Genomic DNA, 57,671 nt, shown 5'->3' with positions numbered 1-57,671 from the left:
GAGAACCAACATATTAATATACTTATAAAGTATAAATAGGGGATAGATTTAGTGTGCTTGGATGTTATTTTTTTTGTTTTCAACATTTTGATTTACAGTTAGGAAGGAGTGAATATAGGCTTGATTAGCTGTTTTTGAGCTAAAAATGAATAGGAAGATAGAGATAGAAATTAAGTTAAGGTTAATTTATAACATTAAATTAACTAATCTACAAAAATATAATGTACCTTTGCGCGCTTAAATAAGGCATCAATTATGGCTAATATTAAAAACATTGCAATTATTGCACACGTAGATCACGGGAAAACGACGTTGGTTGACAAAATTATGTACCACTGTCATTTATTTCGTGATAACGAAAATACAGGAGACTTAATCCTTGATAATAATGATTTAGAACGTGAAAGAGGAATTACTATTACTTCTAAAAACGTTTCAGTTATTTATAAAGACACTAAAATCAATATCATTGATACCCCTGGTCACGCCGATTTTGGTGGTGAAGTAGAGCGTGTATTAAACATGGCCGATGGTGTATTATTATTGGTAGATGCTTTTGAAGGGCCTATGCCACAAACGCGTTTTGTATTGCAAAAAGCTATTGACTTAGGTTTAAAACCTTGTGTTGTTGTAAATAAAGTAGATAAAGAAAACTGTACGCCAGAAGAAGTACATGAAAAAGTATTCGACTTAATGTTCGAATTAGGTGCAGAAGAATGGCAATTAGATTTCCCTACAGTTTACGGTTCTGCAAAGAATAACTGGATGAGTGATGATTGGAGAAATGAAACAGATAACATCGAGCCATTATTAGATATGGTTATCGCACATATTCCTGCTCCAAAAATACCTGTAGGAAATACACAAATGTTAATTACATCTTTAGATTTTTCTTCTTTTACAGGACGAATTGCTATTGGGCGTTTAACAAGAGGAGAACTTAAAGTAGGACAAAACATTTCTTTAGTTAAAAGAGATGGATCTGTAGTTAAAAATAAAATTAAAGAACTACACGTTTTCGAAGGTGTAGGACGTTTAAAAGTTGACGAAGTTCAAACAGGAGATATCTGTGCGATTGTTGGTCTTGAAGGTTTTGAAATTGGTGATACTGTTGCTGATTTTGAAAATCCAGAAGGTTTAAAAACAATTGCTATTGATGAGCCTACTATGAGTATGTTGTTTACAATTAACGATTCGCCTTTCTTTGGTAAAGACGGAAAGTTTGTAACATCTCGTCATATTAAAGATCGTCTAGAAAAAGAATTAGAAAAGAACTTAGCGCTTAAACTAGGTGAAACAGGTAGTGCAGATAAATTCATGGTTTTTGGTCGTGGAGTATTACACTTATCTGTTTTAATTGAAACGATGCGTCGTGAAGGTTATGAATTACAAATTGGACAACCACAAGTAATCATTAGAGAAATTGATGGTGTTAAATGTGAGCCAATGGAAGAATTAACAATCGACCTTCCTGAAACGGTATCTGGTAGAGCTGTAGAGTTTGTATCATTACGTAAAGGAGAATTGTTATCTATGGTAGCAAAAGGAGACCGTATGGTTTGCGAATTCTTGATCCCTTCTCGTGGTATTATTGGTTTACGTAACCAATTATTAACAGCAACAGCAGGTGAGGCTATCATGGCACACCGTTATAAAGAGTACCAACCTGTAAAAGGACCTATCCCAGGTCGTGTTTCTGGATCTTTAGTATCTATGGAAAATGGTAAAGCTATTCCTTATTCTATCGATAAATTACAAGATAGAGGTAAGTTTTTCGTTGAGCCTGGAGAAGATATTTATGAAGGACAAGTTATTGGTGAAAACTCTCGTCAAGACGATATGAATATTAACATTACTAAAGCTAAAAAGCAAAGTAACGTACGTTCGTCTGGTGCAGATGATAAAGCTAAAATTGTACCTGCAATTAAATTCTCTTTAGAAGAAGCTTTAGAATATATCCAAAAAGATGAGTATGTAGAAGTTACACCTCATTTCTTACGTCTTCGTAAAATTCACTTAACAGAAGTTGAGCGTAAGCGTAATAAAATAATGTAATTACTTACTAACTTTTAATAGTTATTGTAAGATAATCAATATATTTAAAGAGGAATCCACACGGATTCCTCTTTTTTATTTTCTACTATTTATATACTTTAAAAGTAAAATTATGGATGTATTAGGAATTTCTATAACAGAATGGGTAGGCTATTTAGCATCTTTTATTTTGCTAATATCCTTTACAATGAAAGATGTTACTAAGTTAAGAATAGTAAACTCTGTTGGCTGTGCTCTCTTTGTTGCTTATGGATTTATGCTTCAGACATCTTGGCCGGTTGTAATTACTAACGGTTCTATTATGTTTATAAATGCCTATTATTTATTCTTAAAGAAGAGGTAAGTACTTCAATCTAGCGATTGTTTTTAAGTCCGAGTATACTAAAAAATAAGCTAAATAAAATAACCTGTATTCCAAGTAAAATAGTAAATACGGCAGGAATAACAATACGTAATGTGTTGGTCGGATTTAAGTTTCCGAAATCTTTACTTTTCCATATAAACAATCCGTAATAACTTAGTCCACATCCTACAATTAGAATTAAAAAACCAAGCACTAAACCGCGTTCTAAATTAATGTATTTAAATAGGGTATTGTAACGGTTGCTTTTGGGTAATAAGTCGTTTTCTACCGCGTAAATTTTTGTTAAACAATAAAAAACTAGAAACTGAAATCCTATTAAAACAAAACTAGAGGTATATAATAATGTATGAACATCTAAAATAATACTTCTAACCTGTATGGGGTTTATTAGAAGTAGAGTAGAGCTTATTATCCCTATAACCATTAAAAAGATTGCTGGATACAAAAATAACCAATTGGGACTGTAAAGCGATAAGAAACGTAAATGTCTCCATCCATCTTGCCATGTATTTAAATGTGGTTTTCTAGTTCTACCATCGGGATATAAAATGGTTGGAACTTCTGTTATCTTTAAGTTTTGAAGTTTAGACTTTACAATCATTTCTGAAGCAAATTCCATTCCCGAAGTTTTTAAATTCATTTTTAAGAATGCTTCTTTAGAAAATCCTCTCAACCCGCAGTGAAAGTCTCCAATTTCAATGTTATAAAATAGCTTTCCAATAAAAGATAATACAGGATTACCTAAATATTTATGAATAAAAGGCATGGCATCTTTTTGTATTCCGCCTTTAAATCGGTTCCCAACAACCAAATCGTAACCAGCACGTAATTGTATTAAAAAAGGCAACAAGGCAGAAAAATCATAACTATCATCTGCATCTGCCATGATAATGTATTTGCCTTTTGCAGATTCAATGCCTCCTTTTAAGGCACTTCCGTATCCTTTTGTTATAATGTGTACAACTGTTGTATTAAGTTCTTCTGCAATCTGTATAGAGCCATCTGTGCTACCGTTATCTGCAATAATAATTTCACCCGTAATAGTGTGCGATTCAAAAAAAGATTGCGCTTTTTTTATACAGGTTGCTAAGGTTTCAGCTTCATTTAAACAAGGCATAACAACCGTTAATTCAATACTCATGGTTTTGATTTGTTTATACTGTTTTTAGCGCTGATTAAAATGAAGACAATAAGAAAAAGAACCCAATCGTTATAAAAAGTAAAACGTTTTAAAGTATGCATTCCTATAGAGATTAAAGCAACATTTAGGAGACTTAATAATGAAACAAATAGAATAAGTTTATATGCTATCTGATTTGTTTTGATACTTTTTATAAGGCTAAAAATTAAGATTATAAATAGTAATAAGGTGTATTTTGAATTGCCAAAAGCATATGTAAAATTTTTAATATAAAGCTTTAGCCAAGGTTTAAAATTATTTAGAATAAGAGGAATACTCATTTTCTTGGTGAGTTGGTCTACTTCAATTAATTTGTCATCATGCGTTTTCAATGAATCTACAAGGTGTAGTCCTGCCGGAAGAATGGTGTGGTTTGCAATATCTGCGTAATATTCTACATATACAGCAAGTTCATCGGTGTTATTAGAATCTGTATCAAATTCATGAACATTTAAATGTTTTTCAGCTAAATCTGAATAGGTCTTTTTGTAAAAATCTTGTTCAATTTTTGACTCGTAAAGGGCATAATCATCCTTATCGGCAACAAAAAAAGCAGGGGTTAATAAATGAATCCCAGTCCAGGGTGTAGATATAAAATGATTGTGTGCAAATTTATGATAAGTTTTATCTGTAACGGTGCTTATTAGCGGAAATAAAATAAGTAGAGCTAATAGCCATTTGTGTTCTAGTTTTTTATTTTCATACCAAAACCATATCTGGATACCAATTGCTATAGGGATTAAAAACAAGAATTGACTTCGTGTTTGTATTAAGACTAAAAGAACAGGAAGTGCAATTATAATTGGTTTTGTTTTTGAGATAAAGATGCTCTTTAAAAACAAACTTATTGTGATTAAATAAAGCGGATAAGCAAGTGCTTCAGATAGGAATACGTTTGCTAGTTTGTGGTTGTATAGATAAGGAGTAATTAAAATAATATTGAGAAGTACCAGCCAAATGGTCTCTAATTTATAGTGCTTTTTTATCGTTGAAATAAAATAAAAAATAGCGCTAATGCCTAATAAATATTGAATGCTTTTAGTAGCTGTGTTAAATAAAGAGCCAAATAGAGAACGGATAATATCTAAAAAAATAGGATAACTGGCCGATCGCGTAATAACCATGTTTAAATATCCTTCAGAATCATTAGATAAGGTAATAGGTCTGTTTAGTACTATAACTAAACCTATAAAAAAAGTCGAAATAATAATGAATAAAAATGATTTTTCAGACAATTTATTGGTCACGCTAGGCTTAAATTTATGTTATATGTAAATATAAGTGAAATGTGTAACGTGTAATAGAAAAACGCATGATTGTTATTGTTTTTGTGATTGTAAAAACAGTTAATATTTTATCTAAGTTATATTTTAATTTTTTTTGTTTAAAATTTCAGATGGCATGCAAATTCTATTTTTTTTAATAGTGAATTGCTTAGAGAAATAAAGCAAAACTTATTGCTAAATATTTATATTCGTAACTAAATAAATATTCACAATTAAAGTTATAATGTTTAGCCTTATTTTAGAACTGCTTTGTTGGTCTAAATAACAGTTAATACAGACTATTACTATTTATGCTATTCAATTCGTTAGATTTTGCAGTCTTCTTGCCCATAGTTTTTATACTCTATTGGTTTGTTTGTAAACGTAATTTGCGTGTTCAGAATGTATTAATAGTTGTGGCGAGTTACCTTTTTTATGCGTGGTGGGATTGGCGTTTTTTATCGCTTATTTTTTTTAGCACTTGTGTAGATTACATGATTGGCTTAGCCTTATCTAAACAACAAGACGATTTTAAAAGGAACGTTTTATTGTGTATTAGTGTTTCTATAAATCTAGGCTTACTAGGTGTTTTTAAATACTATAATTTTTTTCTTGAAAATTTCGTGAATGTTTTTTCTTTATTTGGTAACAATCTACGTTATAATTCACTTAATATTATTCTGCCAGTAGGAATCAGTTTTTATACGTTTCAGACTTTAAGTTATACTATAGATATTTATAGAAAACAGCTAGAACCAACTAAAAATTTTATCAGTTTTATGGCTTTTGTAGGCTTTTTTCCGCAGTTGGTTGCTGGACCAATAGAACGGGCTAAGAAATTACTACCTCAGTTTGAAGCCAAACGTGTTTTTAATTTTAATACAGCTGTAGATGGTTTAAAGCAAATGCTTTGGGGATTGTTTAAAAAGATGGTTATTGCAGATAATTGTGCCTTTTATGTTGATGAGTTTTTTGGTAATCATGAGCTGTATTCTGGTAGCACCTTGTTAATTGGTGCCTTTCTATTTACCATTCAAATCTATTGCGATTTTTCGGGATACTCGGATATTGCAATTGGAGTTTCTAGATTGTTTGGTTTTAATTTATCGAAGAATTTTGCTTTCCCGTATTTTGCTAAAAATATAGGCGAATTTTGGAGCCGTTGGCATATTTCATTAACCACATGGTTTAGAGATTATGTGTATATTCCGTTAGGCGGAAACAAGGGGTCTAAAGTGTTTCAGATTAGAAATACTATTATAATTTTTCTTCTAATAGGCTTCTGGCACGGTGCAGCTTGGAAGTTTATCGTTTATGGTTTTATAAATGCATTATATTTTTTACCTCTAATTATCTGGAGGAAAAAACGATCGGATAAAAAAAGAGAAATACAGAATCATCTTATTCCAAGTAAAACAGAACTAATCGGTATTTTAAAAACATTCAGTTTTTTAGTTTTAGCCCGTGTGTTTTTTAGAGCAGACGATTTACAGACAGCTATAAGTTACCTTAAGGAAATTTTTTCAATAACATTGTTTACCATTCCTCAATTTGCAAATCGAACAGGAGCGATACTTGTTTTTCTATGCATACTTGTTTTTTTGTGTATTGAATGGATTGGGAAAACGAATGAATATGCTATAGAAAAGATAGGAGGCAAATGGAAGCGCCAATACAGATGGGGCTTTTATTACCTACTTGTATTTTGTATTTTTTACTTTTATGCCAAACCACAACAATTCATCTATTTTCAATTTTAAATGAAAAAATTCCTAAATCTATTTTTGTTTTTCTGTCTCCCTGTTTTGGTAGCTGGTTGCGTTATGGAATTTTTATTAAGGTATATTCCTAACGCATATCAAGTTAAATCAGATTATATAAATGTAAATCATCAAAGAATTAAAACACTTTTGGTAGGAAGTTCTCATGTTTTATATGGGATTAACCCCGATTTTTTAACCAAAGAAGCTATTAATTATGGAAATGTGTCTCAGACTATAGATATAGATTACAATATTATACACCAATATATAAATACATTAGACAGTTTAGAAACTGTAGTTTTAAGACTGTCTTATACAACACTTTTCGAGCAATTAAAAGAGGGAGACGAAAGCTGGAGAATTAAAAATTACAAAATATATACCGATGTAAATTTAGAGTCTAAAATGAAACATCATTTTGAGATTTTTAGTGTTAAGCTCAAGTATAACCTAGAACGGATTTATAATTTTTATATATTAAAAGAAACTCCTGAATTTGTAAATACATCGGGCTGGGGCACTCATAATATGGATTATAAACCTGAAGATATAGATGTATTAAGTGCAATTATCGCTAAAAAACACTTCGCAAAGAATGATGCTTTATATGCCGATAATTTTAAAAGTTTAGAGACAATTATACAAGAATGTAATAAAAAAAGTATTAAAGTATTGTTAGTTACTATGCCTGCATATAGTAGTTATGTTGAAAAACTGGATAGTTTACAACTAGAAAAAACAATTAGAGCAGGAACTTTAATGAGTGTTAATCATGATAACTGTTTGTATTTCAATTTTCTGAATGATAAGCGTTTTGGTAGACAGGATTTTATAGATGTAGACCATTTGAATACTCAAGGTGCAGAAAAATTTTCAAAACTAATTGATAGTATACTTACACAATAAAATGTATTTTTAATTAATGAATCAATTTAAAGTAAAGCGTTATCAAACGCAAGATTTTGAGCTTTGGAATGCATTTGTGTCTAAAGCAAAAAACGGAACTTTTTTATTTCATAGAGATTTTATGGAATATCATAAGGACCGTTTCAACGATTATTCTTTATTGGTTTTTAAAAAAGATAAATTAATAGCGCTTTTACCTGCAAACCATAAAGATGGTGTATTGTATTCTCACCAAGGATTAACGTATGGCGGATTATTAGTTGATTCTAAAACGAAGTTTCAAGTTGTTTTCGATATTTTTAAAGAATTACTGGAATATCTGGCTCTAGAAGGTGTTTCTACTTTAAATTTAAAGTTGTTACCTTCAATTTATTCAGCCTTACCAAACGATGAATTGTTGTATTTAATGTTTCTGTTAAATGCTAATTTATATCGTCGCGATGCATTGTCTGTTATTAACTTAAATTCACCTATTAAATTTTCAAAAAGTAGAATTGAAGGGTGTAAACGGGCAAAGAAACACGAGTTAATTATTAAAGAAGTGGATACTTTTGAGGCGTTCTGGAATATTATTTTAATTCCAAATTTATCAAAAAAACATAAGGCTTCTCCTGTTCATAGTTTAGAAGAAATTAGATTTCTTAAATCTAAATTTCCTAAAAATATTCGTCAGTTTAATGTGTATCAAGGTCAACATATTGTAGCAGGAACAACTGTTTTTGAAACCGATAATGTAGTGCATTCTCAGTATATTTCGGGTAACAATTTAAAAAACGAATTAGGCAGTTTAGATGCTTTACATGCATACTTAATAGAAACAGTATTTAAAGATAAATTGTATTTCGATTTTGGCACTTCGAACGAAAATGAAGGCAGACAAATTAATGGAGGTCTTCAGTTTTGGAAAGAAGGATTTGGAGCGCGTACAATTATTCAAGACTTTTATACGTTAGAAACAAAGACTTTTAAAGCTTTAGAAGATGTTTTCATATGATTAAATTTTTAGATTTACATAAAATTAATGAACGATTTCATCCGGAATTTCAATTAAAATTTCAAGAATTTTTAGATTCAGGTTATTATATTTTAGGACAAGGTGTTCAAACTTTTGAGGAAGAGTTTGCTAAATTTTGCGGGACAACATTTGCTATTGGAGTGGGAAATGGGTTAGATGCGATTACACTTATTTTAAAAGGATATGTTGCTTTAGGTAAATTGCAAGAACAAGATGAAGTTTTAGTGCCTGCAAACACTTATATCGCGAGTGTTTTAGCAATTCTTCAGGCTGGTTTAAAACCGGTATTTGTAGAGCCCGATTTAGAAACGTATAATATATCTGTTTCCGATTTAGAACAAAAAATCTCATCCAAGACCAAAGCTATTTTAGCGGTTCATTTATATGGGCAATTGGCAGAAATAGATGCTATTCAAAATTGTGCCAATCAAAATAATTTACTAATCATAGAAGATGCAGCACAAGCACACGGTGCGGTTTATCATGATGGTAGAAAGGCTGGAAATTTAGGTCATGCCGCTGCTTTTAGTTTTTACCCAAGTAAAAATTTAGGAGCATTAGGAGATGGTGGTGCTGTTACAACAAATAATGAAGAGCTTGCTAATACAATTAAAAAACTCCGTAATTATGGGACAACTTCAAAGTATGTAAATGAGTTAGTTGGTTGTAATTCTAGATTAGACGAAATCCAAGCCTTGTTTTTAAGTGTGAAATTAAATCGATTAGAAGCAGATAATGACGTTCGTCGAAAAATTGCAAATCGATACCTTGCAAATATTAAAAATAATAAAATAATATTACCTTTATACACTGGTTTGGCGTCTCATGTATTTCATCTATTTGTAGTTAGAGTAGCCCAAAGGGATCATTTTATGTCCTATACTAAAAAGCATCTAATAGAAACATTAAACCATTATCCAGTCCCTCCACACAAACAAGAAGCTTTAATAGATTTTAATCATTTAAAACTTCCAATAACAGAGCAAATTCACAATACAATTGTAAGTTTGCCCATAAGTCCAGTCATGGAAAGTCATGATGTGGATTATTTAATAAATGTATTAAACGCATATTAATTGAAGAAATTAATAGATTATATAAATAATAATGTTTTAGTTAAAGTTGCATCTTTAAATTCTGCATCTGTAATTATTAAAATCGTGACAGGTTTTTTAACCTCTAAAGCGATCGCTATTTTTATCGGAGCAGAAGGTCTAGCTTTAATAGGAAATTTAAGAAACTTTGTAAGCTCTATGCAATCCTTTGCTGTTTTAGGAATGTATAATGGTATGGTAAAGTATATTGCCGAGTTTAAAAACGATACCGTCGAGCTTAGTAAAACATTATCTACAGCATTTTATCTCGGGTTTATCTCTACCATTGTAGTCTCTTTTCTATGTTATTTTAATGCCGAATTTATAAATACACTTATATTTCCTACCTATAACGATTACGCGTATGTTATTCGTATTATGGCTGTTGCGCTTCCGTTTTATTCTATGAATATGTTTGCGTTTTCTATAATGAATGGCTTTTCTAAGTATAGAATGTTACTTGTTGTTAATATTATAGGTCAGATTTTAGGATCTTCTATTACCTTAATTCTTATTTATCAAAATAAAATAGATGGCGCATTAATTTCTATCGTTATTGCAGAATCTATTATTTTTTTAATCACATTAGTGGGTGTTGTCAATCAACGAAGTTTAATTCCGCTTATTCGCTCAAGTCAGGTTAATTATGCCAATATAAAAAACCTGAGTTCTTATTCTGTAATGGCTTTGTTTACAGCTATTGTATTACCCCTTGTTGCAATTTCTATTCGTACATATATTATTGATAATGTTGGGTTTAAAGACGCTGGATTTTGGGAGGCAATGACCAGAATATCTAAATACTATTTAATGTTTGTGAGTTCGTTAATGTCGCTTTATATTTTGCCGCGTTTTTCTGAAATTGATAACAATAAAGAGTTTAGAGAAGAGGTTTTTGGATTCTATAAAACAATTATTCCAGTATTTGGTTTAGGGTTATTAGTTATCTTTTTACTTCGAAGATTTATCGTTGCTATTGTTTTTACAGATGAGTTTAAACCTGTTGAAGATCTTTTCTTATGGCAACTTTTAGGAGACTTTATAAAAGTGCTTTCTATTGTGATTTCTTATCAATTTTTAGCTAAAAAAATGTTTTGGCATTACATTATTACGGAAGCTTTTTCTGTAATGACATTGTATTTAACAAGTATTTATTTCATCGATTTATACGGTGTTAAAGGGGCTACAATTGCACACTTTGTAACCTATGTAATGTATTACGGTATTATATTGCTTATTTTTAGTTCGTCATTATTTGGTGTGATTCAAGAAGGTGGAATTTTAAATGAAGAACACGATCATGACCAGGACGAAGATATTAAAGAGAACGAAGAAGATTAATCGTTAGTCCATAAGTCTAAATATAACCTAGCTGTGTTTACATAATAATGCTCAGATTCAATAAAGTGGCGTGCGTTTTTAGATATGGTTTCAATATTTTCAGGATTTAAAATAAGCCATTCTAAAGCCTTAACTAAATAATCTACATCTGGTAATGCATTAATAGCAACTGTGTTTTCTTTTAAATGATAGTAATCTAACCACTCTTGTTCTGCTCCTGTAAATACAACTTTACCTTTTGCCATAGCTTCTAAAGCATTAAAGCCTTGGTCGTAAGCATAAACTTGGTCTAATACAATATGTGCTTTATTAAATGCTTCAATATATACTTTATAAGGTAAATCTTTAACCGTTATAATTTCAACCTTATCGTTAAATTTTGTTTTTATAATCTGTAAGGCTTTGCTAAAGAAATCGTTTCCTTTTTTATAGTATTTTGTAGAGTTTACGCCGTGAAATATTACAACTTTATCTTTAACTTTTAAAGGAGAAAATTTTAAAATATCGGTATTAATTGGGTTAGGAACTATACCTAAATATTTAGAGTTGTTTTTTAAAGGTAAATGATAATCTAAATCTGAAGCAATTACACCTTTTATATTGCAGTATATGTAGTGATGTAATTTTTTATACTTTTCAGTGGTAAATTTTAAAGCGTAATAGAACGTTTTTTTAGCTTCTTTTTTTTCAAAATAAGGTGTTAGAATAGAGTATTTAAAACCTTCATTGTAAGCAAAATTTATACTTATATAATCAGTTCCACAGGATAGTAGAAATACATTTTTATTGTTGTTAAAAATGTATTCTAATAATTGTTTTTCAATTTTAGGAACAGTGTTTAAGGAGTTTTCATTTATAAGCTGAACAATATCGTAACCTTTAAGCTTATGCTTTACGGCGTAAAACTGTTTCTTTATATCGTGAGAAATCAAATCAAATTTAAAAAACTTGTAAAGCACACGCTTTATAAATTTAGAAAACCCTGTTTGGTAGTTTTTAGATAGTTTTATATCTACTGGATAATCTTTAAAATAGTCTCCAAATCCAATAATAGTAACATCATGGCCTAGTTTCTCCAAACCTTCTTTTAAAGAATTATGAAGTCGGCTATATTCTCCTATTAATAAGATTTTCATTTAGTATATTTGATTGATTTAAAATTAGACTCATTGCAAAGAAACAATAAAAAGGTATGTATTGTAGCATCTTCTTTAGGAAAAGGGGGGGCAGAGCGATCGGCTGCGCAATTATCTATTATGTTACATCATTTAAATTACGATGTACATATTGTAATTGTGTTAAATAATATTGATTTTGAATATAAAGGCACACTCTTAAATTTAGGCGCTTTAAAGAGTAAGAACGATTCTGTTTTAGGACGGTTGCAGCGTTTACAACATTTTAAGGCGTATTTAAAAACACATAATTTTGATGTTGTAATTGATGGGAGGTCACGAGTACAAGCCTATAGAGAATTCCTGGTTTCTAAATGGATTTATGCTGGAATTTCTGTAGTTTATGTGCTACATTGTTATAAAATTTCTAAAGCGTTTACACCCTATAAATGGTTGAATACGTATTTGTATAAAAACAAAAATATGGTTGCGGTTTCTGAATCTGCTGCAAATTATTTTAGACAAGCATTAGATTTAAATCACATAGAGTGTATTTATAATGGATTTGATTTTGAGGAGCTAAATTTGAAGGCTGAAGCAATAAGTATAGCCGATTTAGAAGTTGAAAATTATATTATTTTCTTTGGACGAATTCATGATGAATCTAAAAATTTAAAATTATTATTAGAAGCTTATAAACAATCTATTTTGATAGAACAAAACGTAAAACTGTTGCTTGTTGGAGATGGTCCAGATTTAAAGGGTATTCAAGATTATGTGCAAAAATTAAACTTGAAAGATGATGTGGTGTTTAAAGAATTTACAATAAATCCGTATCCTTATGTAAAGCATGCGCGTTTTGCAATGTTAACTAGCAGACATGAAGGTTTTCCTATGGTTATTCCAGAAGCATTGGGGGTAGGAACACCTGTAATTTCTGTAGATTGTAAGTCCGGACCAAGCGAAGTTATTACTTCGGGATATAATGGGATGTTAGTTGAAAACTTTAATGTTAATGCCATATCTCAAGCAATGAATAGTTTAATAGTAAATGAAACTTTATATCAAACATGTAAATCGAATGCTAAAGAAAGTGTGCAACGATTTTCAGTTAAAAACATAACAAACGATTGGAAACAACTACTACACAAAATATAACGTCAAGAGTAAACGATTTACAGCGTATTGAAATTCCGAAAATTAAAGACATTCGAGGGAATTTAGCAGTGATTGAAAAGGATTGTATTCCGTTTGAAATTAAACGTGTATACTTCTTGTATGATGTGCCTAGTGATGCGTCTCGAGGTGGCCATGCGCATAAAACGTTATATCAGTTTTTAATTCCTGTAAGTGGTAGTTTTGAAGTTCGCGTAAAAGATGGTGAAGGAGAGCGTGTAATTACTATGAATAAGCCAGATATAGGATTGTTAATTGTACCTGGGATTTGGCGTGAAATAGAAAATTTTTCTTCAGGATCTGTGTGTTTAGTTTTGGCTTCAGCAGAATTTAATGAAAATGATTATATAAGAGATTACGAAGATTACTTATCTTTTAAAGGTAGATAATACACTTTACGTCCTTTTAGAGCTTTTATTTTTAATAGTGTTTTTAGTAGCCAACATGGACAGTGTAATAATATTTTTTGATCTGTACGTAAGTTTTTTAAATCTATAGCGCTTTTGTAGAATTTGTATGCGGCTTTATTGTTGTTTAATTTGCTTAAAATGGCTATGGAGTATCTGTTTCTATCTACAAATGCTTTTAAATCAGTGTTTAGAGATTCTTTAGTTTTGTACTTATCGTATTTTGGTTTTGTATTTGGATTAAAAGAGGTATTAGATAAACTATCATTAATGTACCTATAGTGTACTAATACACGGTTTAAAAACACCACCTGATAATGCATGCCTATCCGAATCCAAAAATCTGTATCCTGACCCGATTTAATAGAAGTGTCGTACCAACCGGTAGTTTTAATAATTTCTTTTTTGAAGATTGTACTTGAACTGGTTAATAAGGTATAACTGTTTAAACTACTTTTAAAGTAATCTCTAATTTTTATTGATTCGGAGTCTTTAAAATTGTAAGAAACTGGAACTATTTTTTTAGTATATGCGTAGGCAATGGCACAAGCAAATACGTGTGCACTTGGATGTTTTTCTATGATTGCGACCATTTCCTGTAAATAATTTGGTAGCCAAATATCATCACCGTCAAGTAATGCAATGTAATCCGTCTTAGCTTCTTTAATCCCTCGGTTTCTAGCGGCAGAAGCTCCTAAATTTGGTTGACTAAAAACATGTAATCTTGGATCTGTAATTTGATTTAAAACACTCAAACTCTTGTCTGTCGATCCGTCATTTACTGCTATAATTTCAAATTGTTTGTAGGATTGATTAATCACAGATTCGAGAGTGGCTTTTAAATGACGCTCTTTATTATATACAGAAATGATAATAGATAGTTTAATCATTTTTTTTGTTTAAAGCGCATATATAACCAAACCGATAAAAATCAAAAATCCATAATTTGGGTTTATTGGCAAGTAAATTTTTGAGTAAAAGAGGTTTCAATATTTTAAACATAAATATTGTTAAGTTAAGTAGTTTTACCTTTTTTATTCTAGAATAAAATAACAGAAATTTATGTTCTTTAGTAGAAATTTTTTTTGCTTTATATAAGGTAGACAAATTAAACATAGCTTGCTCTGTTTTCTTTATAAAAGTAGTCGCATCGTCATCTGGAAAGTGAATAACAGGGTTTTCAATCTTAATAATATCAATGTTACTTTTTTTTAGATTATTAAATAAAAGAGTGTCTTCGCAGCCGTAAGTTTTAATACTTTCGTCAAAAGGATGTTTTTCAAAAACAGTTTTTTTAATTAAAAAATTTGAAGAACAAAGGGATTTAGATTCTCTATGTTTTGTGTAAATCCATCGTAACAAGTACGGTTTGTCTGGAGTTGAATCGGTAAATGTCATACCTCCATTAACAACGTCGTTAGACAAATTTATATACTGTTGTATAAAATTTTTTTTTTTGGGAAATGTGCCAGAATCTATAAAAATAAGTGAATCAAACTTCGCATTTTTAGCAAGTAAATTTCTTATAGCGCTTCTGCCTATATTTTCAAGTAAGGGCTTGAATGTGCAGTTTTTAAGTTTATTTATGCTGTTATTAGTGGTGTTTAGATTAGAATTAGAGCCATCGTCATATACTAAAATTTCAAAATTAATATCACATTCAATGCATTGTTTTTCTAACTCTTGAACTAAAGGAACGCTATTGTAATTATATGTTGGAATTAATATGGATAGCATTATTCACTTTTACGTTGAACAACTTCGAATAGTTGATTATTTTCGCACTTTAACGTTTTGCTAGGGTATTTTAAAAGTAGTGCGTAATCGTGAGTGGCCATTAAAATGGTATTTCCATTTTTATTAATATCTAGTAGTACTTTCATAACTTCTATACTGGTTTGCGGATCTAGATTTCCAGTAGGCTCATCTGCAAGTATAAGTTCTGGGTCATTAAGTAATGCGCGAGCAATAGCAATACGTTGCTGTTCGCCTCCAGAAAGTTCGTGAGGGAATTTAAAGCCTTTCGTTTTCATGCCTACTTTTTCTAAAACTTCATCAATACGTCCTTGCATAGCCGATTTATCTTTCCAACCAGTAGCTTTTAATACAAAACGTAAATTTTCATTTATATTTCTATCAACTAAAAGTTTGAAATCTTGAAAAACGATACCTAATTTTCGTCTTAAAAACGGAATTTCCTTTTCCTTTAAAGCTCTTAAGTTAAAATCAACAATACTGCCTTCACCTTGTGTAAGCGATAAGTCGCCATAAAGGGTTTTCATAAAACTACTTTTTCCTGTACCAGTCTTTCCTATTAAATACACAAAATCTCCTTTGAAAACTTCAACATTTACATTAGAAAGTACAAGGCTGTCGCCTTGAAATATAGAAACATCTTTTAATTCGAGAACAGTTTGCGACATAATAACAGATCGTTTTTTTAGTGTTGTAAATGTATCATTTTATAATAACTTATAAAATAGAGATAGATTGCTTTTTATTAAAAAATATTTTTCAAATTTGTAGCTTTAATGAATAATATTTTCGTAATTTTTCGTTAAAGGATACAGATTAAATTATCTTTGATTTAAATAAAACTTAAGGTTAATGACTAGAAGTAAAATTGTATTATTTTTATTAGCAATTGTTGTGAGCGGTCATATGCTGGCACAGCAAACAGCAATTTATACAAACGATCAGGCAGATTATTTAAAAGCACTGTCTTTATATAATAGTAAACAGTATTTAGCGGCTCAGAATATATTTACAAGTATACAAAAGAAAACCAATGAAGAGGTCATGAAATCGGAATGTGCATATTACATTGCGAGTGCTGCTATTCGATTAAATCAAATTAAAGCAGACGATTTGGTTGAAGAATTTGTGTCTGAATATCCTACTAGTCCGAAACGAAATTCTGCCTATATAGATGTTGCAGATTTCTATTTTAAAGGCGGAAAGTATGCGCGTGCTAAAAAATGGTACGACCGTGTAGACGAGCGTGCACTAACAGTACTTGAAAAAGATAGATATAATTTTAATAAAGGTTACACTGCTTTTGTAACTAAAAATTATAATAACGCAAGAAAGTATTTAGCAAAAGTAGAAAACTCCAGTACTTACGGTGCGCAAGCCAAATATTATATTGGTTATATGGCATACGATAGCGACGATGTTAAGGAAGCAAACCAGTATTTTGATCAGGTAAAAGACCAAGAGAAATACAGAGAAAAAATGTCTTATTATAAGGCCGATTTAAATTTTAAATTAGGAAATTTTCAGCAAGCTATAGCCTTAGCTAAAGAACAAATACCGTATAGTAGCAGAGAAGAAGAATCTGAATTAAATAAAATAGTTGGAGAAAGCTATTTCAACTTAGGAAATTACAGTGAAGCGATACCGTATTTAACATTATATGAAGGTAAAAGAGGAAAGTGGAGTAACACCGATTATTATCTATTAGGATATGCCTACTATAAACAAGCTGACTATGAAAGTGCCATTTCCGAGTTTAGTAAAATAATTAGTGGAGCAAATAGTGTTGCACAAAATGCATATTATCATTTAGGCGAAAGTTATATTCGTTTGGGTAAAAAAACAGAAGCTTTAAATGCTTTTAGAAATGCTTCACAAATGGATTTTGTTCCAAAAATTAAAGAAGACGCAACTTATAATTATGCTAAAATTAGTTACGAAACAGGAAATCCATACGAGTCTGTTCCCTCTGTTTTATCAGGATATTTAACTGCTTATCCAGAAACGGCTCATCGTGCAGAAATAGAAGGTTTGTTAGTCGATTCTTATATTACATCTAAAAATTACACAGAAGCTTTAAAAATATTAGAAAGTAAAAAAGATGTGGCAAGTAAAGAAGCTTACCAAAAAGTAGCTTTTTATAGAGGATTAGAGTTGTTAAGAGACGAAAAATATAAAGAAGCATCAGACTTTTTCGATCTTGCTTTAAAAGAGCAAGTAAATCCAGAATACACTGCTCGTGCTAATTTTTGGAAAGGAGAAAGTAATTATAATTTAAATAATTATAACGATGCTATTTTAGATTTTAAAACATTCTTACAGTTTTCTGTAACTACTAACGAGGAAAGTAAAGAAGTCGATTATAATTTAGGCTACGCCTATTTTAAAGAAAAAGCATATACTCAAGCTACAGAACATTTTAGAACTTTTACTCAAAATTATAACGAAGATCAGGTGAAATTAAATGATGCCTATTTACGTTTAGGAGATAGTTATTTTGTTTCTAGTAATTATGATAGTGCAATTAAGGCGTATGATTCGGCTATTAAATTAGATCAAATAGAATCGGACTATGCTGCGTTTCAAAAAGCGATTAGTTATGGTTATGTTGGGAATTCTAAAACAAAAATTTCAGAATTAGAGCATTTTCTAGATGCTTATCCTAAATCTAAATTGCGAGACGATGCGATGTATGAATTAGGAAATTCATACACAAAATTAAATCAGAACGATAAAGCAGTAAGTATGTATAATAGGTTGAGTACAGAATATAGAATGAGCTCGTTAACACCTAAGGCTATGCTTCGTGAAGGATTAATTTTCTACAATGATAATAAAAATGAAGGTGCGTTAGCCCGTTTTGAAACCGTTGCTACAAATTATCCAGGCACACCAGAAGCGATTCAAGCAGTAGCTACATCGCGTTTAATTTATATAGATCTGGGTAAAGTAGATACCTATGCGACTTGGGTAAAAACCTTAGATTATGTAAGTGTTACAGATGCCGATTTAGATAACTCTACGTATGAAGCTGCCGAGAAAAAATATTTAGATAACAATACAGATGAGGCAATAAAACAATTTAACGGATATTTAAATCAGTTTAAAAAAGGCTTACATGCCAGAGAAGCACACTTTTATTTAGCACAATTGTATTATAAAAAAGGATTGAAAGCAAATGCAGCACCACATTATAAGTATGTTGCAGATGCACCAAGAAGTGAGTTTACTGAGGAAGCATTAATGCATTTATCTCAAAGTTATCTTGATGGAAAGAGTTGGATAGATGCTATTCCTGTGTTAGAGCGTTTAGAGGCAGAAGCCGCTTTCCCTCAGAATGTAATTTTTGCACAATCTAATTTAATGAAAGCAAATTATCAGTTAAGTAAATATAAAAGTGCAGTGAGTTATGCTAATAAAGTTTTAGAAAATAAAACCATTGATAATAAAATTAAGAGCGATGCTCATATTATTATAGCAAGATCTGCATTTAACTCTAACGATCTAGAGATTGCAAAAGAAGCCTACGAAGAAGTAAGTAAAGTAGCAACAGGAGAAACTGCAGCAGAAGCTTTATTTTATAACGCCTATTTTAAACATCAAGACGGAGATTATGAAGGTTCTAATGTTGCTGTTCAGCGTTTAGCAAAAGATTATTCAAGCTATAAATATTTTAGTGCAAAAGGCTTAATTGTAATGGCCATGAATTATAAAGAATTAGGAGATGCCTTTCAAGCAACTTATATCCTTGAAAGTGTAATTGAAAATTTCAAAACGTATAACGATGTTTATTCCGAAGCGAATAAGCAGCTTACAGAAATTAAGAAAGAACAGGCTAAAACCAATTCTTCAGTACAAACCCAAAATTAAACTTGTAATAAATCTACTTATATCATGTATAAGACATTTCAATATATATTAACATCTTTTATACTTCTCTTTAGTGTTACTTTTATGTATTCGCAGGAAAAAGACACTATTAAAACAGATGTTATTAATGTGGTTAAACCATACACCCCAACTATTTCAGATGCATTTAAAATAAAAACAACTCCTACTTTAGACGATAATGCTACAACAACAAAAAAGACTGTAGATTATGATATTCTTTCGGTTCCTGTGGCTTCAACTTTTATTCCTACAAAAGGTAAAGCAGCTATGGTAGAACGTGAAAAACCAGAATTATTTTATGAAAACTATTTTACACTAGGTTATGGATCTTACGGAGATTTAATCTCAGAATTATATGTCACTAAAGAATTTAATCGTATAGGATCTTTTGGAGCTAGAATAACGCAAGAGATGTCTAATGGAGGTATAGAAGATAAGGTTCTAGATAATTCATTTACAAATACAAACGTTGAATTAGAATACATTAAACGACAAAGAGATATTACGTGGAGTATTAAAGGAGGTTTAGAACGTCAGAAATACAATTGGTATGGTGTAGAAAATCGTTATGAAAATGCCACAAACGATAATATATCAGTAAGTCATAATTTTTATGATTTATATGCCATTGGAGATGTCGCTTTTGATTATACCTATGTTAAATCAGGTAGTTTAACATTAAGACGTTTTTACGATGAATTTGAATCAGGAGAAAGTCTTTTAAAATTTAAAGGGAAAGTAGATTTGCCTATAATGGATGAAGAAATTACAACCGATGTAAGACTGGAATATTTAAAAGGTCATGCTGGGGAAGCATATGTTTTTCCTAATGCCGCAGCAGAATATGGAAACTTATTATTTGGAGTGTCACCATCTTATCAATTACGTCGCGACAACTTAACTTTAAATATAGGGGCTTCTGCATATTATATGCTTGGAATGAATGATACAGAGAGCAACCTATATGTGTTTCCAAATATTACAGGATCTTTTAGAATTGTAGACGATGTTGTTATTGCTTATGGTGGTTTAACAGGAGATGTTATTCAGAATACATATCGTGATTTTACTCAGTCTAATCAGTTCTTATCACCTACCATTAATGTAAAACCTACAGATAATAGTTTTAATGCCTATGCCGGTATGTTAGGAAAATTTACAAACGATATTGGTTATAATGTTAAATTAGGATATACTTCTGAAAATGATAAGGCTTTATTTAGAAAAAATACATTTGCCGCAAGCGGAACAACTATGACTAGTGCTGTTTCTTCTTTTAAATACGGAAATTCATTTATGGTAGTTTATGATAATATTAAAACCATTCAAGCATTGGTTGAAGTAAATGTCGAGATGAATAGAAACTTAAAAATGGGACTACGTGCAGAGTATATGAATTACAACACACAGTTTGAAGAAGAAGCCTGGAATTTACCAAATATAAAAGCATCTGTTTTCGGAGATTATATGTCTGATGATAGTTGGTTTGCGGGGGCGAAAATTTTCTACGTAGGCGAACGTAAAGATTTAAATGTACTAACAGGAGATAATGTTGTAACTCCAGATGCCGTTATTAGCTTAGATGGTTATGTAGATATTAATTTTAATGCAGGTTATAATTTTAGTAATAGATTTACAGTGTTTTTAAACCTGAATAATGTTGCAGGAGATAGTTACGAGCGTTGGAGTAATTATAATGTTCAGGGCTTTCAGGTGTTAGGAGGAGCAACTTATAAATTCGACTTTTAAAAAGAAAATAAAATACGTTTAACAAAAAGCATCCTTTTGGATGCTTTTTTTGTTTTTACATTATAAAGACTTTATCACTCTAATTTAAAAGTCAGGTTTGTGGTTTTTTAGTATATTTAATTCGTTAAAAAACTAACCCTAATTAAATGCTATCCCTATGAAATTAATGCTATCTTTTTGTATTAGCTTATTGTGTTCTATCTCTGTTTTTTCACAAACAAACACCTATTCAGAAGCCGCAGCACAATGCCTTAAAAGCAATGGAACCTATGCGTATTACGAAACTATTTACGAATCTTGTTTCAAACAAATGCAAGATCAATATGCTAAATTAGATATCCCTGAAGAAACTTGGGCTGAATTAAAAACAGTGAAGCCAGAAGCTATGCAAGCTGTAAATAGCAGATTAGTTTCTGCGTATTCAGATTTCTTCACGCTTGAAGATATTCAAAGTATGAATGCATTATACAACTCTCATGCTGGGCAAACGATGATTAATAATCCGAATGCCTTGACTAAAAAGGATAAAAAACAAATCGATACGTTTTATAAAACAACAACAGGAAAGAAGATAGTTAATTCTCAATCCGGTATGAAAGAAAAAATGCAAGTCATTTCAGATTTCTGGTGTGGCGATATGTATAAATCTGTGAACGAAAAATTAGAAGCTAAAGGTTTTTCTGTTCGCTAACGGTTAGCTTTGCTAGATAGTCAAAATGGTCGCCTTCTTGTATGTTTTCACAATTTAAACCTACAGTAAGGCAGGCTGTTTTTAAGGTTTCAAAATCTAAATACAACCAAGTTAAAGGTTCTTCTTTTTTTCCTTTATAACTTAAATAGTAATGAAGCTCGCCATAGTAATTGGCATTGGTGTCAATCCAGAATCCACCGTCTTCATCTTCATACATATATTGAATGTCTGAAGAATCTATTAAAATTTGTCCGTTGGGTTTTAAAAGTGATTTTAAATGCGATAAATATTTCGTTACATAACTTAATTTCTGAAAAATTCCTGTACCATTCATTAATAGTAAAACAGTATCAAATTGTTCGGTTTCATCTAAAATAGAAGCAACCTTTACGTGATTTAAACCACGACTTTTACACACCGAAATAGCGCCTTCAGAAATATCAATAGATTTAAGAGTAAATCCTTTCTCTTGAAGATATAAACTATGTCCTCCAGCACCACAACCAACATCTAAAACATGACCTTTAGCTAGCTTTAAAGCCTTTTGTTCTAGTTTAGGCATGTCTTTATATTCTCGAAATAAATAAGGAATAGGGAGAGTGTCTTCGTCCGAAATATTGGTTGAGGTTATTATATCTTCGGTGTAATTACCGTTTTGGTAATCTAAAAGTGCTTGTCCTAAAAGGTCTTTCATAATAAATGGCGTCGATTTTATTCGTGGTCTAAAAAATGATTTATTTTAATTAAATTGTATTTTTGTTAAATGCAAGATATTTTAAAAAATCTGCCTAAAGAGGCCAAAGATAAGCATAACGAGAATACTAACTTTTTTAAAAAATTAAAAAAGAAACCGCCAAAGCAATTAGACTATATTATGCAAGAATTGCATGATACCGAATTTAAACGTACAGATTGTTTAGAATGTGCAAATTGTTGTAAAACGACAGGGCCGTTGTTTACAGATAAAGATGTGGAGCGTATTTCTAAGCATTTTAAGATGAAACCACAGCGTTTTATTGAGCAGTTTTTACGTATAGACGAAGATAACGATTATGTATTACAAAGTGTGCCATGTACATTTTTAGGTACCGATAATTATTGTTCTATTTATGAGGTTAGACCAAAAGCTTGTCGAGAATTTCCGCATACCGATAGAAAAAAGTTTCAACAAATTTCTAATCTTACTTTAAAAAATGTTGCTATTTGTCCTGCCGCTTTTAATATAGTAGAAGAAATGAAAAAACGTATTAAATAGCCTATGAACAGATTTTTATTCTTTATTTTATTAAGTTTTTCGTTTAGCATTAGTTCTGCTCAAGAATGGATGACAAATTTGGAAGTAGCAGAACGCTTGGCTTTAACTCAAAATAAATTATTAGTCGTAGTTTGGGAAGATGCATATAATAATGGCATTGCTGCATCTATAAACAATGGAAACCAACATGATGTATATCTAGAGAATATCTTTTCTGAACCCATTATAGATAGTTTAATGTGGGAGCATTTTGTTCCTGTAGTACTTAGTGAGGATAATTATTCTAGACTTTATGATAAAATAGATAAAAGATCTGTTAATTATATTAATACGTTTAATGATGACGGCCTAAAGATTATGGATGCAAATGGTAATATCTTAAATGTATCCAATAACAATTATCTTTTAAATCTGTCTGTTTTTATCTATAAGTATAGTATAGATACGTCTTTTTTGAAATCTGAAATACAAAATTATAAAGCGCATAAAGATTTTTATTCATCATTTTATTTATCAGCTAAATATATGGATTTTGCGTTTTTTGCAAGCTCTATTATACGACCAGAATTAGTCGGTTTAGCTTCGATATATTTAGATGAAGCTATTGAGTATTTAAAAAAAGAAAGTTTAGAAAATAAATCTGCGCTAAACCAAAGGGTAAAATTGTTAGACATCCAAAAGTTAATTCTTCTAAAAGAACCTAAAAAAGCCCTTAGAAAACTGAATAAAATTAAAGCTTCAGAAATAGAGAACGCAAATATTAATTTACGTTCGTTTCTGTACTTAGCATCTTATACTATGTTGCAAGACACAGAAAATATAGCTATTTGGGAGCCTAAAGTATTATTATGGGATAAGAAAAAGATGATGAGTTTAATATCTTCTAACTACAATAAAGATATATAAACTACTTTCTTTTAGTATGAGCTTATAATATGTTAGTATTTTAATTATATCCATATTAATTCTGGAAATATTAATAGTAGTATTTTATAGCATTTAAATTATTTATACAATACGTAATGTTTACGCATTTTCTTGTAGGTGTCTAATCCAGTTTTCCAAGATTGTTTAATTTCAGTGACGCTTAAATTACCTTCAATTTGTTTCTGAAGTTTTTTAGAACCTGCTAGTTTTGTGAAAAATGAATTGAAAAATTCTGTTTTATTTTCAGTTGCTTGATAGGCTTTTATTATATAAGCTAAATTAATCTGTTGGAGTTGTTTTTCTTCAGTTAAATCTACTCCATAACAAACTTTACCTTCGTGCTTCGGGTGTTTGGCTCCAGAATTTGGTTTAGGTGTATAACTAAAAGTCTGATTTTTTAAAAATGGAGATCCATATACTTGAAATTGTGTGTCCGTTCCACGACCAGCATTAACATTTGTCCCTTCAAAAAAACATAAACTCGGATATAAGTTTATAGATTGATCGTTTGGTAAATTAGGAGATGGTTTTATAGGTAAATGATATAAAGCATCGTGAGTGTAACCTTTCATTTCAATTACAGTTAAGTTACATTGTACACTATCTTTTAACCATTTTTGTCCGTTTATCATTTGTGCATATTCACCAATGGTCATTCCATGAACAATTGGCACAGGATGCATTCCAACAAAACTTTTGTATTCCATTTCTAAAATAGGGCCATCAATATAACGACCGTTTGGATTTGGACGATCTAAAATTAAAACAGGAATATTTTGTTCTGCTGCTGCCTCCATAATATAATGTAAGGTTGAAATATAAGTGTAAAAACGAGCACCAACATCTTGAATATCGAATATTAATAGGTCTATATTTTTAAGCTGTTCTGCTGTAGGTTTTTTGTTAGAACCATAAAGCGAAACTATAGGCAATTTTGTTTTGGCATCAATACCATCTTTAACAACTTCGCCAGCATCTGCAGTGCCACGAAAACCATGTTCTGGAGAAAAGACTTTGGTTACATTAACATCTAATTGTAAAAGTGAATCTACCAAATGCGTATGCGAGTTATCAGCTTTAAAAATAACGGAAGTCTGATTCGCTACAATACCAATCTTTTTCCCTTCTAAAAGCGGAAGGTAAGCCTCGGTTCTATTAGCTCCAATAATAATTGTACTGTCATTTTTAATGACTAAATTTTCTTGATTTAGATTTCCGGTAGAAGGGATTGCACGACAACCAAAAGAAATCATGATGAAAACCGATAATAAAACTGTATTTTTGAGGACATTTAAATGCATACCAATAATTTGAATTACGAATATTTTTTAGCTAAGCGCATAATAGGCAGTAAAGCGTATAAAAGTAGTGTTTCGGCACCAATAATAAAAATTGGAATCGCAGCAATTGCAATTGGTATTGTGGTGATGATGATTGCTATTGCAACTGGAATTGGTTTACAGCAAAAAATCAGGGACAAGGTTGTTGCTTTTAACGGCCATATTATAATTTCTAACTTCGATAGTAACAATTCTCAAGAGAGTGTTGTTCCTATTTCTACCCAACAAGATTTTTATCCAGAGTTTAATAGTATAGATGGTATTAATCACATTCAAGCCGTAGCGACAAAATTTGGTGTGATTAGAACAGCAACAGACTTTGAAGGAGTTATTTTAAAAGGTGTTGGTAAAGATTTTACTTGGAAATATTTTAAAGACTTTTTAATAGCAGGCAGACTCCCTGATTATACAAAAGACAGAAATGAGGACGTATTAATGTCGCAGTTTATTGCAAATAAAATGGGGTTTAAATTAGGCGATAAATTCAATACCTATTTTATTAAAGACGATACCAATAAACCACCAAGTATTATTACATATACCATTGTAGGAATTTATAATTCGGGCTTTCAAGAATTTGATGCGTCTTATATTATTGGAGATATTAGACATGTTCAACGTTTAAATAAATGGGACAATACCCAAATTGGAAATTTTGAAGTGTTTATAGATGATTTTGATCGTGTTCAGGAAATTGGTACGGAAGTCTATAAAAACACGCCTCCAACCTTAAATACGCAAACTATAGTAGATAAATTCTATTCTATTTTCGAGTGGATTAAGATTTTCGATAATAATATTTATGCCATTATTGGGATCATGATTTTGGTTGCAGGTATTAATATGATTACGGCTTTACTGGTTCTTATTTTAGAGCGCACACAAATGATTGGTGTTTTAAAAGCTTTAGGAAGTAATAATTGGAGTATTAGAAAACTATTTTTGTTTAATGCGTCTTACTTAATTATTTTAGGTTTATTCTGGGGTAATATCATTGGTTTAGGATTATTGTTTGCACAGAAATATTTAAAACTTTTCCCTTTAGATCCAAGTATTTATTATGTAACAGAAGCACCTGTTTACATCAACCTTAATTATATTATTGCACTTAATGTAGGGACATTTGTATTGTGTTTAGTAATGCTTTTAGTGCCATCTTATATTATCACTAAAATTTCTCCTGTAAAAGCGATGCGTTTCGAGTAGGTTTTACTGTATCGTTATCTAGTTTGTTTTTTGTTTTCAAATAGAATCATTTCAGATTTTCGACTAAAAAATCTTTAACTTCTTATGTGTTTAATTGACATGTAGAGGTTTTTACGGTTTTTCCGTAATGCAAAATTGTAAATATCTTTATTTTAAGAAAAACTTACATTTCTTTAACAAAATAGAATTAACTATTTAATTAGATTTAAGAAGTTGTAAGTGAATACTTCATTCTTAACAATTAGAATATTACTGTTTATTAAAAGCCAATTATTATGAAATATCTGTTTTTAGTGCTAACCATCTTATGGTGTTCAAATAGTATATCCCAAAATGGACTAGTAATTTACGGGCACAAACAAAGTATGGGGATGGGGGCACCTATAGGGATAGATTATAATGCGGCGTTACAATTTAATACAGAGTGTTCGCTTTATATATTCGCGCAAGACGTTTTGGAAGGTGGATCAATAAATAAAGCAGAAATTATCCGTAAGAATGAAAAAAAAACTTTTGTAAAAAGAAAGTTTAGTCTACCAGAAGGATTTCAATATTATATAGATCGTAAAACCCAAACCTTAATGTCTAGAGATTTGGGTTTAGTCTATGTTAAAGAGCCAATCCCAGAAATGCAATGGAAAATTTCTGCAGATACTAAATCTATAGGTAAGTATACATGCACAAAAGCTACAATTGTGTTTAGAGGCCGGAAGTATACGGCATGGTTTACAACCGAAATACCTTTACCTTATGGGCCATGGAAATTACAAGGATTGCCAGGTCTAATTTTGGAAGCTTACGACACAGATAAAGAAGTCTACTTTTATTTTAAGTCTATTAAATATCCGCTGGATACCAAAACAAGCATACAAGCCCCAGACCCGACCACAGAACAAAAGTCTTGGATTTCTTTTGCCGACTATAAACAAGGATTAATAGAAGCACATAACAGAGCAATTGAGAATGGTAGGATGTTTATGGAAGACTTCGATGCAGAAGAAAGTACAGAGAAAAAATCTATGGCAAGTTCTTATATAGAAGTGTTTAATGAAAATTAAAGCCAAATCCTAAATGGGTAAATTTTTGGTATTATTTTTTCTTATAATTTGGGGTAGCCATGTTACAGCACAGATCATAAAAATAGAAGGTGTTTTACGGTCTGAAACAAATGTAGCAATCCCCAATGCAACAGTAATTATATATAAAAATGAAAAAATTGTTGCTTTTGTGTATTCTAATGAAATCGGAGCATACCAAATCCAATTTCAGTTTAAAAACTCAGAGTCGGATACATTAAAACTAGTTGCAAACGGTTTAGGATTCGAGCAACAAGAAAAAACAATTGGATTAGGGAAGGATACCGAATTTACAGTCGATTTTATTTTAAAAGAGAAATTAGAAGACCTTAACGAAGTGGTTTTAGAATCTTGGCAGAAAATTGCTGTAAAAACAGATACCGTTACTTATAAAGTTTCAGCGTTTCAAGATGGTTCGGAACAAGTTCTTGAAGACTTACTTAAAAACATTCCAGGAATTGAAGTTGCATCAGATGGAAATATAAAAGTGAATGGAAAACACATAGATAAATTATTAATTGAAGGCGATGATTTGTTTGATGATAAATATAAGTTACTTACTAAAAACTTAGATGCCAATGTTATTAATGAATTAGAGATACTTAATAATTTTGAAGATAATCCGGTTCTGAAAAAATTTCAAGATTCTGAAAAAGTCGCACTCAACCTAAAGATAAAAGCGGAGAAGAAAAACGTATGGTTTGGAAATGTAGATGTTGGACTTGGTGTAGAAAATCATTTTAATAGTAGTGCAAATGTAGGATTACTTAAAAAAAGAGTTAAATTTTTTAATTTAACTAATGGTAATACTATAGGTACTACAGCAAACTCTCAAGTTAAATCTAGCAAAACTATTAATGCATCTAGTGCCAACATAAACAAAAAAACAGAAAAGCGTAATACTAAAATTGTCAACGTAGATAATCTGTCCGATACTAACTTCTCTAATAATGAAGATGTATTTAATACCTCGTTTTTAAATTCACTTAGTTTTGTCACCAGTTTATCAGATTATACAAAATTAAGGAGTCATACATATTTTACTTTTGATGAAATAGAGAAACAAAATTTAAATCTTACCGAATATTTCATTTCACCAGAATCTATTACATTTTCAGAACAAAATAATATTAAGATTAAAGATATATCTTTTGCGACAGAATTAGAATTGAAGCATTTCTCTAAAAATGAAACTTATTATACGTACGATTTCACTTTTGAAAATAACCCAACACAAACTAGAAATCATGTATTGTTTAATACAGAACAGATTTCTCAAGTTCAGGATGATGAAAAGTATAATCTGTTTAATCATTTAAATGTCACTAAAAAATTATCTGACCAAATATTATGGTTAACCTATGGGTATTTGGGCATCAATAAAACAAATCAATCATTAAGTGTTTTTCCAAATGTTTTAAGTGATGTTTTTAATAATGATGATAATACTCAAATCAATCAAAAAAGCGAAACACCTTTAACATACTATGGTTTAATTTCTGAATTAACGGCAAAGCATAATGCGTCTGAATACGGCGTTGAGTTCTCTGCAACTGTAGATAAAGACGATGTTGAAAGCGCATTTAGGTTTGATAATGCGCCTATAATAGATAGTTTAAGTAATAATACAAGATATAGAAATACAAAATTTGAAGCCACTTTAAAATATAATTACACCATTTCTAAGCTGTTAAAGTTGAGTAGCTCATTACGGTTTTCTCAAAATTATTTAGAGCTGAATACTGCTAAACAACAATTCTTTTTTGTGAACCCTAAAATTAGGTTACACACTAAAAAAACAAAAATCGGGAATTTTGGAGTGAGTTATAATTATAAAAGTGATTTGCCAAATTCCAGATATTTAACCGAAGATTATATATTAAAAAACTACAGAACATTTACTAAAGGTACAGCGGAAATTCAGCAAATAAACAACCATAGTTTTGGGTTTTATTACACGTTTAATAATTATAAAAAACAGTTTTTAATTAATTCAATGGTTATGCATAGTTTTTCTGATAGGGGATATGGTTTAAACAGTCAGGTTACAGAACAAAGTAATTTTAGTACCTATACAGTTATAGATGGTGGACGATTTACAAATTATAATTTAAGCATAACAAAATATCTTTCGCCGCTTTCTAGTACTTTAAAAATAAGTACAAATCACAATTGGACAAATAATCCAATTATTATTAATACTATAACAAGCCCAACTATTAATTATTCTGCGAACTATAGGTTACAAGGGACAACCTATTTTAATTTACCAATCAATTTTAAATTCGGATTCCAATATAATTATGCTAAAGGTGAATTCGATTCACAAATAACTACAAATCATTATTACGAAAGCAATGTAGATGCTACCTTAAGATTTTCAGATGTATGGTTATGTAAATTCGAGAATACCTATTATTCAATTAACCATAACACCTATTGGTTCTCTAATTTCAATGTGAGTTATACGCCAGAAAATAGTCGGTGGTCATATCGTTTGTCTGCTAATAATCTATTAAATGTTAAGGCGTTTCAGAATGTTTATGTTTCAGAATTTCAAAGAAATGAAACGCGTATTAACACCTTACCTTTGTATGTACTTCTAAATGTAAAGTATCGGTTTTAATAGAATTGGTGTTTTATGGAATTAACTATTCTCAATATCACTAATATGGTGTTCTAATGCTTTTACAGAAATTTGTATTTCCATTATTAGTAATCCTAAGGACACAATTAATAGAATTAAAGCTATTCCAAAAACCCAAATGGCTATAAATTGCTGATTAATGTAAATTAAAAACATAGTCAGAACGCAAAGTAGCAAACTAGAAATTCCTGCAATTTGCATAGATCGCGTAAGGTAAAGTCGTTTTTTTATATTCTTAATCTGTCTTATATAACGGTCGTCAGGGGTTTGCAAATATTTAGCATGTAAATCTCTTACAACAGCTGCATAAGCTAAAAACCGATTGGTATAAGCTAACATAATTAATGATATTGCTGAGAATAATAGGGCAGGAGTTGTTAGCGTAAGTTCGTTCATGGTATCGTGTTTTTTGCAAATTTAACAACTTCAATCGTCTTAATATAATTAGTATGAGAAATTTGGTGATTTTGAAATGTAATTCTATCTTTAGCTATGCAAGAAGATTTTTTACATTATTTATGGAAATATAAAAAGTTTGATACGAGTAAGTTACGAACTGTTCTTGACGAGACTATACAATTGCTTCATGTTGGCCAGCACAATTTTAATTCTGGCCCAGACTTTTTTAATGCGCAACTAAAAATAGATAATCAGTTGTGGGCGGGAAATGTAGAGATTCATATAAAGTCTTCAGATTGGTATGTGCATCATCACGAGATAGATCCTGCGTACGATAATGTTATTCTTCATGTGGTTTGGGAGCATGATGTAGATATTTTCAGAAAAGACAATTCTGCAATTCCAACTTTGGAGCTAAAGTATAGTGTTTCAAAATCGACTTTAAAGGGCTATTATCAATTGTTTTCAAAAACACAAAAATGGATTAATTGTGAACAGGATTTTGCAACTGTAGATGACTTCGTACTTCAAAATTGGTTAGAACGTTTGTTTTTTGAACGCTTAGAGCGTAAATCAAGTCAGATTGAAACGCTTTTAAGAACCTCAAAAAACGATTGGGAAGCTGTGCTTTTTAAATTATTAGCCAAGAATTTTGGTTTAAAAGTGAATGGCGAAGCTTTTTTTAGTTTAGCGAACTCTATTAATTTTGGAATTATTAGAAAAATTCAGAATAAAGAGCAGGTACTAGAAGCTTTATTGTTCGGGCAAAGTGGTTTGTTGGAAGCAGATGTTGAAGACGAATATTATAAAGTGCTTCAAAAAGAGTATCAATTTTTAAAGCAAAAATTTAGTTTAACACAAGATCACGTGTCACCACTTCAGTTTTTTAGATTGCGTCCACCCAATTTTCCAACGATTAGATTGTCTCAATTCGCTCAAGTTTATGTTAAAAATCAAAATTTTTTTTCAAAAATTATAGAAGCAAATACGAAGCAAGAATTCTACGATATGTTTTCTGTTTATACATCAAAATACTGGGAAACACATTATACTTTTCAGAAGTCATCAAAACACTCTAAAAAGTCAACTTCTAAAAATTTTATAGATCTGTTAATTATAAATACAATTATACCTATCAAATTTAGTTATTCTAAAATTTTAGGTAAAATTAATACTGAAGATTTAATTCGGTTAATTAACGAGGTAGATCCTGAGAAGAATGCAATTGTTGAAAAGTTTGAAAGTATGAAGACATTTTCAAAATCTGCATTACAAACACAAGGTCTAATTCAGTTAAAAAATGAATACTGTAATTATAAAAAATGCTTGCATTGCGCTGTAGGTAATACCATTTTAAACCGATTTTAGCTATATTGCAACATGAAATTTTTTTATAAGATTTTACTTTACTTCCAAAAACGCGGTTTTTACGTTTGTCAACGTATCGCAGATCGTATTGGGCTAAGAGCAAAAGTGGTAAGAACATCTTTTATTTACCTTACTTTCGTGACCGTTGGTTTTGGCTTTGCATTGTATTTATTTTTAGCTTTTTGGATTCGTATTAAAGATATGTTGTACACTAAACGTACATCTGTATTTGATTTGTAATTAATTATTAATTAAATTTTATTTTTTTTATAAACTTGTAACACTTAACGGGGCTCCCTCCTCAAATATTAACTAACATTAAAAACGATTATGAAGAAGTATCTTCTTTCTATTTTTACACTTATTCTACCTATTTTAACATTTGCGCAACAAACAACATCAGAAAAGATTGATATAATCTTTAAAGATTATACAGGATGGTTTGTTGAAGCTATTTTTTACGAAATTCCTTTTACAGATACTTTTCAGTTACCTTGGGTATTAATAGTATTAATTGGCGGAGCCGTTTATTTTACCATTTATTTTAAATTTATAAACTTTACAGGATTTAGAATTGCATTAGATGTGGTTCAAGATAAATACCACGATATTGAAAAGCATGGTGCCGAAAATTTATATGGAGAGTCTAGTTCAGATGAAGATGAAGATATAATAGAAACTATAAATGATGATGCTGCAGGAGCAGATGGAGAAGTGTCTCACTTTCAAGCTTTAACCGCAGCCTTGTCTGCAACAGTAGGTTTAGGTAACATTGCAGGTGTTGCTGTAGCTTTATCTATTGGTGGTCCTGGAGCTACATTCTGGATGATTGTTGCAGGATTTTTAGGAATGGCTTCTAAATTTGCTGAATGTACATTAGGTGTTAAATACCGTGATGTTGGTGAAGATGGAACCGTTTACGGAGGTCCAATGTATTACTTGAAAAAAGGTCTTAAAGAAAAAGGATTTGGAGGTTTAGGAAAAGTGTTAGCTGTCATTTTTGCCATTTTTGTTATTGGTGGATCTTTTGGAGGTGGTAATATGTTTCAAGCCAATCAAGCTGCTGCGCAGTTTGTGAAATTAGCAGGAATTGAAGGTTCTAACGGAGGTTTATATTTCGGATTAGTTATGGCAGCTATTGTTGCAGTTGTTATTATTGGAGGTATTAAGCGTATCGCTTCTGTAACAGAAAAAATTGTACCGTTTATGGCTGGTATTTATGTGTTGGCCTCTTTAATTATTTTAGGAGCAAATTATACTCATATTGGTGATGCTTTTGCGTTAATATTTGAAGGTGCTTTTTCTGGTTTAGGTATTGCTGGAGGTTTAGTCGGAGTTATGATTCAGGGTGTACGCCGTGGAGCATTCTCTAACGAAGCTGGTGTAGGTTCTGCTGCAATTGCGCATTCAGCAGTAAGAACAATTTATCCTGCAAGTGAAGGTATTGTTGCTTTATTAGAGCCTTTTGTAGATACAGTTGTAATTTGTACAATGACTGCGTTAGTTATTATTATTACAAATTTTGATGGTCAGTTTATGGAATATGGCGTACCAATTTCAGAAGGTGTAGAGTTAACAGCTACAGCTTTCGATAGCGTAATTCCTCACTTCTCAATAGTACTTACAATTGCGGTAATTTTATTCGCATTCTCTACCATGATTTCTTGGTCGTATTATGGTATGCAAGGTTGGGTTTACCTTTTTGGAAAAGGAAAAATTACAGATTTAGTTTATAAAGTGTTATTTTTATTCTTTGTAGTAGTAGGAGCTTCAATTAGTTTAGGTGCGGTTATCGATTTCTCTGATGCCATGATCTTTGCAATGGTTGTACCAAACATTATTGGTGTAGTGTTACTTACACCTGTTGTTAAACGAGAATTAAACAGATATATGACTGCAATTTCTAAAAAGGACGACGCCATAGAAGATGGTGCTACCGATTTTACAGAACATATGTAACATAAAAATAAATGAACATATTTAAATCCCATATCGCGTTTACAAAACAACAGCGATATGGGATTTTTTTATTGCTTTTAACTATAGTAATTCTTCAATGTGTGTACTTGTTTTGGAATACATCTTCTGAAGTCTCAGTGTTTTCAGAGCATGAATTAGAAGTCTTTCAAAAAGAGGTAGATTCTCTTAAAGCATTAGAAATAGAAAAAGCGAAACCAAAACTATTCCCGTTCAATCCAAATTATATAACCGATTTTAAAGGCTATAGTTTAGGGATGACGAATGAAGAGATAGATAAGCTTCATGTATATAGAAATCAGAATAAATGGGTAAATTCTGCGTCAGATTTTCAGAAAGTGACAGGTGTTTCAGATTCTTTACTTCAAGAATTATCACCATTTTTTAAGTTTCCTGAATGGGTAAATAAGAAGTCTAATGTAACAAAAGAATTTCAGAAAAAAACAACAAGATCACTTACATTTAAAGAAAAATTAGATTTAAATACAGCTACAGCCTCTCAACTAGAATCTGTTTATGGTATTGGTGAAAAACTGTCTCTGCGTATTATTAAATTTAGAAATTCTTTTGAAGGTGGTTTTATAGCCGATGTTCAATTAGAAGATGTTTATGGTTTGACTCCAGATGTTATAGAAAATATTAAAACTAAGTTTACTGTAAAGACGCCAAGAGCGGTTACAAAGTTTGATTTAAATACAGTAAATACAAACGATTTAGTAAAAATACAACATATTGATTATCCATTAGCTAAGGAGATTTTAGATTATAGAACACTACACGAGAGCTTCAACGATTTAGATGAATTGTTGAAAGTAAAGGGTTTTCCGACTGAGAAATTAGATATAATTAAACTATATTTGGCGATCAATTAATCCTGTGTTTTAGGATTAAAACATAACTTATTATATGTATACAATGTACTTCACCGAGGAGCATGAACTGTTTAGAAAAAGTCTTCAAGATTTTTTAAAAAAAGAAGTAGTTCCTCATATTGATAAATGGGAAGAAACAGGAACCATAGAACGCTTTATTTGGAAAAAATTTGGTGATATGGGATACTTCGGAATTAATTATCCTGAAGCTTATGGTGGTTTAAATTTAGATCTTTTTTATACCGTAATTTTTTTAGAAGAATTACAAAAAATAGACTCTTGTGGTTTTGCAGCTGCGATGTGGGCACATGCTTATTTAGCAATGACACACCTTGAAAAAGAAGGAGACGAAACAATAAAACAAAACTATTTGGCTCCGAGTATTGCTGGAGATAAAATAGGTTGTTTATGTATTAGTGAGCCTTTTGCAGGTAGTGATGTTGCAGGTATGCGAACTACTGCTGTAAAAAAAGGAGATACTTATGTGCTTAACGGTTCGAAAACATTTATCACGAATGGTGTATACAGCGATTATTTAGTGGTTTCTGCTAAAACCAGTCAAGAGGAAGCGCATAAATCTATTAGTATTTTTGTTGTCGATAGAGATACACCAGGAATTTCTGCAACTAAGTTAAATAAATTAGGTTGGAGAGCTTCAGATACGGCAGAGATTGCATTTGATAATGTGGTTGTTCCTGCATCTCAGTTAATGGGAGAAGAAGGAAAAGGATTTCCATACATTATGCAGCATTTCGCATTAGAACGTTTAATTATGGGGGTTAATGCACACGCAAGAGCAGAGTATGCTTTAGAATATGCACAAAAATACATGAGTGAACGTATGGCGTTCGGAAAAACGATAGATAAATTCCAAGCCTTACGTCATAGTTTTGCAGATTTATATTCAGATATGACTATTTGTAAAACGTTTAACTATGCCGTTACATATCAATTAAACAAAGGGGAGTATGTGGTAAAAGAAGCTACTATTTCTAAGTTAAAATCGACTAAAATGGCCGATGAAGTTATTTACCAATGTCTGCAGTTTTTAGGAGGTTATGGTTATATTGAAGATTATCCATTAGCACGTTTATTAAGAGATAGCCGTTTAGGGCCAATAGGTGGAGGAACTTCAGAAATTTTGAAAGAAATTATTTCAAAAATGGTTTTAGATAAAAAAGATTATAAACCTGCCACGTAATAGGTGAGGGCTTTTTTAATGTTGTGTATCCGATTTACATCTGTCAACAACATAAAAAATATTATATTAATGGTTAAATTATAAAGTATTGAATATGAACTTCATCAACAAAACATATAGTTTAACCATTTTAGTTTGTTTGTTTTTTGTCTCAATGTACTCGCAAACAGAACTTAAAAATAAGATAGTCGATTTCTCGACTATGATTCCAATAGAAAGTGCTAGTATTTACATTCAGAATACTACTACAGGGACAATTAGTAATGCAGATGGAAAGTTTGTCTTACTTGTTTCAGATACCATGGAAAATGATACTTTGGTTATATCTTCTATTGGCTATAAAAGTTTTAAAGCACTTGTTAAAGATTTCGATAATACTGAAGAGGTTTTCTTAGAAGAAGATATTGCTTCATTAGATGAGGTTTTACTTGTAGGCGAACCGCGTCCTAAAACAGGAAACGAGATTGTTCTTAAAATGATTAGTAAACTTCCAGATAATCTTCCAGAATTACCCTATTTAGAAAAGGGATTTTTACGACATAAAGAGCGTAATAAGAAAGAATTTAAATGGTTAATAGAAAGTGCGATTACACTTTACGATTCTAGTGCGCAGTCTCCAGCCTATAAAAATTTAAAAGTTAATGTAGACGAGATGCGTAAAAGCTACGACTTACGAGATGTAGATAGTTTATTAGCATACACAGCATATTTAAAGCAAAACGGGAATAAAAATCTTCGTGCTAAAAACTTAAAACGGGATACTATAAAAACCGCGTCTTTGGTTAAAGCGATTAAGTGGAATGATATTAGAACTAACGGACTTCAGAATTTATTTATAGGAAAGTTAAATCTGCTTAGAAATACAAAATCACCAAGATCTTTATTTGGCGAACATATTTTAGACTACCACCAGTTCGAGTTGGATACTGTTTTAGTAGATAATGAAAGAAAAATTTATAAAATTAAAATCTCTGAAGGGAAAGAATATATCAATCTTGAAACTAAAGGCATTTTCGATGCTGGCTATATTGCCAATGGGTGGCTTTATGTGTATTGGGACACTTATGCAGTAAAGAAAATAGAATATGAATTAATAGCAGCTTCCGAAGCTCAAAAAAATAGAAGTAAAATACTTTTTGATACCCAAATTAATCATAAGTTAGTTGTTACTTATATGGAATACGATGGGAAGATGTATACAAACTATATTTCTTACGAAACGCCAAAATTAGTTAATGTAGGTTCTAATACATCTAAAAATGACGATAAAGAGGCAGAGCAACGAGCTAAAGACGAACGTTATTATAAAACGATACAGGAAATTTTATTTACAGAAATAGTACTAGACTCAGAAGTTGTTCAGTCTATATTGCATAGTGATTGGGATTCTAATATATTTTCAATTAAACCTTATAATAAAGGGTTTTGGGATAATTATAATACGCTTTTAGAAAGTGAAGAAGATGAAAAGCTAATTCAGGATCTTACCAAAAGATCGTCTCTGTTTAAGGATTAAAAGACTTTAAGATTTTTTTTTATTTTTTTAATAGGATAAATTAAATTAATTTTTACTTTTGCAGCCCAAATGCTAAAAGAGAGGAGGTTAAGGACTATGTTAATAATACCAATTAAAGAAGGAGAAAATATAGATAGAGCGCTAAAACGTTACAAACGAAAGTTTGATAAGACCGGTACAAGACGTCAATTACAATCACGTAAGCAGTTTTTAAAACCTTCTGTGACTAATAGAGCACTTGTTCAAAAAGCACAATACGTACAAGGATTAAGAGATCAAGAACAAATCTAATCAGTACATTTAGTAATACATAAAAATCCTGCAATAGCAGGATTTTTTTTGCATTTTATTTAACTAAATCTCATTTTAAACTTGCTATATTAGCAGTAATACAGACGCTAACTTATGATTTTTTCTTCCTTTTTAGACTATTTACTGCTTGAGAAAAATTATTCTGAGTTAACTGTAAATGCCTATAAAAAAGATTTACAAGATTTTCTAGATTTTATTACTTCAGAATATGAGCAAGAAGTAATTCATGATGTTAACTATCCGCAAATAAGACATTGGGTAGTGAGTCTTGTAGAAGGTGGTTTATCTAATAGAAGTGTGAATAGAAAGATGTCGGCCTTAAATTCCTATTACAAATTTTTAATGAAGATTGGAGATATCGATCTTAATCCACTAGCCAAACACAGGGCCTTAAAAGTTAAGAAAAATATTCAGATTCCGTTTTCAGAAAAAGAAATAAAATCTGTGTTAGACGATTTTCCTCACGAAGAAGATTTTGAAGGTTTAAGAAACCGGTTAATTATAGAATTATTCTATTCTACTGGAATTAGACGTATAGAGCTTGTGCAATTACAACTTGAAGATTTTAACCTTTCTAGCAAAACTTTTAAGGTGCTTGGTAAGCGTAATAAGGAACGTTTAGTTCCCTTATTGCCATCTGTAATAGAAGTTGTTTTATTGTATTTAAAAGCGCGTAAAACGTTAATAAATATTAGTGATACAAGTTATGTGTTTTTAACAAAAAAAGGCGTTAAAATTTATGAAACACTTGTTTACAGAATAATAAATAACTATTTTAGTTTAGCATCTTCAAAAGTGAAAAAGAGCCCGCATATATTAAGGCATTCATTTGCAACTCATTTACTCAATCAAGGTGCAGATTTGAATGCCGTTAAAGAACTTCTAGGGCATTCTAGTCTCGCGTCAACGCAAGTTTACACGCATAATAGTATAGCAGAATTAAAGAAAGTGTATTTAAATACACATCCAAGGAATAAGAACTAGTACGAAAAGACCTATTGTTTAATATTAAAAGTAATAAATATGAAAGTAAACATTCAATCAGTTAATTTTAACGCAGACCAAAAATTGATAGACTTTGTTCAAAAGCGTATGGATAAATTAGATCAATTTTATGATAAGGTAATAAGTTCCGATGTTTATTTAAAAGTAGAGAACACTAGCGATAAAGAAAATAAGATCTTTGAAGCAAGAGTAAGTGTGCCGGGAGATAGCTTTGTTGTAAAAAAACAATGTAAGTCTTTTGAAGAAGGGGCAGATTCGGCGGCTTCATCCTTAGAAAGACAGCTAAAAAAGCGTAAAGAGAAATTAAAATCATATTTATGATAAAATTAATTGCAAAAATGTTTTGAATAAAAGAATAAATATATACATTTGCAGTCCGTTAGAAATAGCGGGCTTTTTTTGTGATTAAAAAAAGTATAAAAAGCCGATGTAGCTCAGCTGGCTAGAGCAGCTGATTTGTAATCAGCAGGTCGTGGGTTCGAGTCCCTCCATCGGCTCAAGTTCTTTTAAAGAGTGAAAAATTTATAATTGGGGAGATACTCAAGCGGCCAACGAGGGCAGACTGTAAATCTGCTGACTACGTCTTCGCAGGTTCGAATCCTGCTCTCCCCACATTATTTTTATAATAGTAAAATATTATAAGGGTGATTATGATTATAAATACAGGAATTAAAATAATGCGAGAGTAGCTCAGTTGGTAGAGCGTCAGCCTTCCAAGCTGAATGTCGCCGGTTCGAACCCGGTCTCTCGCTCAATTTTAAGCCGGTGTAGCTCAGGGGTAGAGCGTTTCCTTGGTAAGGAAGAGGTCACGGGTTCAATTCCCGTCATTGGCTCTATAAAGGCATAAAGTAGAATACACTAATATTATTATATAACTAAGATTAAATTTTAAAACATGGCAAAGGCAACTTTTGATCGTTCCAAACCACACTTAAATATAGGTACAATTGGACACGTAGATCACGGTAAAACAACTTTAACTGCTGCTATTACTACTGTACTAGCTGCTGCAGGACTTTCAGAAGTAAAGAACTTCGATCAGATTGATAACGCTCCAGAAGAAAAAGAAAGAGGTATTACAATTAATACATCTCACGTTGAGTATTCTACAGCTAATCGTCATTACGCTCACGTTGACTGTCCAGGTCACGCGGATTACGTAAAGAATATGGTTACTGGTGCTGCACAAATGGACGGTGCTATATTAGTAGTTGCTGCTACTGATGGACCAATGCCACAAACTAGAGAGCATATCTTATTAGGAAAACAAGTTGGTATTCCAAGTATTGTTGTTTTCATGAACAAGGTAGATTTAGTTGATGATGAAGAATTATTAGAATTAGTTGAGATGGAAGTAAGAGATTTACTTTCTTTCTATGACTATGATGGTGATAACGGACCTGTAATTGCTGGATCTGCTTTAGGTGGATTAAACGGTGATCCTAAATGGTCTGAGAAGATTATGGAATTAATGGATGCTTGTGATACTTGGATTAAAGAACCTACAAGAGAAGTTGATAAGCCTTTCTTAATGCCTATCGAAGATGTATTCTCTATTACAGGTCGTGGTACAGTAGCAACTGGACGTATCGAAACTGGAGTAGCAAATACTGGAGATGCTGTAGATATTATTGGTATGGGAGCTGAGAAATTAACTTCTACTATTACTGGTATTGAAATGTTCCGTCAAATCTTAGATAGAGGTGAGGCAGGAGATAATGCAGGTATCTTGTTAAGAGGTATTGCTAAAGAAGATATTAAAAGAGGTATGGTAATCTGTAAGCCAGGTTCTGTAACACCACACGCTAAATTCAAAGCAGAAGTTTACGTTTTGAAAAAAGAAGAAGGTGGACGTCATACTCCATTCCATAACAATTACCGTCCTCAGTTCTACGTACGTACAACTGATGTAACAGGAACTATTAACTTACCTGAAGGTGTTGAAATGGTAATGCCAGGAGATAACTTAACAATTACTGTTGACTTACACCAAGCAATCGCAATGAATGTTGGTTTACGTTTCGCTATCCGTGAAGGAGGTAGAACAGTAGGTGCTGGACAAGTAACTGAAATTTTAGACTAATTAAGTTTAATAAAATATAAGTTAAGGTGTTTCTTATTGAAATACCTTGACTTTTATACGGGCGTAGCTCAGTTGGTAGAGCACTGGTCTCCAAAACCAGGTGTCGGGAGTTCGAGTCTCTCCGCCCGTGCTAATAAAGTTTTGAAATATAATGGCTGGATTTGTAAATTACATAAAAGAATCGTTCGGAGAGTTAAAGCATGATGTGTCTTGGCCTACTATGGCAGAAGCTCAAAGCTTAACTATTTTGGTAGCTGTATTTTCTACAGTGTTCTCTATAGCTATATGGGGAGTAGATACAGTATTCAGCAAAGTTATCTCGTATTACTTTCATTTAATCAACTAAAAAAATATTTTTATGTCTGAAGTAAGTGCTAAAAAGTGGTATGTTGTTAGAGCTGTAAGTGGTCAAGAAAATAAAATTAAAGCATATATCGAGAATGAAATTACTCGTCTAGGCTTACAAGATTATGTAGACCAAGTATTAGTACCTACAGAAAAAGTAATTCAAATTCGTAATGGTAAGAAAATAAGCAAAGAAAAAGTTTATTTTCCAGGTTACATTATGGTTCAAGCTAATTTAACAGGAGAAGTACCTCATATTATAAGATCTGTTACTAACGTAATTGGTTTTTTAGGAGAAACTAAAGGAGGTGATCCTGTGCCATTAAGACAATCTGAAGTTAACAGAATGTTAGGTAAAGTAGATGAGTTAACTGTAGACACGGAAACTACTGTAGCAATTCCTTACAATATTGGTGAAACAGTAAAAGTTATAGACGGACCTTTCAATGGATTTGATGGTACGATTGAAAAGATAAACGAAGAAAAGCGTAAACTTGAAGTAATGGTAAAGATTTTTGGAAGAAAAACACCATTAGAATTAAGTTATATGCAAGTTGAAAAAGTATAATATTGTTACAAGTATACCCGATGTGTTATACCGCTTCCAACAGTAGAAGCATATCAAAATTAAATTATTAAAAATGGCAAAAGAATTAGGTAAAGTAGTTAAGTTACAAGTTCGGGGAGGTGCAGCGAATCCGTCGCCACCGGTTGGACCCGCTTTAGGAGCTGCAGGTGTAAATATCATGGAGTTCTGTAAGCAATTCAATGCTAGAACCCAAGATAAACAAGGTAAGGTATTACCGGTTGTGATCTCTGTTTACAAAGACAAATCATTTGATTTTGTAATCAAGACACCTCCAGCTGCAGTTCAATTATTGGAAGCAGCTAAGTTGAAAAAGGGGTCTGGTGAGCCAAACCGTAAAAAAGTAGCTAAAGTTTCTTGGGATCAAATTAAAACCATTGCTGAAGATAAAATGCAAGATTTAAATGCATTTACAATCGAATCTGCAATGAAAATGATCGCAGGTACCGCAAGGTCTATGGGAATTACCGTAACCGGAAACGCGCCAAATTAATCTAGAAAAAGACATTTAAAATGGCAAGATTAGGAAAAAAGCAAAAAGAAGCTTTAGCAAAAATAGAAAAAGGAAAACTTTATTCTGTTACTGAAGCATCAGCATTAGTAAAAGACATAACAAATGCAAAATTTGATGCGTCTGTAGATATCGCTGTTCGTTTAGGAGTAGATCCTAGAAAAGCAAACCAAATGGTTAGAGGTGTAGTATCTCTTCCTCATGGTACAGGTAAAGATGTAAAAGTTTTAGCATTAGTAACTCCAGACAAAGAGGCAGAAGCTAAAGAAGCTGGAGCAGATTACGTAGGTTTAGATGAATTTCTTGATAAAATCAAGAGTGGATGGACAGACGTAGATGTAATTATCACTATGCCAAGTGTAATGGGTAAATTAGGACCATTAGGACGTATATTAGGACCTAGAGGATTAATGCCTAACCCAAAAACTGGTACAGTAACTATGGATGTTGCAAAAGCAGTAACTGAAGTGAAAGCTGGTAAAATTGACTTTAAAGTTGATAAAACAGGTATCGTTCATGCAGCTATTGGAAAAGCATCTTTTAGTGCAGATCAAATTGCAGGAAACGCAAACGAATTATTACAAACATTAATGAAATTAAAGCCAACTGCGGCAAAAGGAACTTACGTAAAAAGCATTTTCATGTCTTCTACAATGAGCCCTAGTATAGCTGTTGAGCCTAAAATTGGTTAATTAGTTAAAAACTTTTATTATGACAAGAGAAGAAAAATCACAAGTAATTGAAGAACTAACTGCACAATTAGCCGATAACGCAAATATCTATTTAGCAGATATTTCAGGTTTAAACGCAGTAACTACGTCAGACTTACGTCGTGCTTGTTTTAAAGCTAACATTAAATTAGCTATAGTAAAAAATACATTACTTGAAAAAGCAATGGAAGCTTCAGATAGAGAATTTGGAGAATTACCAACTGTTTTAAAAGGTAACACTTCTGTAATGTATTCTGAAACTGGAAACGCTCCAGCTAAAGTTATTAAAGCTTTCAGAAAAAAATCTGAAAAACCTTTATTAAAAGGTGCTTTTATTGAAGAAGCTGTTTATATCGGAGACGACCAATTAGATGCCTTAGTAGATATCAAATCTCGTGAAGAGTTAATTGGAGATATCATTGGATTATTACAATCGCCTGCTAAGAACGTTATTTCTGCACTTCAATCAAGTGGAGGAAAACTTTCAGGTATCTTAAAAACATTATCTCAAAAAGAGGGATAATCTTAAATAGTACGCATTATTACACAAATATATTACATTAAAAATTTATTAAAACGATAGAAAATGGCAGATTTAAAAGATTTCGCAGAACAATTAGTTAACTTAACTGTAAAAGAAGTAAATGAGTTAGCTACTATATTAAAAGATGAATATGGTATTGAGCCTGCTGCTGCTGCTGTAGCTGTAGCTGCTGGACCAGCTGCTGGTGAAGCTGCTGAAGAAAAAACTGAATTTGATGTTATCCTTAAAGCCGCTGGAGGTTCTAAATTAGCTGTTGTAAAGTTAGTTAAAGAATTAACTGGATTAGGTTTAAAAGAAGCTAAAGGTTTAGTTGATGATGCACCAAGCCCAATTAAAGAAGCTGTCTCTAAAGATGAAGCTGAAGCTTTAAAAGCACAATTAGAGGAAGCAGGAGCTGAGGTTGAGCTTAAGTAAGCTTACTTACTAAAGAACATAAAGGTTTAGGTCTGGAGTCGTACTTCAAGACCTAAACCATTTTGCGTATATATAACTTACATGCGCACACACTATTATTTTTAATCAAAATTTCGTCCATTGATGTTAGTAACACAAGCTGAAAGATTAAATTTCTCGTCTATTGTTAATAGAACAGAATATCCAGATTTCTTGGATATTCAGATAAAATCCTTCCAGGATTTTTTCCAACTAGAGACCAAATCTGAAGAAAGAGGTAATGAAGGTTTATATAACACCTTCATGGAGAATTTCCCAATAACAGACACTCGTAATCAATTTGTTTTAGAATTTTTAGATTACTTTGTTGATCCACCAAGATATTCTTTAGAAGAATGTATTGAGAGAGGGCTTACATATAGCGTTCCTCTTAAAGCAAGGTTAAAGCTTTATTGTACAGATCCTGAACATGAGGATTTCGAAACTATTGTTCAAGATGTGTATTTAGGTACTATACCTTATATGACACCTAGTGGTACATTCTGTATTAACGGTGCAGAGCGTGTTGTTGTTTCTCAATTACACCGTTCTCCTGGAGTATTCTTTGGTCAATCATTCCATGCTAATGGGACTAAGTTGTATTCAGCTAGAGTTATTCCGTTTAAAGGTTCTTGGATTGAATTTGCTACAGACATTAATAGTGTTATGTATGCTTATATCGACCGTAAGAAAAAATTACCTGTAACTACTTTATTTAGAGCTATTGGTTTTGAACGTGATAAAGATATTCTTGAGATTTTTGACCTTGCAGAAGAAATTAAAGTTTCTAAATCTGGTTTAAAAAAATACCAAGGGCGTAAATTAGCTGCACGTGTACTAAACACTTGGCACGAAGATTTTGTTGATGAAGATACAGGAGAAGTAGTTTCTATTGAACGTAATGAAATTGTATTAGATCGTGATACTATTTTAGATAAAGATAATATTGAAGAAATTCTTGAAGCTAATGTAAAGACTGTCCTTTTACATAAAGAAAGTGCTGAACAAGGAGATTACGCTATTATTCATAACACGCTTCAAAAAGATCCAACAAACTCTGAAAAAGAAGCTGTTGAGCATATTTACCGTCAATTACGTAATGCCGAGCCGCCAGATGAGGAGACAGCAAGAGGTATTATTGACAAATTATTCTTTTCAGATCAACGTTACTCTTTAGGAGAAGTTGGACGTTACAGAATGAACAAAAAATTACAGTTGGATATCGGTATGGATAAGCAAGTGCTTACCAAAGAAGATATCATAACTATTATAAAATATTTAATCGAGCTTATTAACTCTAAAGCAGAGATTGATGATATTGACCACTTATCTAACCGTCGTGTTCGTACAGTAGGTGAACAATTATCTTCTCAGTTTGGTGTTGGTTTAGCACGTATGGCACGTACTATTCGTGAGCGTATGAATGTACGTGATAACGAAGTATTTACTCCAATAGATTTAATTAATGCGAAGACCTTATCTTCAGTAATTAATTCTTTCTTTGGTACAAACCAATTATCTCAATTTATGGATCAAACGAATCCTCTTGCAGAGATTACGCACAAGCGTCGTCTTTCAGCATTAGGACCAGGTGGTTTATCAAGAGAAAGAGCAGGTTTCGAAGTACGTGATGTTCACTATACACATTATGGTCGTTTATGTCCGATTGAAACTCCTGAAGGACCAAACATTGGTTTAATTTCTTCACTTTCTGTATTTGCAAAAGTGAATTCAATGGGATTCATCGAAACACCTTACAGACCAGTTACAAATGGTGTTGTAGATATTATTAATCCTCCAGTTTATTTAAGTGCTGAAGAGGAAGAAGAAAAATTAATTGCACAGGCAACTGTAAAAATTGATGAAAATGCTAAAATTATTCATGAGAAGGTAATTGCCAGAATGGAAGGTGATTTCCCTGTAATTGAACCAACAGCACTTCATTATACAGATGTTGCACCAAACCAAATTTCGTCAATATCGGCTTCATTAATTCCGTTCTTAGAACATGATGATGCCAACCGTGCATTGATGGGATCTAACATGATGCGTCAAGCCGTACCATTATTAAGAGTAGATGCACCAATTGTAGGAACAGGATTAGAACGCCAAGTAGCTAAAGATTCTCGAGTACTAATTAATGCAGAAGGTTCTGGTGTTGTCGAATATGTAGATGCTAACGAAATAACTATCCGTTACGATAGAACAGAAGATGAAGCTTCTGTTAGTTTTGATGCAGAAACAAAAACATATCCTTTAGTTAAGTTTAGAAAAACCAACCAAGGAACATCAATAAACCTTAAACCTATCGTTCGTAAAGGAGATACAGTTCAAAAAGGTCAAGTTCTTTGTCAAGGTTATGCAACTGAAAATGGTGAATTAGCTTTAGGTAGAAACATGAAAGTAGCCTTCATGCCTTGGAAAGGGTATAACTTTGAGGATGCAATTGTGATTTCAGAAAAAGTGGTTCGTGAAGATATCTTTACATCTATACATATTGACGAGTATTCTTTAGAAGTGCGTGATACTAAATTAGGAAACGAAGAGTTAACTAATGATATCCCTAACGTATCTGAAGAGGCTACTAAAGATTTAGATGAAAATGGTATGATACGCGTTGGAGCTGAAGTTAAGCCTGGTGATATCCTTATCGGAAAAATTACACCAAAAGGTGAGTCTGATCCAACTCCAGAAGAAAAATTATTACGTGCTATTTTTGGTGATAAAGCAGGAGATGTTAAAGATGCATCATTAAAAGCTTCTCCATCATTAAACGGTGTTGTAATTGAGAAAAAATTATTCGCTCGTGCGGTTAAAGATAAACGTAAGAGAGCTAAAGATAAAGAAGATATTACGCAACTAGAAGCGATTTATTATGCGAAGTTCGAAGAACTTAAAGCCATATTAATCGATAAATTATTTGCTTTAGTAGGTGGTAGAACAGCTCAAGGTATCTTTAATGATTTAGGTGAAGAAGTATTACCAAAAGGTAAGAAATACACACTTAAAATGTTAAACTCTGTTGAAGATTATACACACTTAACATCTGGTGTGTGGACTACAGATGATCATACTAATAAATTAGTAGCTGACTTAATTCACAATTACAAAATTAAAGAAAACGACTTACAAGGTTCATTAAGACGTGAGAAGTTTACTATTTCTGTAGGAGATGAATTACCGGCAGGTATTATTAAATTGGCAAAAGTTTACATCGCTAAAAAACGTAAACTAAAAGTAGGAGATAAAATGGCAGGACGTCACGGTAACAAAGGTATTGTTGCTCGTATCGTTCGTCAAGAAGACATGCCTTTCTTAGAAGACGGAACACCTGTAGATATCGTATTGAATCCACTTGGGGTACCATCTCGTATGAACATTGGTCAAATTTATGAAACTGTTCTTGGTTGGGCAGGTCAAAAATTAGGTCAGAAGTATGCAACACCAATTTTTGATGGTGCAACTATTGATCAAATTACTGAATTGACAAATAAAGCTGGAGTTCCTGAATTTGGACATACGTATTTATACGATGGTGGAACAGGTCAACGATTTGACCAAAAAGCAACCGTAGGAGTTATTTATATGATTAAGTTAGGTCATATGATTGACGACAAAATGCATGCACGTTCTATAGGACCTTACTCTTTAATTACACAACAACCATTAGGTGGTAAAGCACAATTTGGTGGTCAGCGTTTTGGAGAGATGGAAGTATGGGCACTTGAAGCATACGGTGCATCTGCAACCCTAAGAGAAATATTGACAGTGAAATCTGATGATGTTATTGGTAGAGCTAAAACTTACGAAGCAATCGTAAAAGGAGAGCAAATGCCAGAACCTGGATTACCAGAATCTTTCAACGTACTTATGCACGAATTGAAAGGTTTAGGACTAGACATTAGATTAGAGGAATAATATATTGTCCATCAGGTTATTTTAACCTGATGGACTAAGTTTACAAATAATTCGATATCACCATATATTATGGCAAGAAAACAAGATAAGAATACAGTAAAGAGGTTTAATAAAATCTCAATTGGGTTAGCATCTCCTGAGTCTATTTTAGCTGAGTCTAAAGGGGAAGTGTTAAAGCCAGAAACTATCAATTATCGAACTCATAAACCAGAGAGAGATGGTTTATTCTGTGAGCGTATTTTTGGTCCTGTAAAGGATTACGAATGTGCCTGTGGAAAATATAAGCGTATCCGCTACAAAGGTATTGTATGTGACCGTTGTGGTGTTGAAGTAACAGAGAAAAAAGTACGTCGTGATAGAGTAGGACACATTAATCTTGTTGTTCCTGTTGCTCACATTTGGTATTTCCGTTCTTTACCTAACAAAATAGGATATTTATTAGGATTACCTTCTAAGAAATTAGATATGATTATTTACTATGAACGCTACGTAGTAATTCAACCTGGTAATGCTAAAAATGAAGAAGGAGAACCATTACAAAAAATGGATTTCTTAACTGAAGAAGAATATCTAAATGTTTTAGAATCACTTCCTCAGGATAATCAATATTTAGAAGATACAGACCCTAATAAATTTCTAGCGAAAATGGGGGCTGAATGTTTAATTGATCTTTTAGCTCGTATAGATTTAGATGCATTATCTTATCAATTACGTCACAAAGCCAATACAGAAACGTCTAAACAACGTAAAACTGAAGCATTAAAACGTTTACAAGTTGTTGAAGCATTACGTGAATCTAACTTAAACAGAGAGAATCGTCCTGAATGGATGATTATGAAAGTTATACCTGTAATTCCACCAGAATTACGCCCGTTAGTGCCTTTAGATGGTGGTCGTTTTGCAACTTCAGATTTAAATGATTTATATCGTCGTGTAATTATTCGTAACAACCGTTTAAAACGTCTTGTTGAGATTAAAGCACCAGAAGTTATTTTGCGTAACGAAAAACGTATGTTACAGGAATCTGTAGATTCGTTATTCGATAACACTAGAAAAGCTTCAGCGGTAAAAACAGATTCTAACAGACCTTTAAAATCATTATCAGATTCACTTAAAGGTAAGCAAGGGCGTTTCCGTCAAAACTTACTTGGTAAGCGTGTTGATTATTCTGCACGTTCTGTAATTGTTGTTGGACCTGAAATGAGATTGTTTGAATGTGGATTGCCAAAAGGAATGGCAGCAGAACTTTACAAACCTTTTATTATAAGAAAATTAATAGAAAGAGGTATTGTAAAAACTGTAAAATCTGCAAAGAAAATTATAGATAAAAAAGAACCAGTGGTTTGGGATATCTTGGAAAACGTTCTTAAAGGACATCCAATATTACTAAACCGTGCACCTACATTACACAGACTTGGTATACAAGCATTTCAACCAAAATTAATCGAAGGTAAAGCGATTCAGTTACACCCATTAGTGTGTACAGCTTTTAACGCCGATTTTGATGGTGACCAGATGGCAGTACATTTACCATTAGGACCAGAAGCTATTCTTGAAGCGCAAATGTTAATGTTAGCGTCTCATAACATATTAAACCCAGCTAACGGTTCTCCTGTAACAGTACCTTCTCAGGATATGGTACTTGGTCTTTATTATATGACTAAGCCACGTAAATCGACTCCAGAAGTTAAAGTTAAAGGTGAAGGTTTGACCTTTTATTCTCCAGAAGAAGTAGAAATTGCTTTTAATGAGAAAAGTGTAGACTTAAATGCTAGTATTAAAGTAAGAACTTACGATTTTAACGAAGCAGGAGAAATTGTATTACAAATTATTGAAACGACTGTAGGACGTGTTTTATTTAACAATAAAGTACCTCATGCAGCTGGATATATCAACCAAGTGTTAACTAAAAAATCGTTAAGAGATATTATTGGTAATATCTTAAGATTAACTTCTGTTCCAGAAACAGCAGATTTCCTTGACGAAATTAAAACATTAGGTTACAAATTTGCATTCCAAGGTGGATTATCATTTAGTTTAGGTGATATTATTATCCCACCAGAAAAACAAGGTATGATCGATAAAGCTAATACTTTAGTCGATGGTATTATGGGTAACTATAACATGGGACTTATAACAAACAACGAACGCTATAACCAAGTTATTGATATCTGGACTTCAACAAATGCTGAATTGACTGAATTGTCAATGAAACGTATTCGTGAAGACCAACAAGGGTTTAACTCGGTATATATGATGCTTGATTCTGGAGCTCGTGGATCTAAAGAACAGATTCGTCAGCTTACAGGTATGCGTGGATTAATGGCGAAACCTAAAAAATCGAATGCAGGTGGAGGAGAAATTATTGAAAACCCGATTCTTTCTAACTTTAAGGAAGGTCTTTCAATTTTAGAATACTTTATCTCTACTCACGGTGCTCGTAAAGGTCTTGCCGATACGGCTCTTAAAACTGCCGATGCGGGTTACTTAACTCGTCGTTTGGTAGATGTATCTCAGGATGTTATTGTTAACAGCGAAGATTGTGGTACATTAAGAGGTGTAGAAGTTACTGCTTTAAAGAAAAATGATGAAATCGTAGAATCATTAGGAGAACGCGTTATTGGACGTGTATCTTTACATGATGTTTTCGATCCATTAACAGATGAATTATTAGTTTCTGAAGGTCAGTTAATTGATGATGATATCGCTGATAAAATTAATGAATCGCCTTTAGATGCTGTAGAAGTACGTTCTGCGTTAACTTGTGAAGCTAAAAAAGGTATTTGTGCTAAATGTTACGGTCGTAACCTATCTACCAATAAAATGGTACAATTAGGTGAAGCTGTTGGTGTTGTTGCGGCTCAATCTATTGGAGAACCAGGAACACAGTTAACATTACGTACTTTCCACGTTGGTGGTATTGCAGGTAACATTTCTGAAGACAATAAACTTATTGTTAAGTTTGATGGAATTGCTGAAATTGAAGAACTTAAAACAGTTAAAGGTGTAGATGGTGAAGGAAATGCAGTTGATATTGTAATTTCTCGTACATCTGAACTTAAACTTATCGATAAGAAAACTGGAATAACTTTAAGTACAAACAATATCCCTTACGGTTCTACTGTGTATATAGACAATGGAGCTGAACTTAAAAAAGGAGATGTGGTATGTCAATGGGATCCATATAACGGTGTAATTATTTCTGAATTTGCTGGTAAAGTACGTTACGAAAACATCGAACAAGGTATCACTTACCAAGTAGAAATTGATGAGCAAACAGGGTTCCAAGAGAAAGTAATTTCTGAATCTAGAAACAAAAAATTAATTCCAACCCTTCATGTAGATGATGCTAAAGGAAACCCTATCCGTTCTTACAACTTACCAGTTGGAGCACACTTAATGATAGATGATGGTGAAAAGATTGGAGTTGGTAAAATTTTAGTGAAAATTCCTCGTAAATCTGCTAAAGCAGGGGATATTACAGGAGGTTTACCTCGTGTAACCGAATTATTCGAAGCACGTAACCCTTCTAACCCAGCAGTTGTTAGTGCTATTGATGGAGTTGTTACTTTTGGTAAAATTAAGCGTGGTAACCGTGAAATTATTGTAGAATCTAAATTAGGAGATATTAAGAAATACCTAGTTAAATTATCTAATCAAATCTTAGTACAAGAAAATGATTTCGTAAAAGCAGGTATGCCTCTTTCTGATGGTTCTATTACACCAAACGATATATTAAATATTAAAGGCCCTTCAGCTGTACAACAGTACTTAGTGAACGAAGTTCAAGAAGTATACCGTTTACAAGGGGTGAAAATTAACGATAAGCACTTCGAAGTTGTTGTAAGACAAATGATGCGTAAAGTTAGAATTATTGATTCTGGTGATACTATTTTCTTAGAAGATCAATTAGCTCATAAAGCTGACTTTATTGAAGAAAATGATAAAATTTTCGGATTGAAGATTGTTGAAAGTGCAGGTGAATCTACTAATCTTAAAGAGGGGCAATTAATATCGCCTTTCACATTAAGAGATGAAAATTCATTCTTACGTCGTGAAGATAAAGAACTTGTTACTGCTAGAGATGCACAGCCTGCAACGGCTACGCCAATCTTACAAGGTATTACAAGAGCGTCACTTCAAACAAAATCGTTTATCTCTGCGGCATCGTTCCAAGAAACTACAAAAGTTCTTAACGAAGCAGCCGTAGCTGGTAAAATTGACTACTTAGAAGGTCTTAAAGAAAATGTAATTGTAGGACACAAAATTCCAGCTGGTACTGGTATGCGTAAATACGATCATATTATCGTAGGATCTAAAGAAGAGTTTGACGAAATGATGCAAGCTAAAAAACAAGAAGTTAATTTTAATTAATACAAATCGTCCCGTGTAAGCGGGACTATTTTACCCCAACGCAGGTTGGGTTTTCTTAAAAATTTTAAAATCCTGCCCAATATAATTGAGCAGGATTTTTTTATACTAAAAATAATAGAGATATGGCAGACGAAAAAGATCCTCTTAAGCCAGGACAAATAAATATAGAATTAGACGAAAAAATTGCAGAAGGTATTTATTCTAACTTAGCAATTATTAATCATTCAGTTTCAGAATTTGTAGTAGATTTTGTTAGCATTATGCCTGGGACTCCTAAGAGCAAAGTAAAGTCTAGAATTATATTAACTCCACAACATGCTAAACGTTTATTAAAAGCCTTAGCAGATAATGTAAACAGGTTTGAAAACGCACATGGTGAAATTAAAGATTACGAGCAACCACCAATTCCATTAAATTTTGGACCAACTGGTGAAGCCTAGTAGATGATTTAAAAGATTCACATAGAAAATAGGGTAGGTTGCTCGAAATAGTTTTTCTAAGCAACCATCAATTCCATTAAACTTTGGACCTACTGGTGAAGCTTTAAAAAAAAAATATTATATAAAAAAAGCCCTTTGATATTATCAAAGGGCTTTTTTATAATAAAGATTCTATTTAATCAAATTCCGAAGTTAAATGGAATTTAATGTTTGGATATTTTTGTTCTGTCATCTGTAAAGAGAATTGAGAGTCTGCTAAGAATACCAATTGATTTCTTTTGTCTTTAGCTAAGAAACGTTGTTTTACACGTAAGAATTCTTTAAACTCATCACTTTTTTTGTCTACAGGTTCTACCCAACATGCTTTAAAAACATTTAAGTTTTCATACGTACATTTAGCACCATATTCGTGTTCTAAACGGTACTGAATAACTTCGTATTGTAATGCTCCAACTGTACCAATTACTTTTCTTCCGTTAAGTTCAAGTGTAAATAATTGGGCAACACCTTCATCCATTAATTGGTCAATTCCTTTATTTAGTTGCTTCGATTTTAAAGGATCGGCGTTATTTATATATCTAAAGTGTTCAGGAGAAAAACTCGGAACACCTTTGTAGTTAATAATTTCACCTTCAGTAAATGTGTCTCCAATTTTAAAACTTCCAGTGTCTTGTAAACCTACAATGTCTCCAGGATATGAAATATCTACAATCTCTTTCTTTTCAGCAAAGAAGGCATTAGGACTAGAAAATTTTACTTTTTTATTACTTCTTACATGTAAGTAAGGTGCGTTACGCTTAAATTCTCCAGAAACAATTTTAACAAACGCTAGACGGTTTCTATGGTTTGGATCCATGTTGGCATGAATTTTAAACACAAACCCACTAAATTTATTCTCATCGGGTTGTACCAGACGCTCTTCACTTTGTTTAGCTCTTGGTTTAGGAGCAATGTCTACGAAACAATCTAACAATTCGCGAACACCAAAATTATTTAAGGCCGAACCAAAAAACACAGGTTGTAAGTGTCCGTCTAAATATTGTGTTTTATCAAATTGCGGATAAATACCATCTACCAATTCAATTTCTTCTCTTAGTGTAGCAGCCGCTTTTTCTCCAACTATTTTATCTAATTCTGGAGAGGCTAAATCTGAAATTTCTATAGTTTCTTCAATATCTTTTCTGCTATCTCCACTAAAAAGATTTACATTTTTTTCCCAAATGTTGTAAATTCCTTTAAAGTCGTAACCCATTCCTATAGGAAAACTTAAGGGTACAACTTTTAAACCTAGTTTTTGTTCAACCTCATCTAATAAATCGAAAGCATCTTTACCTTCACGGTCCATTTTGTTTATAAAAACAATCATAGGAATGTTCCGCATACGACAAACTTCAACTAATTTCTCTGTTTGTTCTTCAACCCCTTTTGCAACATCAATTACCACAATTACACTATCTACTGCAGTAAGTGTTCTAAAAGTATCTTCAGCAAAATCCTTGTGTCCAGGTGTATCAAGAATATTAATTTTTATACCATTATATTCAAAAGCTAAAACAGAGGTAGCTACAGAAATCCCACGCTGGCGTTCAATTTCCATAAAGTCACTCGTAGCTCCTTTTTTAATTTTATTACTTTTTACGGCCCCAGCTTCTTGAATAGCTCCACCAAAAAGAAGTAATTTTTCTGTTAATGTTGTTTTTCCGGCATCGGGATGCGATATAATTCCGAAGGTACGACGTCTGTTTATTTCACTTTTAAAACTCATAATAATTCTTGAAAATAGGTCGCAAAGATACTATTATTAGTAAGAAATGTAATAAATGATGCAGTGCCTTTTTAATTTTATCTTCACATTAACGTATTTTATAATTTTACTTGGTACTTTTACATTATGACAGAAGAACACGTAATATTAGTTAACGAAAAAGACGAACAAATAGGGCTTATGCCTAAATTAGAAGCACATGAAAAGGGTGTATTACACAGAGCCTTTTCTGTTTTTATTTTTAATGACGATAATGAATTAATGTTGCAACAACGTGCATTAGATAAATATCATACTCCAGGATTGTGGACCAACACATGTTGTAGTCATCAGCGTGAAGGAGAATCTAATGTTGAAGCAGGAAGAAGACGTTTGCAAGAAGAAATGGGATTTGTTACCGCGATAGAAGAATCTACTTCTTTTGTTTATAAATCACCTTTTGAAAACGGATTAACAGAACATGAATACGATCATATTTTAATTGGATACTTTAGTGGGAAACCAAATATAAACCCAGATGAAGTTGCCGATTGGAAATGGATGTCTTTAGATGCTGTAAAAGCAGATATTAAATTACATCCAGAATTATATACTTCATGGTTTAAAATTATTTTTGATAAGTTTTATGATTATATAAATATCTCGTAATAAATGATAGCAAAAGTTAGTAGACAAGGGTATTTTAATGCAGCCCACAGGTTATTTAGAAAGGATTGGACAGATGAAAAAAATCAATTGATTTTTGGCAGATGTAACAATGCAAATTACCACGGACATAACTACGATGTTATTGTAAGTGTCTCTGGCGAAATTGATAAAGAAACAGGTTTTGTAATTGATTTAAAGATATTAAAACAACTAATAAAAGATGAAATTGAAGAGGCTTTTGATCATAAAAATCTTAACTTAGATGTGCCAGAATTTAAAGATTTAAATCCCACTGCAGAGAATATAGCAGTTGTTATTTACAATAAGCTAAAGCCTAAATTAGAGTCTCATCTACAGTTGGAAATTACACTTTACGAAACACCTAGGAACTTTGTAAGTTACTCAGGTAAATAAATATATTATGAAAAATTTAGTTTACCCAATTAAATTCTCACCGATTTTAAAAGAAAAAATTTGGGGCGGTGAAAAATTAAAATCTTTATTAAATAAGAAAAGTAATTCAACAGATGTTGGAGAGAGTTGGGAAATTAGTGATGTAGAAGGTGAGCCTTCAATAGTTGCTAATGGTGCATTAAAAGGAAAAACTTTAAAAAACCTTTTAGAAACTTATAAGGAAGACCTTATGGGGGTCCAGAACTATAGAATTTTTAAAAATAAATTTCCTTTATTAATTAAATTTATTGATGCTAAAGAAGATTTATCTATTCAACTGCACCCAAATGATGAGTTGGCCGCAAAACGTCATAATTCTTTTGGTAAAACAGAAATGTGGTATGTGATGCAAGCCGATGAAAATTCTAATTTAATTATAGGCTTTAAAGACAAAATAACGCCTGGTAATTATTTAGAGCATTTAGAAAATAAAACATTACCTGAAATTTTAAATACCGAGCGTGTTAAAGCAGGAGATACTTTCTTTATAGAAGTTGGTCGTGTTCATGCCATTGGTGCAGGTGTAATGCTTGCAGAAATACAGCAAACAAGCGATATTACTTATCGTGTTTACGATTGGGAACGTGTAGATGCAGCAGGTAATGAAAGAGAGTTACATACAGAACTAGCTTTAGACGCTATAGATTTTGAAATGGAAGATAACTTTAAAGTGTCTTACGAGAAAACTCCAAACGAGTCTAATGAGATGGTCAGTTGTCCTTATTTTACAACTCAATTTTTAGAGATTACAGAAACCTTATCGAAAACTAATATTCACGACTCGTTTCTAATATATATGTGTGTTGAAGGGGAAGCAGAAATTACCGTAAATGGTATTTCAGAAACGTTACAGACGGGAGAAACCGTTTTACTTCCAGCAGCTACAGAAGATTATCAAATCACTTCAAAACAAGCTAAGCTTTTAGAAGTTTATGTATAAAATAAAAAAATCCCGGGTGTAACACTCGGGAATTTTATTTAACAAGCAGTTTTTGTCTCTTTCAAGTAATCCTTGTCCAAGGTAAAACCAAATAGCGCACTACAAATCGTTTCATGATGATTATTGCTTTCTGGTTTAGGTTTAGTCACAATGACGTTAATTAAATAATTAGTATTAGTTTTTTTTATCAATTGCGCTTGAATAGTTAGTTCATCATTTAGAAATGCATTTTTATGCATTTTAAATTTAAAATCTTCAAGATCGGGGATGTCTTGTAAATAAAATTCTTTAATCGGGTAAGTTGCAACTGTTTTTACTTTGCTATAAAGATTATGCGGCAATAAAAATCCGTTTGCGTTACTTACATTTTTTGTTACAGTAAAAGGTACGTTGGTATTTATATGTGTGTTCATAATTATTTGTATTTAAGGATATATTAATGTGGGACTCAAGTAATAGTTGTGATACGTATGAAGCATGACGTTAATACGATTAGAACAAATAATAAACTTCTGGGAATTCTCTTTAATTGCTTTTAAGTTTTTCATGATTTTAAAATTTATATTAGTAATTGTTTAAAAATAAAAAAGGTGCCTTTAAAAAAGCACCTTTATTGTTTATCGTTATATTATATTATAGTTAACTCAATTCAAGATGCACGGGTTGCTTAGGTTTAAGCATGAAAATGACAATCGACTTCCACTGTTGTGAAATACGATTACACGCTTCGTTAATATGCATTTTGGTTATATTCATGTTATAAAAATAGGGATTATATTTTTATCCAACAATAATTAAAATGTATTTATAACAAATTATATTTAGGATTAATGTAATTTTGTGCTCAAATAAATACAATTTTATATTATGGCAAATGTTAGAGATCTTAAAAAGGACATTAATTTCGTTTTAGGAGATATTATTGAAGCTGTTTATGTTTGGCAATATACCAACACAGACAAAGATACTAAGCAAAGTGAAGCAATTATAGATGAAGCAATCGTTACTTTTGATGAATTAATTACAAAAGTTAATGATAAGCAAGCTGAAAACA

Annotated in this window: 51 protein-coding genes and 5 tRNA genes (1 of these 56 cut by a window edge); 45 read left to right on the top strand and 11 right to left on the bottom strand. The window is 31.8% G+C overall.

Annotated features, from left to right (window positions below):
• Positions 1 to 255: 255 nt before the first annotated feature.
• Entirely contained in the window at positions 256 to 2,055 is a 1,800-nt protein-coding gene (gene typA / locus Q1B05_RS09930) for a translational GTPase TypA (protein WP_299780187.1), read from the top strand.
• Between the two features lie 112 nt (positions 2,056 to 2,167).
• Entirely contained in the window at positions 2,168 to 2,398 is a 231-nt protein-coding gene (locus Q1B05_RS09925) for a uroporphyrinogen decarboxylase (protein WP_299780185.1), read from the top strand.
• Positions 2,399 to 2,408: 10 nt separating this feature from the next.
• Here Q1B05_RS09925 and Q1B05_RS09920 read toward each other — a convergent pair whose 3' ends face one another.
• Together Q1B05_RS09920 and Q1B05_RS09915 are read right to left on the bottom strand one after the other, a co-directional pair.
• On the bottom strand, positions 2,409 to 3,560 hold the full coding sequence (locus Q1B05_RS09920; protein WP_299780182.1) for a glycosyltransferase family 2 protein: 1,152 nt from the start codon (positions 3,558 to 3,560) through the stop codon (positions 2,409 to 2,411).
• Complete coding sequence (locus Q1B05_RS09915) at positions 3,557 to 4,846, bottom strand: hypothetical protein (protein ID WP_299780180.1); 1,290 nt, start codon at positions 4,844 to 4,846, stop codon at positions 3,557 to 3,559. Before Q1B05_RS09915 ends, Q1B05_RS09920 begins: the two co-directional genes overlap by 4 nt.
• A gap of 329 nt (positions 4,847 to 5,175) precedes the next feature.
• Here Q1B05_RS09915 and Q1B05_RS09910 point away from each other — a divergent pair, with 329 nt between their 5' ends.
• The 5 genes from Q1B05_RS09910 (at position 5,176) to Q1B05_RS09890 (ending at position 10,983) form a co-directional block, all read left to right on the top strand.
• Positions 5,176 to 6,624: an MBOAT family O-acyltransferase gene (locus Q1B05_RS09910; protein ID WP_299780178.1), complete on the top strand. Its 1,449-nt coding sequence runs from the start codon at positions 5,176 to 5,178 to the stop codon at positions 6,622 to 6,624.
• 63 nt (positions 6,625 to 6,687) lie between these two features.
• Entirely contained in the window at positions 6,688 to 7,533 is an 846-nt protein-coding gene (locus tag Q1B05_RS09905) for a hypothetical protein (RefSeq protein ID WP_299780176.1), read from the top strand.
• Between the two features lie 16 nt (positions 7,534 to 7,549).
• Entirely contained in the window at positions 7,550 to 8,527 is a 978-nt protein-coding gene (locus Q1B05_RS09900; protein WP_299780174.1) for a GNAT family N-acetyltransferase, read from the top strand.
• Positions 8,524 to 9,624: a DegT/DnrJ/EryC1/StrS aminotransferase family protein gene (locus tag Q1B05_RS09895; protein WP_299780172.1), complete on the top strand. Its 1,101-nt coding sequence runs from the start codon at positions 8,524 to 8,526 to the stop codon at positions 9,622 to 9,624. Before Q1B05_RS09900 ends, Q1B05_RS09895 begins: the two co-directional genes overlap by 4 nt.
• Entirely contained in the window at positions 9,625 to 10,983 is a 1,359-nt protein-coding gene (locus Q1B05_RS09890; protein ID WP_299780170.1) for an O-antigen translocase, read from the top strand.
• On the opposite strand, the gene Q1B05_RS09885 is transcribed toward Q1B05_RS09890, so the two are convergent.
• A complete protein-coding gene (locus Q1B05_RS09885) occupies positions 10,980 to 12,119 on the bottom strand; it encodes a glycosyltransferase (protein ID WP_299780168.1) in 1,140 nt (379 codons plus the stop codon). The two genes, Q1B05_RS09890 and Q1B05_RS09885, sit on opposite strands and share 4 nt — an antisense overlap.
• Before the next feature lie 33 nt (positions 12,120 to 12,152).
• Here Q1B05_RS09885 and Q1B05_RS09880 point away from each other — a divergent pair, with 33 nt between their 5' ends.
• Together Q1B05_RS09880 and Q1B05_RS09875 are read left to right on the top strand one after the other, a co-directional pair.
• Complete coding sequence (locus tag Q1B05_RS09880; RefSeq protein WP_299780166.1) at positions 12,153 to 13,256, top strand: glycosyltransferase; 1,104 nt, start codon at positions 12,153 to 12,155, stop codon at positions 13,254 to 13,256.
• A complete protein-coding gene (locus Q1B05_RS09875; RefSeq protein ID WP_299780164.1) occupies positions 13,229 to 13,663 on the top strand; it encodes an FdtA/QdtA family cupin domain-containing protein in 435 nt (144 codons plus the stop codon). Before Q1B05_RS09880 ends, Q1B05_RS09875 begins: the two co-directional genes overlap by 28 nt.
• Here the strand turns inward: Q1B05_RS09875 and Q1B05_RS09870 are convergent.
• Genes Q1B05_RS09870 through Q1B05_RS09860 form a run of 3 tightly spaced genes read right to left on the bottom strand, consistent with a single transcriptional unit; the run spans position 13,639 to position 16,104 of the window.
• The gene (locus tag Q1B05_RS09870; protein ID WP_299780162.1) at positions 13,639 to 14,571 is read right to left on the bottom strand and encodes a glycosyltransferase; all 933 of its coding nucleotides are present in this window, start codon (positions 14,569 to 14,571) and stop codon (positions 13,639 to 13,641) included. The genes Q1B05_RS09875 and Q1B05_RS09870 overlap by 25 nt on opposite strands.
• The gene (locus Q1B05_RS09865; protein ID WP_299780160.1) at positions 14,564 to 15,418 is read right to left on the bottom strand and encodes a glycosyltransferase family 2 protein; all 855 of its coding nucleotides are present in this window, start codon (positions 15,416 to 15,418) and stop codon (positions 14,564 to 14,566) included. The genes Q1B05_RS09870 and Q1B05_RS09865 overlap by 8 nt, the downstream gene beginning before the upstream one ends.
• Complete coding sequence (locus tag Q1B05_RS09860; protein WP_299780158.1) at positions 15,418 to 16,104, bottom strand: ATP-binding cassette domain-containing protein; 687 nt, start codon at positions 16,102 to 16,104, stop codon at positions 15,418 to 15,420. The genes Q1B05_RS09865 and Q1B05_RS09860 overlap by 1 nt, the downstream gene beginning before the upstream one ends.
• Positions 16,105 to 16,288: 184 nt before the next feature.
• Here Q1B05_RS09860 and Q1B05_RS09855 point away from each other — a divergent pair, with 184 nt between their 5' ends.
• The 3 genes from Q1B05_RS09855 to Q1B05_RS09845 all read left to right on the top strand — a co-directional run bounded on the left by Q1B05_RS09855 (position 16,289) and on the right by Q1B05_RS09845 (position 21,767).
• Complete coding sequence (locus Q1B05_RS09855) at positions 16,289 to 19,306, top strand: tetratricopeptide repeat protein (RefSeq protein WP_299780156.1); 3,018 nt, start codon at positions 16,289 to 16,291, stop codon at positions 19,304 to 19,306.
• A gap of 24 nt (positions 19,307 to 19,330) precedes the next feature.
• Positions 19,331 to 21,076 (top strand): TonB-dependent receptor, encoded by a 1,746-nt coding sequence (locus tag Q1B05_RS09850; protein ID WP_299780154.1) that lies wholly within the window; start codon positions 19,331 to 19,333, stop codon positions 21,074 to 21,076.
• Between the two features lie 157 nt (positions 21,077 to 21,233).
• Positions 21,234 to 21,767 carry a hypothetical protein gene (locus Q1B05_RS09845; protein ID WP_299780152.1) on the top strand — a complete coding sequence of 178 codons (534 nt, stop codon included), beginning with the start codon at positions 21,234 to 21,236 and terminating at the stop codon, positions 21,765 to 21,767.
• Here Q1B05_RS09845 and Q1B05_RS09840 read toward each other — a convergent pair.
• Positions 21,745 to 22,461, bottom strand: coding sequence for a class I SAM-dependent methyltransferase (locus Q1B05_RS09840; RefSeq protein WP_299780150.1), 717 nt, complete (start codon positions 22,459 to 22,461; stop codon positions 21,745 to 21,747). The two genes, Q1B05_RS09845 and Q1B05_RS09840, sit on opposite strands and share 23 nt — an antisense overlap.
• 69 nt (positions 22,462 to 22,530) lie before the next feature.
• On the opposite strand from Q1B05_RS09840, the gene Q1B05_RS09835 reads away from it, so the two are divergent.
• Positions 22,531 to 23,022 carry a YkgJ family cysteine cluster protein gene (locus Q1B05_RS09835; protein WP_299780148.1) on the top strand — a complete coding sequence of 164 codons (492 nt, stop codon included), beginning with the start codon at positions 22,531 to 22,533 and terminating at the stop codon, positions 23,020 to 23,022.
• A gap of 3 nt (positions 23,023 to 23,025) precedes the next feature.
• Entirely contained in the window at positions 23,026 to 23,928 is a 903-nt protein-coding gene (locus Q1B05_RS09830; RefSeq protein ID WP_299780146.1) for a hypothetical protein, read from the top strand.
• 98 nt (positions 23,929 to 24,026) lie between these two features.
• On the opposite strand, the gene Q1B05_RS09825 is transcribed toward Q1B05_RS09830, so the two are convergent.
• Positions 24,027 to 25,250, bottom strand: coding sequence for a DUF1343 domain-containing protein (locus Q1B05_RS09825; protein WP_299780144.1), 1,224 nt, complete (start codon positions 25,248 to 25,250; stop codon positions 24,027 to 24,029).
• A 9-nt stretch (positions 25,251 to 25,259) separates the two neighbouring features.
• On the opposite strand from Q1B05_RS09825, the gene Q1B05_RS09820 reads away from it, so the two are divergent.
• From Q1B05_RS09820 to Q1B05_RS09810, 3 genes are all read left to right on the top strand, one after another.
• Positions 25,260 to 26,495, top strand: a complete 1,236-nt coding sequence (locus Q1B05_RS09820) for an FtsX-like permease family protein (RefSeq protein ID WP_299780464.1) — start codon at positions 25,260 to 25,262, stop codon at positions 26,493 to 26,495.
• Positions 26,496 to 26,770: 275 nt separating this feature from the next.
• Positions 26,771 to 27,553 (top strand): GLPGLI family protein, encoded by a 783-nt coding sequence (locus tag Q1B05_RS09815; RefSeq protein WP_299780142.1) that lies wholly within the window; start codon positions 26,771 to 26,773, stop codon positions 27,551 to 27,553.
• A gap of 13 nt (positions 27,554 to 27,566) precedes the next feature.
• Positions 27,567 to 30,197: a carboxypeptidase-like regulatory domain-containing protein gene (locus Q1B05_RS09810; protein WP_299780140.1), complete on the top strand. Its 2,631-nt coding sequence runs from the start codon at positions 27,567 to 27,569 to the stop codon at positions 30,195 to 30,197.
• 21 nt (positions 30,198 to 30,218) lie between these two features.
• On the opposite strand, the gene Q1B05_RS09805 is transcribed toward Q1B05_RS09810, so the two are convergent.
• Positions 30,219 to 30,614, bottom strand: coding sequence for a DUF2721 domain-containing protein (locus tag Q1B05_RS09805; RefSeq protein WP_299780138.1), 396 nt, complete (start codon positions 30,612 to 30,614; stop codon positions 30,219 to 30,221).
• Between the two features lie 96 nt (positions 30,615 to 30,710).
• On the opposite strand from Q1B05_RS09805, the gene Q1B05_RS09800 reads away from it, so the two are divergent.
• The 24 genes from Q1B05_RS09800 to Q1B05_RS09685 all read left to right on the top strand — a co-directional run bounded on the left by Q1B05_RS09800 (position 30,711) and on the right by Q1B05_RS09685 (position 52,811).
• The gene (locus tag Q1B05_RS09800) at positions 30,711 to 31,985 is read left to right on the top strand and encodes a DUF2851 family protein (RefSeq protein ID WP_299780136.1); all 1,275 of its coding nucleotides are present in this window, start codon (positions 30,711 to 30,713) and stop codon (positions 31,983 to 31,985) included.
• 12 nt (positions 31,986 to 31,997) lie between these two features.
• On the top strand, positions 31,998 to 32,225 hold the full coding sequence (locus Q1B05_RS09795) for a PspC family transcriptional regulator (RefSeq protein ID WP_057778280.1): 228 nt from the start codon (positions 31,998 to 32,000) through the stop codon (positions 32,223 to 32,225).
• Positions 32,226 to 32,315: 90 nt separating this feature from the next.
• Entirely contained in the window at positions 32,316 to 33,944 is a 1,629-nt protein-coding gene (locus Q1B05_RS09790; protein WP_299780130.1) for a sodium:alanine symporter family protein, read from the top strand.
• Positions 33,945 to 33,955: 11 nt separating this feature from the next.
• A complete protein-coding gene (locus tag Q1B05_RS09785) occupies positions 33,956 to 34,834 on the top strand; it encodes a helix-hairpin-helix domain-containing protein (protein WP_299780128.1) in 879 nt (292 codons plus the stop codon).
• Positions 34,835 to 34,868: 34 nt separating this feature from the next.
• Complete coding sequence (locus Q1B05_RS09780) at positions 34,869 to 36,035, top strand: acyl-CoA dehydrogenase family protein (RefSeq protein ID WP_299780126.1); 1,167 nt, start codon at positions 34,869 to 34,871, stop codon at positions 36,033 to 36,035.
• Between the two features lie 94 nt (positions 36,036 to 36,129).
• Positions 36,130 to 37,551 (top strand): carboxypeptidase-like regulatory domain-containing protein, encoded by a 1,422-nt coding sequence (locus Q1B05_RS09775; protein ID WP_299780124.1) that lies wholly within the window; start codon positions 36,130 to 36,132, stop codon positions 37,549 to 37,551.
• Positions 37,552 to 37,647: 96 nt separating this feature from the next.
• Positions 37,648 to 37,842: a 30S ribosomal protein S21 gene (gene rpsU, locus Q1B05_RS09770; RefSeq protein ID WP_299780122.1), complete on the top strand. Its 195-nt coding sequence runs from the start codon at positions 37,648 to 37,650 to the stop codon at positions 37,840 to 37,842.
• 114 nt (positions 37,843 to 37,956) lie between these two features.
• Entirely contained in the window at positions 37,957 to 38,847 is an 891-nt protein-coding gene (locus tag Q1B05_RS09765; RefSeq protein ID WP_299780120.1) for a tyrosine-type recombinase/integrase, read from the top strand.
• Positions 38,848 to 38,886: 39 nt separating this feature from the next.
• Positions 38,887 to 39,189, top strand: coding sequence for a ribosome-associated translation inhibitor RaiA (raiA, locus tag Q1B05_RS09760; RefSeq protein WP_299780118.1), 303 nt, complete (start codon positions 38,887 to 38,889; stop codon positions 39,187 to 39,189).
• Between the two features lie 102 nt (positions 39,190 to 39,291).
• A tRNA-Thr gene (locus tag Q1B05_RS09755) sits at positions 39,292 to 39,365 on the top strand.
• A 33-nt stretch (positions 39,366 to 39,398) separates the two neighbouring features.
• Positions 39,399 to 39,480: transfer RNA gene (locus tag Q1B05_RS09750), tRNA-Tyr, on the top strand.
• Positions 39,481 to 39,547: 67 nt separating this feature from the next.
• Positions 39,548 to 39,620 (top strand) — tRNA-Gly (locus Q1B05_RS09745).
• Between the two features lie 9 nt (positions 39,621 to 39,629).
• Positions 39,630 to 39,701 (top strand) — tRNA-Thr (locus tag Q1B05_RS09740).
• A 62-nt stretch (positions 39,702 to 39,763) separates the two neighbouring features.
• On the top strand, positions 39,764 to 40,951 hold the full coding sequence (gene tuf / locus Q1B05_RS09735; RefSeq protein WP_299780116.1) for an elongation factor Tu: 1,188 nt from the start codon (positions 39,764 to 39,766) through the stop codon (positions 40,949 to 40,951).
• 57 nt (positions 40,952 to 41,008) lie between these two features.
• Positions 41,009 to 41,081, top strand: a tRNA-Trp gene (locus Q1B05_RS09730).
• 21 nt (positions 41,082 to 41,102) lie between these two features.
• Complete coding sequence (gene secE, locus Q1B05_RS09725; RefSeq protein WP_159021401.1) at positions 41,103 to 41,297, top strand: preprotein translocase subunit SecE; 195 nt, start codon at positions 41,103 to 41,105, stop codon at positions 41,295 to 41,297.
• 12 nt (positions 41,298 to 41,309) lie between these two features.
• The gene (nusG, locus tag Q1B05_RS09720) at positions 41,310 to 41,864 is read left to right on the top strand and encodes a transcription termination/antitermination protein NusG (protein WP_299780111.1); all 555 of its coding nucleotides are present in this window, start codon (positions 41,310 to 41,312) and stop codon (positions 41,862 to 41,864) included.
• 73 nt (positions 41,865 to 41,937) lie between these two features.
• Positions 41,938 to 42,375, top strand: a complete 438-nt coding sequence (rplK, locus tag Q1B05_RS09715; protein WP_057778301.1) for a 50S ribosomal protein L11 — start codon at positions 41,938 to 41,940, stop codon at positions 42,373 to 42,375.
• Between the two features lie 20 nt (positions 42,376 to 42,395).
• Positions 42,396 to 43,085: a 50S ribosomal protein L1 gene (gene rplA, locus Q1B05_RS09710; protein WP_299780104.1), complete on the top strand. Its 690-nt coding sequence runs from the start codon at positions 42,396 to 42,398 to the stop codon at positions 43,083 to 43,085.
• Between the two features lie 19 nt (positions 43,086 to 43,104).
• Positions 43,105 to 43,626, top strand: a complete 522-nt coding sequence (gene rplJ / locus Q1B05_RS09705) for a 50S ribosomal protein L10 (RefSeq protein WP_299780102.1) — start codon at positions 43,105 to 43,107, stop codon at positions 43,624 to 43,626.
• Between the two features lie 63 nt (positions 43,627 to 43,689).
• On the top strand, positions 43,690 to 44,061 hold the full coding sequence (gene rplL, locus Q1B05_RS09700; protein ID WP_299780100.1) for a 50S ribosomal protein L7/L12: 372 nt from the start codon (positions 43,690 to 43,692) through the stop codon (positions 44,059 to 44,061).
• Between the two features lie 123 nt (positions 44,062 to 44,184).
• A complete protein-coding gene (gene rpoB / locus Q1B05_RS09695) occupies positions 44,185 to 47,997 on the top strand; it encodes a DNA-directed RNA polymerase subunit beta (protein ID WP_299780462.1) in 3,813 nt (1,270 codons plus the stop codon).
• Positions 47,998 to 48,066: 69 nt separating this feature from the next.
• The gene (gene rpoC, locus Q1B05_RS09690) at positions 48,067 to 52,371 is read left to right on the top strand and encodes a DNA-directed RNA polymerase subunit beta' (RefSeq protein ID WP_299780098.1); all 4,305 of its coding nucleotides are present in this window, start codon (positions 48,067 to 48,069) and stop codon (positions 52,369 to 52,371) included.
• Between the two features lie 122 nt (positions 52,372 to 52,493).
• On the top strand, positions 52,494 to 52,811 hold the full coding sequence (locus Q1B05_RS09685) for a DUF3467 domain-containing protein (protein ID WP_299780096.1): 318 nt from the start codon (positions 52,494 to 52,496) through the stop codon (positions 52,809 to 52,811).
• A 175-nt stretch (positions 52,812 to 52,986) separates the two neighbouring features.
• On the opposite strand, the gene Q1B05_RS09680 is transcribed toward Q1B05_RS09685, so the two are convergent.
• Positions 52,987 to 54,576, bottom strand: a complete 1,590-nt coding sequence (locus Q1B05_RS09680; protein ID WP_299780095.1) for a peptide chain release factor 3 — start codon at positions 54,574 to 54,576, stop codon at positions 52,987 to 52,989.
• A gap of 126 nt (positions 54,577 to 54,702) precedes the next feature.
• Here Q1B05_RS09680 and idi point away from each other — a divergent pair, with 126 nt between their 5' ends.
• From idi to Q1B05_RS09665, 3 genes are read left to right on the top strand one after another with little or no spacing between them, the layout of a single operon-like run.
• Positions 54,703 to 55,224 carry an isopentenyl-diphosphate Delta-isomerase gene (gene idi, locus Q1B05_RS09675; protein WP_299780094.1) on the top strand — a complete coding sequence of 174 codons (522 nt, stop codon included), beginning with the start codon at positions 54,703 to 54,705 and terminating at the stop codon, positions 55,222 to 55,224.
• A 3-nt stretch (positions 55,225 to 55,227) separates the two neighbouring features.
• Entirely contained in the window at positions 55,228 to 55,638 is a 411-nt protein-coding gene (locus tag Q1B05_RS09670) for a 6-carboxytetrahydropterin synthase (RefSeq protein ID WP_299780092.1), read from the top strand.
• A 7-nt stretch (positions 55,639 to 55,645) separates the two neighbouring features.
• Positions 55,646 to 56,617 (top strand): type I phosphomannose isomerase catalytic subunit, encoded by a 972-nt coding sequence (locus Q1B05_RS09665; RefSeq protein WP_299780090.1) that lies wholly within the window; start codon positions 55,646 to 55,648, stop codon positions 56,615 to 56,617.
• Positions 56,618 to 56,655: 38 nt separating this feature from the next.
• Here the strand turns inward: Q1B05_RS09665 and Q1B05_RS09660 are convergent, their stop codons facing one another.
• On the bottom strand, positions 56,656 to 57,030 hold the full coding sequence (locus Q1B05_RS09660) for a hypothetical protein (RefSeq protein ID WP_299780088.1): 375 nt from the start codon (positions 57,028 to 57,030) through the stop codon (positions 56,656 to 56,658).
• A gap of 454 nt (positions 57,031 to 57,484) precedes the next feature.
• On the opposite strand from Q1B05_RS09660, the gene Q1B05_RS09655 reads away from it, so the two are divergent.
• Positions 57,485 to 57,671, top strand: the 5' portion of a protein-coding gene (locus tag Q1B05_RS09655) for a hypothetical protein (protein ID WP_299780086.1). 83 nt of this gene lie beyond the right edge of the window; the window shows 187 of its 270 coding nt (coding positions 1-187); the start codon lies at positions 57,485 to 57,487; its stop codon lies beyond the right edge, outside the window.

It is taken from the genome of uncultured Formosa sp. (assembly GCF_947500765.1).
In the GTDB taxonomy this organism is placed as follows: domain Bacteria; phylum Bacteroidota; class Bacteroidia; order Flavobacteriales; family Flavobacteriaceae; genus Formosa.
This window is presented reverse-complemented; position numbering and strand designations above follow the sequence as displayed.

What these genes read in the sequence shown, in the direction of transcription:
- typA (WP_299780187.1), top strand. Translation starts at nt 256, where the DNA reads ATGGCTAATATTAAAAACATTGCAATTATTGCACACGTAGATCACGGG.
- Q1B05_RS09925 (WP_299780185.1), top strand. Translation starts at nt 2,168, where the DNA reads ATGGATGTATTAGGAATTTCTATAACAGAATGGGTAGGCTATTTAGCA.
- Q1B05_RS09920 (WP_299780182.1), bottom strand. Translation starts at nt 3,560, where the DNA reads ATGAGTATTGAATTAACGGTTGTTATGCCTTGTTTAAATGAAGCTGAA.
- Q1B05_RS09910 (WP_299780178.1), top strand. Translation starts at nt 5,176, where the DNA reads ATGCTATTCAATTCGTTAGATTTTGCAGTCTTCTTGCCCATAGTTTTT.
- Q1B05_RS09905 (WP_299780176.1), top strand. Translation starts at nt 6,688, where the DNA reads ATGGAATTTTTATTAAGGTATATTCCTAACGCATATCAAGTTAAATCA.
- Q1B05_RS09900 (WP_299780174.1), top strand. Translation starts at nt 7,550, where the DNA reads ATGAATCAATTTAAAGTAAAGCGTTATCAAACGCAAGATTTTGAGCTT.
- Q1B05_RS09895 (WP_299780172.1), top strand. Translation starts at nt 8,524, where the DNA reads ATGATTAAATTTTTAGATTTACATAAAATTAATGAACGATTTCATCCG.
- Q1B05_RS09885 (WP_299780168.1), bottom strand. Translation starts at nt 12,119, where the DNA reads ATGAAAATCTTATTAATAGGAGAATATAGCCGACTTCATAATTCTTTA.
- Q1B05_RS09870 (WP_299780162.1), bottom strand. Translation starts at nt 14,571, where the DNA reads ATGATTAAACTATCTATTATCATTTCTGTATATAATAAAGAGCGTCAT.
- Q1B05_RS09865 (WP_299780160.1), bottom strand. Translation starts at nt 15,418, where the DNA reads ATGCTATCCATATTAATTCCAACATATAATTACAATAGCGTTCCTTTA.
- Q1B05_RS09860 (WP_299780158.1), bottom strand. Translation starts at nt 16,104, where the DNA reads ATGTCGCAAACTGTTCTCGAATTAAAAGATGTTTCTATATTTCAAGGC.
- Q1B05_RS09855 (WP_299780156.1), top strand. Translation starts at nt 16,289, where the DNA reads ATGACTAGAAGTAAAATTGTATTATTTTTATTAGCAATTGTTGTGAGC.
- Q1B05_RS09850 (WP_299780154.1), top strand. Translation starts at nt 19,331, where the DNA reads ATGTATAAGACATTTCAATATATATTAACATCTTTTATACTTCTCTTT.
- Q1B05_RS09845 (WP_299780152.1), top strand. Translation starts at nt 21,234, where the DNA reads ATGAAATTAATGCTATCTTTTTGTATTAGCTTATTGTGTTCTATCTCT.
- Q1B05_RS09840 (WP_299780150.1), bottom strand. Translation starts at nt 22,461, where the DNA reads ATGAAAGACCTTTTAGGACAAGCACTTTTAGATTACCAAAACGGTAAT.
- Q1B05_RS09835 (WP_299780148.1), top strand. Translation starts at nt 22,531, where the DNA reads ATGCAAGATATTTTAAAAAATCTGCCTAAAGAGGCCAAAGATAAGCAT.
- Q1B05_RS09830 (WP_299780146.1), top strand. Translation starts at nt 23,026, where the DNA reads ATGAACAGATTTTTATTCTTTATTTTATTAAGTTTTTCGTTTAGCATT.
- Q1B05_RS09825 (WP_299780144.1), bottom strand. Translation starts at nt 25,250, where the DNA reads ATGCATTTAAATGTCCTCAAAAATACAGTTTTATTATCGGTTTTCATC.
- Q1B05_RS09815 (WP_299780142.1), top strand. Translation starts at nt 26,771, where the DNA reads ATGAAATATCTGTTTTTAGTGCTAACCATCTTATGGTGTTCAAATAGT.
- Q1B05_RS09810 (WP_299780140.1), top strand. Translation starts at nt 27,567, where the DNA reads ATGGGTAAATTTTTGGTATTATTTTTTCTTATAATTTGGGGTAGCCAT.
- Q1B05_RS09805 (WP_299780138.1), bottom strand. Translation starts at nt 30,614, where the DNA reads ATGAACGAACTTACGCTAACAACTCCTGCCCTATTATTCTCAGCAATA.
- Q1B05_RS09800 (WP_299780136.1), top strand. Translation starts at nt 30,711, where the DNA reads ATGCAAGAAGATTTTTTACATTATTTATGGAAATATAAAAAGTTTGAT.
- Q1B05_RS09795 (WP_057778280.1), top strand. Translation starts at nt 31,998, where the DNA reads ATGAAATTTTTTTATAAGATTTTACTTTACTTCCAAAAACGCGGTTTT.
- Q1B05_RS09790 (WP_299780130.1), top strand. Translation starts at nt 32,316, where the DNA reads ATGAAGAAGTATCTTCTTTCTATTTTTACACTTATTCTACCTATTTTA.
- Q1B05_RS09785 (WP_299780128.1), top strand. Translation starts at nt 33,956, where the DNA reads ATGAACATATTTAAATCCCATATCGCGTTTACAAAACAACAGCGATAT.
- Q1B05_RS09780 (WP_299780126.1), top strand. Translation starts at nt 34,869, where the DNA reads ATGTATACAATGTACTTCACCGAGGAGCATGAACTGTTTAGAAAAAGT.
- Q1B05_RS09775 (WP_299780124.1), top strand. Translation starts at nt 36,130, where the DNA reads ATGAACTTCATCAACAAAACATATAGTTTAACCATTTTAGTTTGTTTG.
- rpsU (WP_299780122.1), top strand. Translation starts at nt 37,648, where the DNA reads ATGTTAATAATACCAATTAAAGAAGGAGAAAATATAGATAGAGCGCTA.
- Q1B05_RS09765 (WP_299780120.1), top strand. Translation starts at nt 37,957, where the DNA reads ATGATTTTTTCTTCCTTTTTAGACTATTTACTGCTTGAGAAAAATTAT.
- raiA (WP_299780118.1), top strand. Translation starts at nt 38,887, where the DNA reads ATGAAAGTAAACATTCAATCAGTTAATTTTAACGCAGACCAAAAATTG.
- tuf (WP_299780116.1), top strand. Translation starts at nt 39,764, where the DNA reads ATGGCAAAGGCAACTTTTGATCGTTCCAAACCACACTTAAATATAGGT.
- secE (WP_159021401.1), top strand. Translation starts at nt 41,103, where the DNA reads ATGGCTGGATTTGTAAATTACATAAAAGAATCGTTCGGAGAGTTAAAG.
- nusG (WP_299780111.1), top strand. Translation starts at nt 41,310, where the DNA reads ATGTCTGAAGTAAGTGCTAAAAAGTGGTATGTTGTTAGAGCTGTAAGT.
- rplK (WP_057778301.1), top strand. Translation starts at nt 41,938, where the DNA reads ATGGCAAAAGAATTAGGTAAAGTAGTTAAGTTACAAGTTCGGGGAGGT.
- rplA (WP_299780104.1), top strand. Translation starts at nt 42,396, where the DNA reads ATGGCAAGATTAGGAAAAAAGCAAAAAGAAGCTTTAGCAAAAATAGAA.
- rplJ (WP_299780102.1), top strand. Translation starts at nt 43,105, where the DNA reads ATGACAAGAGAAGAAAAATCACAAGTAATTGAAGAACTAACTGCACAA.
- rplL (WP_299780100.1), top strand. Translation starts at nt 43,690, where the DNA reads ATGGCAGATTTAAAAGATTTCGCAGAACAATTAGTTAACTTAACTGTA.
- rpoB (WP_299780462.1), top strand. Translation starts at nt 44,185, where the DNA reads ATGTTAGTAACACAAGCTGAAAGATTAAATTTCTCGTCTATTGTTAAT.
- rpoC (WP_299780098.1), top strand. Translation starts at nt 48,067, where the DNA reads ATGGCAAGAAAACAAGATAAGAATACAGTAAAGAGGTTTAATAAAATC.
- Q1B05_RS09685 (WP_299780096.1), top strand. Translation starts at nt 52,494, where the DNA reads ATGGCAGACGAAAAAGATCCTCTTAAGCCAGGACAAATAAATATAGAA.
- Q1B05_RS09680 (WP_299780095.1), bottom strand. Translation starts at nt 54,576, where the DNA reads ATGAGTTTTAAAAGTGAAATAAACAGACGTCGTACCTTCGGAATTATA.
- idi (WP_299780094.1), top strand. Translation starts at nt 54,703, where the DNA reads ATGACAGAAGAACACGTAATATTAGTTAACGAAAAAGACGAACAAATA.
- Q1B05_RS09670 (WP_299780092.1), top strand. Translation starts at nt 55,228, where the DNA reads ATGATAGCAAAAGTTAGTAGACAAGGGTATTTTAATGCAGCCCACAGG.
- Q1B05_RS09665 (WP_299780090.1), top strand. Translation starts at nt 55,646, where the DNA reads ATGAAAAATTTAGTTTACCCAATTAAATTCTCACCGATTTTAAAAGAA.
- Q1B05_RS09660 (WP_299780088.1), bottom strand. Translation starts at nt 57,030, where the DNA reads ATGAACACACATATAAATACCAACGTACCTTTTACTGTAACAAAAAAT.